The organism is Pseudomonas sp. Bc-h, from assembly GCF_002080045.1.
In the GTDB taxonomy this organism is placed as follows: Bacteria; Pseudomonadota; Gammaproteobacteria; order Pseudomonadales; family Pseudomonadaceae; genus Aquipseudomonas.
This window is the reverse complement of the sequence record NZ_MUIN01000013.1, coordinates 115,344-172,137: the sequence shown is the minus strand read 5'-3', so window position 1 is coordinate 172,137 and position 56,794 is coordinate 115,344. Positions and strand designations below refer to the sequence as shown.

Below are 56,794 nucleotides of genomic sequence, written 5' to 3'. Positions count from 1 at the left end.
CCATGCGGTCGAGGACCAGCATCAACAGCAACGTACCGACGATCAGCACCGTCGACACCGCCGTGATCAGCGGATCGATGGTCTGCGAGATCTGGTTGTACATGGCGACCGGCAGCGTGGTGGTGCCGGGCGTCGCGACGAAGACGGTCATGGTCAGCTCGTCGAAGCTTTGGATGAACGCAAGCATCCAGCCGCCTATCACCCCCGTGCGAATGCGCGGCAACACCACCCGATAAAACGCCGTCCAGCGGCTGGCGCCCAGTGACAGCGCGGCATGCTCGATGTCTCGCTCAAGGCCGATGGTGGAAGCCAGCGTCAGGCGCAGCGCATAGGGCAACACCACAATCACGTGGGTCAGCGTCAGCGCCCAGAGCGAGCCGCCGATCTGCGCCAGTGAAAAGAACCGCAGAAACGCGATGCCGAGCACGACCGACGGGATCATCAGTGGCGACAGCAGAAAGCCCGTCACCGCGCCGCGCCCGGGGAAGTCGTAACGGCTGATGGCCAATGCCGCGGGGATCGCGAGCAACGCGGCGATGGTCGCCGAGGCCAGTCCCAGTTTGATCGACAGCGTAAAGGCGTCGAGCATCTCCTGGTTATCCAGCAGCGCCCTGAACCACCGCAGCGACAAGCCGTCGGTGGGCAGCGACAGATAGCCCTTGCTGGTGAACGCCATGGCCATCACCACCACCAGTGGCGCGACAATGAAGGTCACGAAGGCGGCATGAAAAAACTGTGAGAAAATTCCGTTCTTGTGCATGGCCGCCTACTCGAAGACTTGCTTGAAGCGGCGCTCGGCCAGCTTGCTGCAACCTAAAATGATGATCAGGTTGGCCACCAGAAGCAGCATCGCGATGGCGGCGCCGAGGGGCCAGTTGAGGGTGCCGAGGAATTCGTCGTAAGCCGCCGTGGCCACCACTTTCAGCCGCCGACCGCCGATGATCGCGGGGGTGGCAAACGCCGAGGCGGCCAAAGCGAAGACGATGATCGAGCCCGACAGGACGCCCGGCATGATCTGCGGCAGGATGATGCGACGAAACACCGTCAACCGTGAGGCGCCCAGGGACAACCCCGCCCACTCGACCTGCAGGTCCAGACGTTGCAACGTGGCCCACACGGCGATGACCATGAACGGCACCAGCACGTGAGTCAGCGCGATAATCACGCCCATTTGCGTGAACAGCATTTTGACCGGTTGGTCGGTAATGCCCAGCGCCTGCAAGGCGTCGTTTATCAGCCCGTTGTTGCCCAGCAGGATCGCCCAGCCCAGGGTGCGTACCACCACGGAAATCAGCAACGGCCCGAGCACCACCAGCAAGAACAGCGACCGCCAGCGCGGCGCCATCCGCGCGATGATGATGGTCTCCGGAATGCCCAGCAGCACACACAACAGCGTGACCGCCAGCGCCATGCCGCCGGTGCGCAGGAAGATTTCGTGGAAGTAACTGTCCTTGAACACCTCAAGGTAATTAGCCAGGCTGTAACCCGGGACGACCCCGTCGGTGTCGCTGAACAGATTCAGTGACAGCACGGCTGTGAGCAGCAAGGGCGCGAGCAACAGCGCGACGAAAACCAGCAGCGCCGGACCGCTCAGGATCCACGGCGCAGCACCGATACGCTCGGCGTCATACGTGGCCATGGGCGACCTCCCTGTCGAGCAGACGCAAGTCATCGTCGGACCAGTCCAGCCCTACCTCACTGCCCTCCTCCGGCGGTGGCGTGCCAAGGTTGGGCTGGGTCATGTGCACCAGACCCAGACGGCTTTCCACGGCGATCAACCAGAGATTGCCGAGGAACACACGCAAGCGTATGCGTCCACTCACACGCCCGGCGCCGACGCTCACCAGACGGATTTTTTCCGGCCGGATGTAGACGTTGACGTCGTTGCCCAGCGAGCGGTCTTCGTGAGGCACGTGCAACAGCGTGTCGTGGACCTGCACATGGCAGCAACGCTCGTTGCGCAATTGAACGGCGCCAGCGAAGGCATTGGTCTTGCCCAGAAACGCCGAGGCGAATGGCGAATGAGGTCGCTCATAGGCTTCGAACGGCGTGTCGATCTGCACGATCCGGCCTTTCTGCATCACGGCGATCCGGTCGCTCATGGTCATCGCTTCGACCTGATCATGGGTCACCAGAATCGTGGTGATGCCCAGGTCGCGCTGAATCGCCCGCAGCTCGATGTGCATTTCCTCGCGCAGCTTGGCGTCGAGGTTGGACATCGGCTCATCGAGCAACAACAGGTTCGGCCGAATGGCCAAGGCACGGGCAATCGCAACCCGTTGCCGCTGGCCGCCCGACAAGGCCTTGGGGTAGCGCTCTCCGAGCCCGTTCAGGCGCACCAGATCCAGCGCTTCGTCGATACGTTTGCCTCGTTCCGCCTTGGCAACGCCGCGCATTTCAAGGCCGAAGCTGATGTTCTGCGCCACGGTCATGTGCGGGAACAAGGCATAACTTTGAAAGACGATACCCAGCCCGCGCTGCTCAGGCCGGACATGGGTGATGTCGCGACCGTCGAGGATGATCCGCCCTTCGGTAGGCTGAACGAACCCGGCAATGGATTGCAGAGTGGTGGTCTTGCCGCAGCCGGACGGGCCGAGCAAGGCGATGAATTCGCCATGCCGGACTTCCAGATTCAAACCGTCAATGGCCTTGAAATTGCCGTAGCTCTTGACGATGCCTTCGAGTGTGAGAAATGCCATTGGCGTGCCACGCAGGCGAACCTGCGTCTCCAGAATGGTTTTCGGAAGGATGAGGGCATTGCGCGTCGGGTGATCAGCGCTCGACGGTGCGATTCCAGCGCGTCGTCCACTCGCCACGCTGCTGGTTGATCGTGTCCCAATCGACCTTGATCAGCGCGTTGACCTTCTCCGGACCGTAAGGCATGCGCGCGGCAATGTCCGATGACAGCTGGACGGTCTGGTTGACCGGTGCGAAGCCGTTTTCCCTGGCCTGGATCTGCTGAACGTCCGGCGACAAAACATATTGGATGAAGGCCTGGGACAACTCGGACTGTGCATTGGGCGTCACGCTGCACGCGGCGATCTGCAAGGCGATGCCGCCTTCCTTGGGGTAGATGAATTTGAGGGGGAAACCGGTGCCCTGCAGGGCCACTGCGCGACCGCTGCCGTACACCGCCATGACCACGTCACCGTTCTGCATCATGCCGTCCATCTCGCCCGGCGCTGAAACCCAGGCCAGCACGTTCGGGCCGATTTCATCCTTGAGCGCCTTGAAGCCGGGGTCGATATTCTTCTCGCCGCCGCCGCGCAGACGGGCCATTTCAACCAGAGTATGCAAGCCGTAGGTATTGGTCACCGGCGGCATGCCCAGCAGCTGTTTGTAACGTGGGTCGGTCAAGTTTTCCCAGGAGTCCGGTGGCGCCCAGCCGCGTTTCTTGAAGGCCTCTTCGTTGTAGCCGATGCCGGTGGCAACCATGCCAACCCCGGTGGCTTCGGGGCTCAACCGGGCGAGTGGGTAAAGGTCCTTGTAGACCGGCGCGTCGCTCAATTTTTCACACAGGCCCAACTGCAACGCCTGGTACATCGGACCGTCATCCATCATCGCCACGTTGATCTGCTGACGCCCTTTCTGCGCCTGCAACTTGGCCAGGGTTTCAGTGGAATTCCCCGCGACGTAAATCACTTTGACGTTGTGTTGTTTCTCGAAGGCGGGAATGACTTTGGTCTTGTACATCTGCTCGGTGGAACCGCCGACACCGGCGACGTAAAGCGTCGGTTCGGCGAAGGCTGGCGCGCTGCCAAACCCTGCCACCGTCAGGGCAACGGCGACGGCGATGCGGTTGAATGGGCGAAACGGCTGTGCTGCTGAGGACGAGTTAAGGCTATTCACAGACTATCTCCGAAGTGCATGGGGCAGATCGAACAATGCGTCAGTCGCTTCAGGGTGAACCGAAGCCATGCATGCACGGTGCATGCTCCCGGCGAATCCATCGCGGGGTGGCGCATCTTCATGTGCGCTATGTCTTGCTGGTTCGAGTATTGCGACAGCCTTCCCATATGGTCAAATACGGATATCCGGGTTAGTTATTCATATTTGATATGGAGAGCGGCATGAATCTGAAGCAGATAGAAGCGTTCCGCAGCGTCATGCGGCTGGGCTCCATGACCGCAGCGGCCGAGGTGCTGTACACCTCTCAGCCCAACGTCAGTCGGCTGATTTCGCAACTGGAATTGAGCACCGGACTGACCCTGTTCAAGCGTGCCGGGGTGCGTTTGATCCCGACACAGGAAGGCCAGGCGTTCTTTCAGGAAGTGGAGCGCGCCTACGTGGGCATGGACAGTCTCAAGCTGTCGGCGAAAAACATTCGCAATCTGGGCACCGGCCGATTGCGCGTGGCGGCAGTGCCCTCCACCGGCCTGAGCGTGATTCCCAAGGTGCTGAAAACCTTCACCGAGTCGCGCCCGGAACTCACCGTTTCACTGCACGTGAACTCTTCGCCGACGGTGGAACAGTGGGTCAAATCGCAGTTCTGCGACATCGGCATCGTGGTTCATCCCGGCGACGTCAGCAGCCAACAGATCGAGTTGCTGGCGATGATTCCTGCGGTCTGCGTGCTGCCTGCCGCGCATCGGCTGGCCGATCGCGAGCACATCACCTTCAGCGATCTGGAAGGCGAGACCTTTGTTTCACTCTGCCACGGCGACGGCACACGTTCGCTGGTCGACGGTTTGTTCGAACAGGCAGGCGTGGAACGGGTCATGGCGGTCGAGGCGCAATACAGCGCCATCAACTGCGAGATGGCGGCGCTGGGAATGGGCGTGACCCTCGCTCATCCCCAGGTGGCCAGCGACTACGCGCACCGGGACATCGTGATCCGGCCGTTCAGACCGGACATTCTGTTTCCAACCTACGTCATCTGGCCTCAGGCCCATGCCCGGACGCGGCTCGCCGAGGAGTTCGTCGAAACCCTGAAAGCGTTCTACCAGAGCACATTCGAAGGCCTGCCCCTTCACGACTCATCGGCCACACGCCGGGATCTGTGACAGTCAAACGGCCCGAGCTTGTCACCGCCTGCCGAGCGAACGTCCATCGGCATCAGCGGCTGCCCGGAGCTGTTGTCCAGCAGTACTGATCGGGTCTCCTCGGGCCCGAACAGATGGCGTTCGCCCCACTGCCGCATGCTGACCACCACCGGAAAAATCTCACGGCCCCTTTCCGTCAGGACGTACTCCTTGTAGGCGCTGCCATCCGATGCCGGGCGCACCTCGAATACGCCCACCTCGACCAGGGTTTTCAGCCGGGCCGCAAGGATGTTCTTGGCCACCCCCAGGCTCTTCTGAAATTCGCTGAAGCGCCGAATGTCGTCGAAAGCGTCGCGGATGATCATCAGCGACCAGCGATCACCGATGGCTTCCAGCGTTCTGGCCACCGGGCACTCATCGCCTGAGGAGGAAGTGTCTTCGAGCATCGCAATTACCTTTTCTGAGAGAGCCGCCAAACCGGGTGAATCCGCAGGGAAATTCTGGTTGCAATTTGAAACCTGACCCGACCACAATCGAATCAGGTTTTTATTTGCAACCAGATTAGCGCCATGGAGGCGATCATGAAAGCAGATATCGAGTCGCTTACTAGCTCCGCTACAGATTCGCCGCTCGCTCAGCCAAAAGAACAGGCTCAATCGCCGGGACTGTCCCCTGCGCTGACCTTGCTGTTCTCAGTGACCTGCGCACTGGCCGTCGCTAACGTCTATTTTGCACAGCCGTTGCTCGACTCAATGGCGCAGAGCCTGGGCGTGGCCGCGTCGATGATCGGGATCGTGGTCACCGCCACTCAGGTGGGATACGCGCTGGGGTTGTTGCTCGTCGTCCCATTGGGCGATCTGGTCAATCGTAAACGGCTGATAGTGGCTCAGGTCCTGATGTCGGCCGTTGCGCTGGCGGCGGTTGGCGCTTCGCAGCAGTGGATCGTACTGCTGGGTGCGATGGTCGCGGTGGGCTTGATGGCGGTGGTGGTTCAGGTGCTCGTCGCCTACACCGCCGCACTGGCGACACCCTCGCAGCGCGGGCAAGCGGTGGGCAGCGTCACCAGCGGCATTGTGCTGGGGATTCTTCTGGCGCGACTGACATCCGGGTTGATCGCGGATTTCGCGGGCTGGCGGGCTGTTTATTTTGCGTCTTCGGCGCTGACGCTCATCATCGCCGCTGTGCTGTGGAAACTGGCGCCCGTCACCTCTGCGCAGCGAGATGGAAAGTCCTACCTGGCGCTGATCCGCTCGCTCTTCACCCTGCTCGGCAGCGAACGGATATTACGCATCAGAGGTTTATTGGCGTTGCTGATCTTTGCCGACTTTTCCGTACTCTGGACGGCCATGGTGCTGCCCCTGAGCGCCCCGCCGCTGTCGCTGTCGCACACGGCCATCGGCCTGTTCGGTCTGGCAGGCCTCGCCGGCGCGCTTGCCGCCAGACGCGCCGGACGCTGGGCCGATCAGGGCTTGGGGCAACGGGTGACCGGCATCGCGCTGGTACTGTTGACGCTGTCATGGCTGCCCATCGGATTCGCCGAAACGTCGTTGCTTGCGCTGGCCTGCGGCGTGATCATGCTCGACTTCGCGGTGCAGGCAGTACACGTCACCAACCAGAGCCTGATCTTTGCCGCACGTCCCGACGCCCAGAGCCGAATGGTGGGCGCCTACATGTGTTTTTACTCAGTCGGCAGTGCATTGGGGGCTGTGGCCGCGACGCAGGTGTATGCGTTGTGGGGCTGGGTGGCGGTGAGTGTGCTCGGCGGATTGATCAGCGTGGCCGCCGTGGCGTTGTGGCTGCTGACCGCACGCACCTCAAACGACAGTCAATAAAAAACCCGCCTGAGCGGGTTCTTTGCTATCAACACCATTCCAACATCCTGTCGGTGGCTCCAAGCCATGGTCGATCATCCTTGACCGCTGAAGCCCTTCCTGTGCTTCAGTCGATGGATCCAATCTATGTCTTTGCGGCTCGAGTGTATACAGCAGCTTTACTGAAGAACGTGTAAGCATTTGCTTACATGGTCAGATAAGCCTTGCGTACAGCCTCGTTTGCCGCGAGTTCGGCCATGCTGCCCTCATATCGAATCAAGCCTTTTTCCAGAACGTAGGCCCTATCCGCCACCAGCCCCGCAAAATGCAGATTCTGCTCGGACAGCAGGATGCTCGCGCCTTTGGCCTTCAGCGCGAGAATCATGTGGGCCATCTGCTCGACAATCACCGGTGCCACCCCTTCAGAGGGCTCGTCGAGAAGAATCAGAAAGGGATTGCCCATCAACGTACGAGCGACAGTCAGCATCTGCTGCTCTCCTCCGCTCATCTGCCCACCCGGCCGGTCCTGCATGACGCCCAGATTGGGGAAGAACTCGAACAACTGCTGCGGCGTCCAGTTCAACGCTTCACTGCCATCGGGCCAACGTCGATTCGCCTGGCGACCGACTTCCAGATTTTCGGTCACCGTCAGATGGGTGAACACCCGGCGGTCTTCCGGAACGAAGCCCAACCCCAGCCGCGCCAGCTGGAACGGCGGGAGTGTCGAGACCTCCTGCCCCATGAAGCGCACCTTGCCGCGGCGCCGATCGAGCATGCCCATCAAGGCCTTGAACGTCGTGGACTTGCCCGCGCCGTTGCGGCCCATGAGCGCCACGACTTCGCCACGCCGGACATTCAGATTGACGTCGTACAGCACCTGCGCCGCGCCGTACCAGGCATTGAGCCCGGCGACTTCAAGCAGTGGCTCGGCACTCGACACAGCGCTCGACGCTGGCATTGAAAGTACTGCACTCATGGCGTCACCTGCGACGGGGCCTGCTCATTTTCGAAGGTCTTGCCGGTGCCGAAATACACTTCCTGCACCTTCGGATGATTGCGGATGTATTGCGCGTCGCCCTCGGCAATCAGGCGACCACGCGCCAGCACGATCATGCGGTCGGCGTAGGCGAATACCACGTCCATGCTGTGTTCGGTGAACAGCACAGCCATCCTGCGCTCCACCACCAGACGCTTGGTCAAGGCCATCAGGTCATTGCGTTCTTCAGGGCCCATGCCCGCCGTGGGCTCGTCCATCAACAGCAGCCTGGGATCGTTCGCCAGGCCCATCGCCAGCTCCACCCGCTTGACGTCACCATAGGCCAGCTCGCTGCATGGGCGCTCGGCGTGATGTTGCATGCCAACCTGACTGAGCAACTCCATGGCCTCGTCGCGATACAGCTTGCGCGCCGATCCAAACAGCGAAAAACCTTTGCCGTAATGGGACAGCAGCGCCATCTGCACGTTTTCCACCACGCTGAGGGAGGCGAAGGTTTCGGCGATCTGGAAGGTTCTTCCAACCTGCATGCGACAGATGTCCCGCGGCCTCCTGCCCACCAGCTCCTTACCCAACAGGCGAATCGAACCGCCGGACGCCTTGAGCTGACCGCCGACCATGTTGAAGGTCGTCGATTTGCCTGCGCCATTGGGCCCGATCAACGCCAGCAACTCGCCCTCTTGCAGATCGAAATTGATGCCGTCCACCGCGCGAACGCCACCGAAAGACTTGTTCAAACCACGTACTTGCAGAAGCGTCATGCCTGTTTCTCCATCGCTCGTGGTACAGATGTTTCCCTGCCATTGGCCCGGGTCCGCCAGGCGCGCCACCAACCGCCCGTCTCTTGAAAGAACCCGGCAATGCCCTGCGGGAAGACCAGCACCAGCACCAGAATCACCCCGCCGAACAGCGCTCGCCAGTAATCGGTGGCGCGCATGATGTAGTCCTGCAACACGCTGAAGACACTGGCGCCGACCACCGGCCCCAGCAGGTTCTGGATGCCGCCGAGCAGGACCATCACCAGGCCGTCGACCGACTTGCCGACGGCCATGGAGTCTGGCGAAATGCTGCCCTTGGAGAAGATGTACAGAGTTCCGGCAAGACCTGCGAACAGCCCGGCGATGACGAACGCCATCCACTGCACGCGCTTGACGTCGATGCCGATCGCATCGGCGCGCAGGGCCGAATCCCTCGCGGCACGCAAGCTGTAGCCAAACGGCGCGAAGAGTATCCGTCGCACCACAAACACACTGGCAGCCACCAGCACCAGTGTCAGGTAGTAATAACTCGTGCCGTCGAGCCAGCTGGACGGCCAGATTCCGGTGATGCCGTTGGAACCTCCGGTGACGTCTTCCCATTGAAAGACCACCGACCAGACGATCTGTGAGAACGCCAGCGTGAGCATTGCCAGATACACCCCCGACAGCCGCACGCAGAACCAGCCGAACACCAGCGCACCCAGCCCCGCCACCAGCGGCGCGAAGGCGAAGGCCAGGGGCATCGGCATGGTCAGCACCTTGAACAGGATCGCCGCCCCATAAGCGCCCAGGCCGAAGTAGGCGGCATGACCGAACGAGTGCATGCCGCCCGGCCCCATGATGAAGTGCAGGCTGACGGCGAATAGCACCGTGACCAGCACGTCCTGGGTCAATACGCTGGCGTAAGGCAGCCAGGTCGACAGCAACGGCAGCACCGCGAGCACGACCAACAAGGCGCCTGTCAGCCATTTGAACTGGGTCGAACCGGGGCGAAGCGGCGCTTCCACCGGGGCCGAGTTGCGGCTGACCGCCTGCGGCTTGCCCATCAGGCCCCACGGGCGAATCACCAACACCACCGCCATGACCAGGAACTCGATCACCAGCGTCAGTTTGGAGAAGGAAATCGTGATGCCGAACAGCGTGGTCGACCCCAGGCCGATGCACAGCGCCTTGATTTCGGCGATCAGCAAGGCCGCGACGTAAGCGCCAGGCAACGAGCCCATGCCGCCGACCACGACGATGACGAACGCTTCGCCGATGGTGCGCAAATCCAGCGCCAGGCTGGCCGGTTCACGAGGCAACTGTACGGCGCCGCCCAGACCGGCAAGCATCGCGCCGAGGGCAAACACGCTGGTGAACAGCCACGCCTGATTGACGCCCAATGCGCCGAGCATTTCCCGGTCTTGCGTCGCGGCACGAACCAGCACGCCCCAGCGCGTTCGCACCAGCAGCAGCCACACCAGCCCCAGTACCACCGGGCCGATGGCAATCAGGAAGAAGTTATAGGTCGGAAACTGGCGACCGAGGATATCGATCGACCCGGACAGGCCTGGCGCGCGACGTCCAAGCAATTCTTCGGCCCCCCAATAACCCAGCACCGCGTCGTTGATCACCAACACCAGTGCGAATGTGGCGAGCAGTTGAAACAGCTCCGGCGCCTTGTAGATACGTCGCAGCAAGACGATCTCGACCAGTGCGCCAATCACGCCGACCGAGATCGCGGCCAAGCCCAGACCCAGCCAGAACCCGGCCGCCCCCAGCGAACCCATGAGGTGTTCGACCAGTGAATAGGCGATGTACAGGCCCAGCATGTAGAACGAACCGTGGGCGAAGTTGACGATGCGTGTCACGCCGAAGATCAGCGACAGACCGGCCGCCACCAGAAACAGTGACGACGCCTCCGCCAGGCCGTTGAGTAGCTGAGCAAAAAAAGCTGAAAAGTCCATGACGTCCTCGATCAAGCAGTCTCGACTGTCAGGTCCACCGCCGTGATGACGGTGGCCTGACGGACCGTGTGTCTCTTACTCTGCGGGACGCAGCTTGCGCACTTCGTCATCCGACGGCAGCAGCGTTTCCCCGGGCTTGAAGGTGTAATCGACCATCACCCCGCCGCCGTCCTTGACCGCCAGCTTGCCGACATACAGCCCCCACGTGGCCTGATGGTCGATCTTGCGATATTCCAGCGGGCCGTCAGGGGTGTTCACCTTCAAGCCGCTGAAGGCGTCGACCATGGATTCGGAATCGGTCTTGCCGCCGGAAGCCTTGATCCCGGCCGCGATGGACTGGATCGCCGAGTAACCGATGATCGAGCCGAAACGCAGGTTCTCGGTGCCGAATTTGGCGTGATAGGCATCCACGAAAGCCTTATGGGCAGGCGTGTCGATGCTGTACCAGGGGTAGCCGGTGACGGTCCAGTTCGGCGGGATTTCGTCCTTGAGCGGCTCCAGGTATTCAGGCTGGCCGGTGATGATGCTGAGCACCGGCAATTGCTCGCCGAAGAAGCTGCGGGTGGTGCCTTCACGAATGAACTTGGCCAGGTCGGCACCGAACAACGCGTTGAACATCGCGTCCGGCTTGGCATCGACCAGGGCCTGAACCACGCTGCCCGCATCGACCTTGCCAAACGGTGGCGCCTGCTCGGTGACGAACTCCACATCTGGCTGCCGCGCCTTCAGCAATGTCTTGAACGCGCTGGCCGCTGCTGTTCCGAACTCATAGTTGGGGTACACCAGCGCCCAGCGCTTCTTGTGCAACTTGACCGCTTCATCCACCAACGCCGACGTCAGCATGTAGGTCGAGGCATCCAGCCGGTAGGTGTAACGATTGCCGGCGCTCCAGACGATGTTGTCACTGAGGGCTTCGGTGATCAGGACAAAGCGCTTCTTCTGTTTGGCGTAGTCCGACAGTGCAGTACCGATGTGCGCATAGAACGCGCCGGCCAGCACATCGACGTGCTCGCGGTTGATCAGGTCTTCGGCCTGGCGAATGGCATCGCCGGGGTTGGCATTGTCATCGCGCGTAATCAGTTCCAGCTTCTTGCCGTCGACACCGCCCGCCGCGTTGATCTGCTCGACCGCCAGCTCCATGCCCTTCTTGTAGCCGTCGGTGAACACCGGCTGTGATTTGTAGCTGTTGATATCGCCGATCTTGATCGTGTCCGCTGACCAGGCCAGGCCGCTGACGATCAAGGCAATCGCCCCGGCCAACATATTCGACTTCGTGAAACGTGCACGCATGTTCATGGTGTTCTCCAAGCTGATCAGGTGAAAGGCTTGCACAGCATCAGGGCGTTCCAGACTCGGACGACCGTTATTAAACGGGCAGTTAATTAATTAGCAACGCGTATGCCAGATCGGCTTTTTATCTCTCTAGTCAGGTGTGCAGCAGGCCCAGCGCCTCGGCCATTGGCTTCACCACAGCGTACTTTTGTGCCATGTCGAACAGGTTCGCTTCGTGTGGCCCCAAGGCCCTGTCGCCGACGCAGTCGCTGACCACCAGAGGCCGGAAACCGTGGTTCATGGCGTCCAGCACGCTGGCTCGCACGCAGCCACTGGTGACCGCCCCGGCGACCAGAAGCGTGCGCACGCCATGGAAGGTCAACCATGGCGCAAGGTCGGTTCCGAAGAACGCCGATGGCAGCGTTTTGCGCACCACCAACTCCCCCGACACCGGCGTCAGTTGCTCCACAATGGCGCTGCGTGGCGCATGTTCGGTCAGGGTCAGCATCGAGGGCACCTTGAGCGAGAACACATTGGCGTCGGCGCCGTCATCGGCGAAGACGATTCGCGAATGCGCCACCGGCCAGCCCTGCTTGCGGGCATGGGCCAATAGCTGTTCCGTTTGCGCGATGGCCTGGGGAATATTGCCGCCCCCGAAGATCTCGGGATCGGCGAAACCCTCCACCAGATCAATGATCAACAGTGCATAAGGCGCTGGCAGGGCCATGTCGGCACCGAAGCCCTGGCGCTGATAGCTTTCGAGGTCTGCAGTGCGTGTTGGATCGTTCATTGCGCCGAGCCCTCGTTGACCACTTTGCCGCCATCGACCACCAGCAGATCGTCCAGACGTACCGTGCAGCCGCGCAACGGAATGTCGATATGGCACGCCGTAGTTCGCGATCCGCCGGCTTCGTTGTTCGGCCCCAGGGAGAACAGGAAATTGCCTTCGTAAGCCCGTGCGTCCATACCGATATGCGCTTCGCGATCCAGCAGGCCGAGGGTCGACCAGCGCGCCCGGGGTTGCAGGCCCCAGCCGATATGGGAAATGGCATAGGCTTCGGGGTCGGCGAAACTCTCGATGTAGTCGCGCAGCAGCGCAGCCTCGACGCCGCCGTCAATACGCGTGGCATAACCGCGCTCGACCGTCAGTTCGATAGGGTCCTGAACGTAGCTTTTGTGTGGCAGCAGAATGTCGCCGCGATCGATGACGATCGTGCCGCTGGCCTGCAACTCGTTGGGCCAGGTCAGCACGAAGCCGCTGGGCCAGTGATCCCAGCGCCCCGGTGCGTCGACGAAACCGTACTCGCTGATCGCCGCAAACTCCCCCAGCGGACAGCGCAGCGAGGTGCCCGCAGGCGAACTGACGGTCATCACCGAAGCCTTTTCGATGCGCGCCGCTGCGCGAATGACGCGCTCGCGATCAGCCTGGGTCGGAACCATGCGCGCAAGGATTTCCGGCGGCTCGACGGCCAGCAGGATTTTCGTGCCGCTGGCCAGAATCTCGTGTTGCTCCGGCGAAAACAGCAGTGTCATCAGGTCCAGCACCAGATCACTGGCTTTCAGCGCCGCCATCGCCGGCTTGTTCCCCGTCAACGGCGTGGTCCCCAGATAGGCCAGCGGATCGCGGCTCAGCGAGCGCTCGCCATTGACCGGGGCGAGATCAAGACGATTGATCACCGCGCCCAAGGCCTGGCAGGCGATCTGCGCCGTGCGCAGGGTCTGCGGATGGGTGTCCGCACCGGTGAGAATGGTCACCGCCTGACCCGGCTGCAGGTTGGACAGTTCAAGCACCTGGGTCCAGGCGTCGATCATCGTAAAGTCACTGACAGCCATGCTCAGCGCCCTCCCGTTTGAGTGAGTGACGCGCCGAGAAAATTGCCCAGCGCGGCGTAAAAGCCGGGTTCGTTGTCCCACGGAATCATGTGTCCGGCATCGGCCACCCGAACGTGACTCAGCGCAGGCAGCAGCGACTGCATTTCAACGACATCTTCATCCTTCACCACATCGCCTCTGGCTGCCGTAACCAACAGCGCCGGGCAGTGGATGGCCGCAACCTGCTCCACCACTTCGTCCTCATGAAAGCCGTTGAAACTGGCGAGAATTGCGCGCTCATCGCAGGTGTGCAGCCACTGCGCGCGCAAGGCCCGTTGCGCCTCGGTCCAGGTGGGACAGAACGCATGCATGTCCTCGGCGCTCATGCCGAGCCTGGCCTGCCGGATCGAGTCGATGTACCAGGGCAATTGCGCGGGGTAGGCCCGTCGGCCCGGCCCCGAAACCGGCGGATCGACCAGCACCACCCGCGCCATCGCCCTGGGGTGAGATGTGGCTGCGCGAATGGCGATTCGCGCGCCCATGGAATGACCGACCACGCTGTAGCGCTCAAGGCCCAGCGCCTCGGCGAAGGCGATCAGGTCGCTGGCCTGGGCGTCGAGCCCATAATCCAGATCCGCACCTGCCTGCGAAAGCCCGCGTCCACGCACATCGAGCACATAGGTCTCGACGTGTTCGGCCAGACGTTCGGCGACAAATCCCCAGGTCACTGCCGGGCTGGTGATGCCCGGCACAATGATCACCGGATCAAGCCGCACGTCGCTGCCACCGAGCGGGCCGTAGTGCAGATAATGTTGGCGAATACCATTGGCGTGCACGTGCGCGCCGTAGCGAAACTGACTCATTCAATGTGCTCCCCAATCTTGAACCTCTGGGTGTTCAGAGCGACCGATCAGGCCGGGATCTTTTGCGCCAGCGGGAAGCGCGTGGCGCAATCCCGGGCGTCGTATTCGTAGACCCAATTGGCCTGAATGCCCACCGCGTTCGGGTTGAGCAGTTGCCTCCAGCGGTAGGCCATGTCGCGCTTGAGTTGCGACCATGCCGACGGCAGGTGATAGGTACGGCCGCGCTCGCGAGCTTCCAGCTGAACGCGGCTGGTGCGCGGCAATCGCTCGAGTTCATAGGCACGTAGCGCCTGTTGCAGCTGCCGTGGGCCATGAAATGCCAGGGATTGAGCAAGAACGTAACCGTCTTCGATGGCCATCGCTGCGCCCTGGGAAAGAAACGGCAACATCGGGTGCGCCGCATCGCCGAGCAACGTGGCGTTGCCCTTGGACCAGCTCTGCATCGGGTTGCGGTCGAACAGGCCCCACTTGTAAATCGCGTCAGGATCGGCGCGCTTGAACAGCTCGATCAGGTTCGGGTGCCAGCCTTCGAAGCCGCCGAGCAGCTCCTGCAAGGTACTCTTGGCGTTCCAGGACTCCTCGACCCACGCCGGACTTTCGTTGACCGCGACGATGTTGACCATCGAGCCGCCCTTCACGTAGTAGGTCACCACATGGCCTTTGGGACCCATCCAGAAATTCGAGTCGGGGCTGACAAAGGGCAGCGGATGCTTGTCGACGTTGACCAGGGCGCGCCAGCACATGTGCCCGGTGTAGTTGGCCGCTTCCTGCCCCCACAATTGCTCGCGGATCACCGAACGCACGCCGTCCGCACCGACGATCAGGTCGGCCTCGAACTCCGAGCCATCGGCAAACTGCGCCACCGCCGTGTTGGCGTGTTGCAGCATGCCCACGCACTGGGCGCCGAAAGTCGCCTGGCCAGGCTTGATATCGCTGGCCAGCGCCGCGTGCAGATCGGCGCGATGCACGTGATAGAACTGCGCGCCGTACAGTGCCGGGCACGACTCTTTGAGTGGCGTGCGGAATAGCTCCCGGGCGGTCTTCCAGTTACGTCCCATCATGGCCTGAGGCAGAAACCCGATCTTTCTCAGTTGATCGTCCAGGCCCAGTTCCGAGAGTACTTTCACCGCATTCGGGGTCATCTGCACCCCTGCGCCGACCTCGCCGAACATCGGAGCGCGCTCGAAAATACACGCCTCGATACCTTGCTGATTCAGGGCGCGGGCCAGGGTGACGCCGCCGATTCCCGCGCCGATGATGCCGACTCGTAATGCTCTGTCCATGGGTGTTCCTCCTGCCCGGCGACAGATATCGCCGTGACACACTGTAATAATTGATCAACCAATTAATTAAACGGGCAAAAATGAGCTGGATGCCCCGCTACAAGTCCAGCACCAAGGTGTCGCCCAAACCCCGGGAGCAGCAGATCATCATGCTTTCGCTGCGTTGCCGTTGCCCTGGTGTGAGGACGGTGTCGCGATGCTCCACTTGCCCCGCCAGCACCTTTACTTCGCATGCGCCGCAGACGCCTTCTTCACAGGAATAGGCAGCGTCGATGCCCGCCGCTTCACAGGCTTGCAACAGGGTCTGTTCTGCCGGAACGGTCAAGGTCAGGCCGGATCGCTGCAGGTACACGCGAAAGGAATCTCCCGGCTGCAACGCATCAGTCGTGGCGCTGAATCGCTCGCGATGGGTATTGGCTTGCGGACGGTCCAGGGTCAGCCGGTCAAACTCATCGACCATTCCTTGCGGCCCACAACAATAGAGCTGTGCGCTGTGGGGCAATGCCGTGAGCACGTCCATCAGTCGAGGCGGCTTCTCGCCTGCGGTTCGCGTGTGAAACAGCCGAACGTCGCCGGTCTCCTGGCACAACTGATCGTGGAACAGCATGTGCTGCGCGCTACCGGCCCAGTAATACAAGGTGACCTTGCAACCGCTGACCTTCAACTGGCGATACATCGAGATGATCGGCGTGATGCCGATGCCGCCCGCGAACAGATGGAACGCTTCATCGCTTGGCATCAGCGGGAAGTGATTGCGCGGCGCCGAGACTTCATAGGTCGCACCCACCACCGACTCGAAATGCAGCTTGCGCGATCCGCCCTTCCCCGCCTCCGACAATTGCACGGCAATGCGGTACTGCGCCGGGTTGGTCGCAGGCCACAGCAACGAGTACTGACGAAGCAGGTCCGCCGCCATCGTCACATCGACATGGGCGCCTGGCTCATAAGCCGGCAACGGCAAGCCGTCCAGCGATTCGAAGGTGTAGATGTTGATGCCCGGCGCACCATATTCGATGGCGTGCAGGCGCACCTTGAACATGCCGTCAGATAACGCCATAGCTGATGCCCTTGTTGCGCAGCCAGGTGCGATAGCGCTGACCCATCAGGTCAGTGCGGTGGTGCAGCTCGTAACGCAGTTCGGTGGGAATGCGCTCCGGACGCTGACTTTCGACGATGTCGCGATCCTGACCGAACACTACGTCAGCGCGGGCGCGGACGGCTTCCGGGTCCGGACGAGGGCTGACATTCATGGCCGCACAGACACGAACGATGCAATTGACCGCATCCAGCGGCTGAACGGTGAACAGCGTGGCGAAGGTGTCTGACTGGTCGCTGATGACATTGCCTTCGGTGTCGGAATCCTGAGTGCGTTTCGAGAAGTACCCCACCAACGGGCGGAACGCATGGTAGGTATAGAACGCCACCAGCGGTTTGCCGCGTGCATCACCCCAGGGCTGGAACACCCTGACTTCTGAAGATCGCAGGCCACTGTCGACCTCTTCGACCGTGTAGGGCTCGAGGCGGTCAGGCTTGTCCATCACCCCATTGAGTCCGGCGTGCACAAACGGAAAATGCGACGCGTCGATGAAGTTTTCGACCGCGCGAAAACCGTTCGCCGCATACGGGTACGGGCCGCTGTGGACCTTCATGAAGACCTCGTCGTCCCACTCCGGAAACACTGGAATGTCTTCGGCAGGCTCACCCAGGCACGTCCACACAAAACCGTAACGCTCGACTGCTGAATAAGGAAATGCCTTGGCCTTCTTCATCGGCTTTTCATCGGGAGCGGCGGGCATCAGGGTGCAGGCGCCACTGCCGTTGTACTCCCAGCCGTGATAAGGACACACCACCGAATCGTTCTTGATCCAGCCTTTGGACAGGCGTGCACCACGGTGAATGCACAGGTCTTCCCAGACATGAATCGAGCCGTCCTCGCTGCGCCAGACGATCAATTCACGCTCCAGCAGGCGCACGGGGTAGATGGTCCCGGCGACGAAATCGCTGCTGTAACCCACGACGTGCCAGTCGTTGAGCAACACGGGGTCCTGGCACCCATCCGCAGCGGTGACCGGTTGATGAGATGAGACGGCTATCAGGTTCATCACGACTCCTTTGTTCTACCAGACAATCAAAATTAATTAATCAACCTTTTAATTAATGGGTAGCAGAAGCCGTGCCAAATTGCAGAAAATTCTCGTATCTGCCTGATTTACAAAGTTTTTATAAAAATATTCGCGTTACCCACTGTGTTGCGCAACGCACCATTCTGGCCAGGCAACTCCCAAAACGGTGCTTCGCTGCCACATTCGGTAACGCCTACGCCGACATTCCGCCCACGACAAAACTGGTCACCTGTTGAATCAGCGACTGCCAGTCTTCGGGGTTGTACTGGCCGTCCGGCAAACGCTCTTCCATGCGATGACTGTCGGAGAACGCATACAGGTAAGTGCCCACCATCAACGTGATCCGCCAGTTGGCGTCGAGATCGCTCAAGCCAGGCACGGCTTCCTTCAAGGCATCGACGTAACGCTGGGTCGATGTGCCATAGGCCTTGTCCCGCAATGCATAGGAGATGGTCGGTGGCTCAGTGTGCAACCGCGCCTGCAACCGCAGGAAGTGACGACCTTGAATGGACGTTCGCAACACCACGGTAGGCAGAAGAAACGCCTCGACAATCGCCCGTACGGCTGGGGTCTGACCCTGCGCCTGAAGGGTGTCGAGATTCTTCAGGCGCTCATCGGAAATCGCGCTGCCGCGACGCAGAAACACTTCTTCGAACAGGCCGTATTTGGAACCGAAGTAATAGCTGATCAGCGCCTGAGTTACCTTGGCGTGCTGCGACACCTCGCGCATCGTGGTGCCTGCGTATCCGAGGTTGGCGAACAACTCCTCGGCGGCATCCAGAATCTCGTCCCGCAAATTGCTGGCGCCTTCCGGTCGTCCAGGCCCTTTTCTGCCGGTCTTGCCCTTCCCTGCCACAGCGGCTGCGCTGCCGCGTCGGCCCGTTATTGTTTGCATAGGTCCGCGTTACCTTGAGGTTCAAACGTGCGACTCCACCGGCTTACATCCGGCGAAGATTTCGTAGACGCAAATTAATTGATTAGCTCTTTAATTTCTAGCAGCGATCATGCCAGCTGCCCCGCCCTCAGCAAGCGCCACCGCGCCACAAAGCCGCGGACACCAGCCAATTGTGAAAAATTTGTAAAAAATTAGTACAAGACACATCTAGTTATCATTTTGATAATGATAGAGAATCGCATTCATCTTTTTGACGCTCTTTGGGAATGCCGATTGTGAATCCTTGTTTCTCTCCCCTGCTCCTGGCGGCTGCCGTCAGCGCTGCAACGCTGGCCCACGCCGCCGATGAAATGACGCTCCCTGCAACGCAAGTACAGGACAGCGCGGTCGCTCAGGACGACGCGTTAAGCGTGGGTTATGTAGGGAAGCCCTCCTCCAGCACCACAAAACTGGGGCTGACCAACAAGGAAACGCCACAGGCGATCACCACGATCACCCGTGACCAGATGAACGACTACAAGATCAACAGCGTCAAGGACGCCTTGCGTTCCGCGCCGTCGGTCACTGTCGAACAGAGCGAAACCGACCGCACCGAGTTCACTTCCCGTGGCTTCGAGATCAACAGCTTCGAGTTCGACGGCATGAACATGCCGTTCACCCAGAGCATCCTCAACGGCGATCTGGACATGGCCGAGTACGAGCAGATCGACGTGCTGCACGGCGCCAACGGCTTGATGAGCGGCACGGGCAACCCTTCCGCCACCGTCAACTTCGTGCGCAAGCGCCCGACCAAGGAATTCCAGGCGCAGATCGACACCAGCGTAGGTTCGTGGGACACCCGTCGTGTGGATGTGGATGTCTCGGGGCCGCTGACCGAGACCGGCAACGTGCGCGGACGCTTCATCTACGCCCACGAAAAAGGCAATTCCTGGATGGACCGCTACAGCCACGAGAAGAACGTGGCCGCCGGCTTGCTGGCGTTCGACCTGTCCGATGCCGACACCGTGACGGTGGGTTTCTCGCAGCACAACAGCGACTCCAACGGCAGCACCTGGGGCAACCTGCCGCTGGTCGATAGCAGCAACAACCCGATCCATTACTCAAGCCGCAGCTCCAACGTCGGCCAGCCATGGTCGTACTGGAACATTCACACGCAAAAGGTCTTTGCGGAATTCAAACATGATTTCGGCAACGGCTGGAACGCCACGTTGACTGGCACCGGCATCACCGAATACCAGAACAGCAGCATGCTGTACGTCGCCAGCGTCACCGACGACGATGCATCGGCGTTCGCGGCACAGACATCGGGCCGCTCGCACCAGTTGATCGGCGAGGCGAAAGTCTCCGGCCCGTTCAGCCTGTTCGGACGTGAACACGAGCTGACGTTCGGCGCGAGCTATGGCCGTACGCACCAGAAAGCGAGCGAGTACGATGCCGCTGAAGAGGGCTACTACGACACCTCGTTCGCCGGCATCCTTGCAGGCACCGAACCTGCGCCGCAGTTCATTTACACCAGCGACATCAACAACCAGAACATCATCGACCGGCAGAAGAGCCTGTTCGCCGGAGCCCGCTTCAGCCTGGCGGACGACCTGCACTGGATTGCCGGCGCACGCATGCTCAGCACCGATGGCACCGGCGAGAGCTACGGTGTCGATCACGCCCAGCGCGAGCACGGCAAGGTCACGCCGTACACGGGCCTTGTGTATGACGTGAACAAGCAATGGAGCCTCTATACCAGCTGGACGCAGATTTATAACCCGCAATACGGCTACGTCGGCGTGGACGGCAAACCGCTTGATCCTCTGGAAGGCAAGAGCCTGGAAGCAGGCGTCAAAGGCAGCGTGCTGGAAGATCGCCTCAACCTGACGGCGGCGGTCTTCAAGACCGAACAAAGCAATGTCATGACCAACGAATACGTTGAGGTCGGCTCTCAGTTCCGCTATTTCACCGGGGAATACAAGAGCCACGGTATTGAGCTCGAAGCCTCGGGCGAAGCGTTGCCTGGCCTCGACCTGCTGGCGGGTTACACCTATGTGCGCATCGATAACGACGACGGCGACAAGGCCCGCCGCTACGTACCAACCCACAGCTTCCACGGCATGGCGACCTATCGTCTGCCGGGCTTGCCACAAGCCCGTGTCGGCACTCGCGTCAGCTGGCAGAGCGGTATCCAGAACGACAACATCAGCGTTATCCGCCAGAACGCCTATGCGCTGGTCGACCTGATGGCCAGCTACGACATCGACAGCAACTGGAGCACCGCGCTGAACTTCAACAACGTCACCGATCGCAAGTATCTGACGTCGCTGTACAGCGCCACCGCCAGCAACTACGGCGCGCCACGCAACGTGACCGCCTCGCTGACCTGGAAATACTGATCCGGGTCCGCAGTGCACCAGAGCCTGTTTGAGCAGGCTCTCGTTCCCCGCCTTGTCATTCGTATCCAGCCCGGGCGCCAACCCCGGGCTGGCCGCGCACTGCGCCAGGTCAAGTCAGCAATACGCGCTTGATCCAGCTGTAGAGATTCAACCCTTCTCGTGAAAGCTCGCCATCGGCGCGTCGACACAGGTAATACGCCCTTCCGTCATCCAGGCCATGGTCGAACAGTTTGATCAGCTCGCCCCGATCACGCAGCGGCGTCACCAAGGGTTCGCGCAGCAGCGCGCAGCCCAAACCGTTGAGCGCAGCAGTCAGAGCAAGCTGGCCGTCTTCGAACAACAGTCCCTGCAACGCTGTCGGGTGCCGGACGCCGACGCTTTGTAACCACGCCATCCAGGTGCCACGCTCCTCATCGTGCAGCAACGGCAACTCCACCAGCGCCTGAGGCGTATCGATGCGGCCGTGAAGGGCCTTGAATGAAGGGCTGCACCACGCCGTCACGCCACCAGACATCAGCGGCTCGCTGTGATAGCCCGGCCAGTGCCCGGTACCGAAGCGGATCGAAATGTCAGCGGCATCGCTGGGGTAACTGCGGTGATTGGCATAGGTCACGTTGACGTCCACCGCCGGGTTCTCGGCCAGGAACTCACCCAGGCGCGGGATGAACAGATTGATCCCGAACATCGGGATCAGGCTGATCGTCACCTGGCGTGTCGCCGACTGTTCACGCACATGCTCAGTGGCACTGCGCAGCACCGCGAACGCCGAGCGAATCGCCCGGTAATATTCACGCCCTTCGTCCGTAAGAATCAGGTTGCGGCCTTGCCTTGAGGTCAGCGACTGGCCGAGGAACTCCTCCAGCAGGCGCAACTGATGACTGATCGCCGAGGGCGAGACATCCAGTTCGCGGGCAGCCGAATTGACCCCCCCATGACGGGCAAAGGCTTCGAATGTGCGCACGGCGCGCAGCGGAGGGTCGTTTTGCATTTGTTCTATATTATTCATGTATTGAGCTTAAACCTTATTGTTACGCTTGGAAAGCTACAGAAAACAACTCAGAAACGCCCATAAAACCGGTATCAACAATTGCTTATAACCTTATGAATTTTTGTTAGTTGATAAATATAAAACGATTATTTAGTGTGCCGCCCTGTTCCGGTCGCGCCCGCGACGATTGACCCAAGGCTTTGCCCCTCTCATGGATATGTTCATCCAACAGTTGCTCAACGGCCTGGTGCTGGGCAGTTTGTACGCGCTCATCGCCCTCGGCTACACCATGGTCTACGGGATCCTGCGCATCATCAACTTCGCCCATGGCGACGTACTGATGATCGGCGCGCTGATCGGCCTTTCGGCTATCCATCTATTGCAGAGCGCGTTTCCCGGCTTGCCGGACATCGTGGTGCTGATCGTCGCGGGCGTCATCGCCATGGCCGCCTGCGCCCTGCTCGCTGGCTTGATCGAACGTATCGCGTATCGGCGTTTGCGCAATGCGCCGCGCCTGGCGCCACTGATCAGTGGCCTTGGGGTATCGCTGTTACTGCAAACCGTGGCGATGCTGATCTGGTCGCGCAATCCCCAGGTGTTTCCTCAGTTGTTGCCGCTGGACGCCATCGAGGTGACCGCTGGCGATGCCACTCATGCGCCCGCCATCACCAACATGACCGCCATCATTACCGTGCTCGTCGCCATGCTGGTCATGGGCGGCTTGCTATTGCTGGTCGAGCGCACTCGTCTCGGCCGCTCCATGCGCGCGGTGGCGGAGAATCCGCAGGTGGCGAGTCTGATGGGCATTAATCCGAACAGCGTCATCGTGCTGACCTTTGCCATCGGCGGCGGCCTCGCAGCCCTCGCCGGCATCATGATGGCCAGCAATTATGGCAGCGCACATTTCTACATGGGGTTTCTGCCGGGTCTCAAAGCCTTTACGGCCGCAGTGCTCGGCGGCATCGGCAACCTCAAGGGCGCCATGCTCGGCGGCATCCTGCTGGGCCTGATCGAAGCCTTGGGAACCGGCTACATGGGCGAGTTGACTGACGGCGTATTCGGCAGCAGCTATCAGGACGTGTTCGCCTTCATGGTGCTGATTACGGTGTTGGTACTGCGCCCTTCGGGCCTTTTGGGCGAACGTCTGGCGGTGCGCGCATGAGCCTGCTCATCGCAGTGACACGGCCCGCACAACGGGCCCGATTCGGGATTGTGCTGTTTGCCCTTGCGCTGCTGCTGGCGCCGTGGATCGCGGGCCAGGCCGGCGGCAACGCCTGGGTGCGAATGCTCGATTTCGCGTTGCTCTACATCATGCTCGCGCTGGGCCTGAATATCGTGGTCGGTTATGCGGGGCTGCTCGATCTGGGCTTTATCGCGTTCTATGCGGTGGGTGCGTATCTGGCCGCGCTGCTGTCCTCGCCGCACCTGCTCACGCAGTTTCCGGCGCTGGCGGCTGCCCTGCCCCATGGCATGCACACCTCGATCTGGTTGATCGTGCCGCTGGCGGGGTTGCTCGCAGCAGGCCTGGGTATTTTGCTCGGCGCGCCGACCCTGCGGCTGCGCGGCGATTACCTGGCCATCGTCACGCTCGGTTTCGGCGAGATCATCCGCATCTTCCTGCGCAATCTGGACCGTCCGCTGAACATAACCAACGGCCCCAAAGGCATTTCGTCGGTCGACCCGATCCAGCTGTTCGGCGTCAATCTGGCGCGAACCCAGGAGCTCTTCGGCCTGCGCATTCCCTCGGTGTATCTCTATTACTACCTGTTCGCCCTGCTCGCGCTACTGATCATGTTCGCCTGCGTACGCCTTCAGGATTCGCGCATCGGCCGGGCTTGGGTGGCCATCCGCGAGGATGAGAATGCCGCTGAAGCCATGGGGCTGGACACCCGTCGCCTGAAGCTGCTGGCGTTCGCCATCGGCGCCAGTTTCGGCGGCGTGGGCGGTGCCCTGTTCGCTTCGTTTCAGGGCTTCGTCTCGCCTGAGTCATTCAGCCTCAACGAGTCTGTGGCGGTACTGGCGATGGTCGTGCTGGGCGGCATGGGCCATATTCCCGGCGTGATTCTGGGTTGCGTGCTGCTGGCGGCGCTGCCCGAAGTACTGCGCGCCACTATGGGCAGCCTTCAGCAATCTCTGTTCGGTCAGGTGCTGGTGGACCCGGAAATCATTCGCCAGTTGTTCTACGGGTTGGCGTTGATTCTGGTCATGCTCTATCGCCCGGCCGGGATGTGGCCGGCAGCGCGGGAGGCAAGATCATGAGCGCTTTGCTGCAGATCGAAGGGGTGAGCAAGCATTTCGGCGGAGTCAGTGCCCTGACCGACGTGAACCTGAGCATCCAGGCCGGGGAAGTCTACGGATTGATCGGTCCCAATGGCGCGGGCAAGACCACCTTCTTCAATGTCATGACCGGGCTGTATCGCGCCGATGCCGGCCGCTTTGCCCTGTCAGGTGTGGCCTACCAGCCTTCTTCCGTACACAAGGTCGCGCAGGCCGGCATCGCCCGCACCTTTCAGAACATTCGTCTGTTCAATGCCATGAGCGTGCTGGAGAACGTCATGGTCGGGCGCCACGTTCGCACCCGCAACGGCGTCTGGGCAGCCCTCACGCGCCACCGCAGGGCACGGGAAGAAGAGGCGCAAACCCGCCGGATCGCTCGCCACTGGCTTGATTACGTAGGCATCGGCGAACTGGCGGAACGTCGTGCCGACACGCTTTCCTACGGTCATCAGCGACGCCTGGAAATCGCCCGGGCACTGGCCACCGAACCTCGGTTGCTGGCCCTGGACGAACCTGCGGCCGGCATGAATGCCACGGAAAAACTTCAACTGCGCGACCTGCTGGAAAAGATTCGCGGCGATGGCCGCACGCTGCTGTTGATCGAACACGACGTCAAACTGGTGATGGGTCTGTGCGACCGCATCACCGTTCTCGACCACGGCCAGATCATTGCCCAGGGCTCGCCGCAGGATGTGCGCAGCAACCCGGCGGTGATCGAGGCGTATCTGGGAGCCGGTGTCCATGGCTGAGCCCTTGCTGCAAATCACCGGGCTGGATGTGCATTACGGCGCGATTCAGGCGGTGAAGTCGCTGGACCTTTCGGTCGAAGACGGCGAACACGTGACGCTGATCGGCTCCAACGGCGCCGGCAAGACCTCGACCCTCAAGGCCCTCACTGGCCTGCTGGCGGCCAGCGCCGGCGACATTCTTTTCAACGGACGCTCCCTGCGTGGTATCGCAGCCCATGAACGTCCGGCACTGGGTCTGGCGATGGTGCCCGAAGGTCGCGGCGTGTTCGCCCGGATGAGCGTGCTGGAAAACCTCCAGGCTGGCGCTCATTTACGACGTGACAGCGCGGCGATCCGCGACGAAATCGCACAGATCCTGGACTGGTTTCCGCATTTACGGCGGCGCCTGCAGCAGCCTGCGGGGCTGATGTCCGGCGGCGAGCAACAAATGCTCGCCCTGGGCCGCGCCCTGCTGGCCCGCCCTCGCCTGCTGATTCTCGACGAGCCGTCCATGGGCCTGGCGCCTGTAATGGTTGAGAAAATTTTCCAGGTCATCGGCGAAGTCTGCCGTCGCGGCATGACCCTGCTGCTGGTGGAGCAGAACGCTCGACTGGCACTCCAGGTGACGGAGCGCGCCTACGTCATGGACAGCGGCCGGATCGTCCTCGATGGCGCGTCGTCGACGCTGATCAATGACCCTCAGGTGCGCGCAGCCTATCTGGGCGAATGAATCCCAACGCTACCGGGCCTCCGGCGTGTCATCACCGACGTCGCGGCGAACGAAACCGCGACCACACTCAGGAAACACAGCATGCAATTCACTGCCCTCATCAAACACGCGGCCCTGACCGGTCTGGTATTGAGCAGCCTCGCCGCCGCCGTGGCGCAAGCCGATCAACAGGTGCTGATCGGCCTCGCCGGGCCCTTGACCGGACCTTCGGCGCGAATCGGCAAGGACCTGGAAAATGGCGCGCAGTTGGCAATCGATGCGGCGAACGCGCGCCACCCGACAATCGGCGGTGAAGCCGTCACCTATAAACTGGTGTCCGAAGACGACCAGTCCGACCCACGTGCTGCGGTTACTGTGGCTCAGCGCCTGGTGGACGCTGGCGTCGTGGGTGTGGTCGGTCACTGGAACACCGGCACCAGCATCCCGGCGGCCCGGGTCTATCACGATGCAGGCGTCGCCCAGGTCGCGCCGGTGGCCACCGGTCACGCCTACACTCAACAGGGCTTCGACACCAGTTTCCGGATCATGGGCCATGACGACGATGGCGGTCAGGTGGCCGGCAAATACGCGCTGCAAACCCTCAAGGCCAAGCGCATTGCGGTGATCGACGACCGTACCGCGTTCGGTCAGGGCCTGGCTGATCAGTTCGTCAAATCCATCGAGGCCGGTGGCGCAGCGGTGGTTTCCCGCGAGTATGACGACAAGACCGTGGACTTCAGTGCCGTGTTGACCAACGTTCGCAGCAAGAACCCGGACCTGATTTTCTTCGGCGGCGTCGATGCACAGGCCGCGCCACTGGCGCGACGCATCAAACAGCTGGGCATCAAGGCGACACTGATGGGCGCAGGTGGCTTCGTCAGCCAGACCTTCCTGACCCTGGCCCAAAAGGAAGGTGAAGGCGTCACGGCACTGGAACCGGGCCTGGCGGTCGAGCAGATGCCCGGTGGCAAGGCGTTCGAGCAGGCGTATGTCGACCGCTACAAGACCCACATCGAACTGCACGCGCCGTTCGCCTACGACGGTGTGGGTGTGCTGATCGCAGCCCTGGAAAAAGCCGGCTCCACCGACCCGCAGAAGTACCTGCCGGTGCTGCGCAATATCGATTATCAGGGTGTGACCGGCCCGATCGCCTTCGACGCCGAAGGCAATCTGAAGAATCCGACCTTCACCGTTTACCAGGTCAAGGCCGACAAATGGGTCCCCGTCAGCGTCGCTGGCGGCAAGCCTTGAGCAATGCATGGGCGGCTCGTAAAACGGGCCGCCCCCTCAGACCGTGAACCGAGGAGAACTGACATGAGCGCTGTGGAAGGTGAACTGGGCATCCTGGCCCGGCGGCGAATCGAAGCCGAAATTATCAAACCGATCTACGAAATACTGGTGCGTGACTACGGCAAGCAGAACGCCCAGGCCGTGATCGGCGAAGCCGTTTCTCAGGCGGCGGTGAAAGCCGGGGAATATTTCGCCTCGCGCGAACCCAATGGCGCGACCCTCGAAGGCTTCGTCGCGCTTCAGGAACTGTGGGAGAAGGACGACGCGCTCAAGGTCGACATCATCGCCAGCGACGCCACTCACTACGACTACGACGTGCACCGCTGCCGCTACGCCGAGATGTACCACGAAATGGGCCTCGGCGAGATCGGTCACCTGCTGTCTTGCAACCGAGATGAAGTGTTCATTGTCGGTTACGCCCCCAACGTCGAACTGACGCGCACACAGACCATCATGCAGGGCGCCAGTCACTGCAACTTCCGTTACAAGGTCAAGGATCAGGAGCCACAGCAATGAGCGCCTCTCCACGCATCAATGGCACACGCCTCTGGGATTCGCTGATGGAAATGGCGCAGATCGGCGGCACTGCCAAGGGTGGTGTCTCGCGCCTGGCGCTGACCGAGGAAGACCGTCTGGGCCGCGACCTGTTTGCCCGCTGGGCAACCGAGGCGGGCTGCACATTGCGCGTCGACGCCATGGGTAACATGTTCGCCCGCCGTGCGGGGCGCAACGACGAACTGGCTCCGGTCATCACCGGCTCCCACGCAGACTCGCAACCGGCTGGTGGCAAATTCGACGGCATCTACGGCGTGCTCGCCGGGCTCGAAGTGATCCGGACCCTGAACGATCACGACATTCAGACTGAACGTGCCGTCGAAGTGGTCAACTGGACCAACGAGGAAGGCTCGCGCTTCGCACCGGCGATGATCGCGTCCGGCGTCTACACCGGCGTGTTCGATCTCGAATACGGCCTGTCGCGCACCGACGCCCAGGGCATCACCCTTGGCGAGGCGCTACAGATCATCGGCTATGCGGGTGACGAACCCATGGGGGGCCGGGACATTCATGCCGCGTTCGAACTGCACATCGAACAAGGGCCGATTCTGGAGGCCGAGGACATCACCATCGGCGTGGTGACCGGCGCCCAGGGTCAGCGCTGGTACGAAATCGAACTTGGCGGGCGCAGCGCGCACGCAGGAACCACGCCGATGGATCATCGACTGGACGCGCTGCTGGGCATGGCGCGGGTGATCGAGGCGGTCAACGCCATGGGCGTGGCTCAGGGCGCCGAAGGACGGGCGACGGTCGGATGGGTCAACGTCTTCCCCAACTCCCGCAATGTGGTCCCTGGCCGCACCCTGTTCAGTGTCGAGTTTCGTCACCCTGACGAAGGGGTTCTGGGGGTGCTCGACGGTCAGTTGCGCGCTGAAGTCCAGGCCATCGCCGAACACATTGGCCTGACCCACCACCTCAAGCAAATCTTCCAGTACGCGCCGATCGCCTTTGACAGCGACTGCATCGAACGCGTCGAACAGGCGGCCGCCACGCTGGGCTACAGCCAGCGGCGGATGATTTCGGGGGCAGGTCACGATGCCTGTTACTTGAGCAAGGTCGCGCCGACCTCAATGATTTTCGTGCCCTGCGTCGATGGCTTGAGCCACAACGAAGCCGAACACATACACCCGCACTGGGCCGAAGCCGGCGCTAACGTGCTGCTGCTGGCGATGCTGGCCAAGGCAGACTGACCAGCCAGTCTCCCGCGTGCGGATGATCCGAGCGACTCGTTCGGCGATTTCACCAGAACTGGAAGGCGTCTCAAGTCGGCTTCGCAACGCTCGAAAACGTCCCGGAGCTGCTCGCAGCTCCAGGCGTGTTTTTCCAGTTTCGGCATCCCGAGGACAAGGTCAGTGTCCGGTCACCGCAGCGCCGCCCTGTCGCGCGCCCTCTGGAAAACCACTCTGGCGAGCCCTCGAAGCAATGCCCAGGCTCAGCAGCACCAGCGCCAGCAATACCCACGGAAAAGCCCCGACTCCAATCTGGTCCAGCAACACGCCTCCCGCGAGCCCCGCTGCCGCGATCGCACTGTTCCAGACCACGACGTTCATCGACAGCGCCACATCTGCTCCAGTGCCCGCGGCATCCGCCAGCGCGGTCTGCAACAAGGTCGCGGCGCCGCCGAAGGTCAGGCCCCAGATGAACACACCGACGCAGATCGCCACTGGCGAGGTCGAGAATAGACCGAAGAGCACCGACACGGCGGCAAACGTTGCCAGGCTCAGGAGCACGGCGCTGCGCAGGTGCGCGTCAACCAGCCGGCCAGTCACTGCGATGCCCAGCAACGCGGCCAGCCCGAACACCAGCAGCACGAGGTCTACGTGTTCCGTCAGGCCCGAGGCGATCACGAACGGCGCGATGTAGGTATAAAGGATGTTGTGTGCGAGCATCCAGGTGAACACCACGCCCAGCACTGAACGCACACCCGGCGTCATCAGCACGCTGCGAACCGCCACTCGTTGCGAGGAAGACTGGCCGGGATAATCAGGCACCTTGACCAGTACCCAGACGATCAGAATCAGGGTCAAAGCGGACATCAACGCAAACGCCATTCGCCACCCGATCAAGCCACCCAGCCACGTGCCCAACGGCACACCCAGGGACAGCGCGACTGGAGTGCCGACCATGGCGATCGCCAGCGCCTTGCCCTGTTGCCGCACAGAAACCATGCGCCGTGCGTAACCGGCAAGCAGGCTCCAGGCAAGCCCTGCTGAAACCCCGGCGAAGAACCGGGCAATCAGGATCACTGTAAAGCTGGAAGACCAGGCGGTGATCGAGTTGAAGATCAGAAAACCGACAACGGTTGTCAGCAGCACGGTCCGGCGCCGCCAACCTTGCGTGGCAATAGCCAGGGGAAGGACGGCCAGCAGCGACCCCAGGGCATACACGCTGACCATTTGCCCTGCCAGCGACGCCGAAACATCCAGGCCTCGGGCAATGTCGGGCAAAAGCCCTGCCGGCAGAGTTTCGGTCACGATGCAGATAAAACCGGTCATTGCCAGCGCCAGCAACGCGCCAAGGGGTAGTCGCTCACCCAGCTGTTCATGTGTTTTCACTGCACAATTCCTCACCACTTAAGTATCGATTGGTACAGATACTAGGGTGAGCGCAAAACCTTGGTCAACGACTTTTGTATCGAGTAGTATCTATCTCGTTCTTCGAGAGGATCCTTGTATGGCGCAGATGGGCCGTCCCCGCAGCTTTGACCGTGACCAGGCAATCGAACAGGCGATGCACCTGTTCTGGGAGCACGGCTATGAATGCACGTCATTGAGCCAGTTGAAGGCCGGTATCGCCGGCGGCATCTCGGCACCCAGCTTCTACGCCGCCTTCGGCTCCAAAGAGGCGCTGTTCGAGGAAGCCGTGCAACGTTATTTGCAGACCTTCGCTCAAGTCACCGAATGCCTGTGGGACGCCGACTTGGCGCCTCGCACGGCCATCGAAACGGCGCTGCGGCGCTCGGCGAAAATGCAGTGCGAACGCACGCACCCCAAAGGCTGCATGGTGGCATTGGGGGTCATGAGTGCACCGACTGAGGAACATGCGCAGGTCACGGCCGGGCTCACGGCATCGCGGGCGAGGACCCGTGCCGGGTTCATTGCGTGTGTCGAGCGTGGGGTGGCGAGGAAGGAGTTGGCTGCTCAAACCGACGTCCGCGCACTCGCGGCGGTGTTCGACAGTTTTTTGCTGGGGATATCGACATTGGCCAGAGACGGTGTTGCTCACACCGTCTTTGTGGCGGCCATTAAACAGGTCATGATGATCTGGGACGCGTCATCAGCAGGCGCAACCCCGCACCATCAGGAAGACAATTGAGTCAGCGACTTGTGCCACAGCACATTGCTGACGCCTGATCGCTCGGCCGCTTCGACAATCGAGGGATAACTGCCCTGCCAGCCGCCGACCATGTTGCCCAGTTCCGCACCCGAGTGCAGCAGCGCGTAATAGACCGCGTCGTGCCCGCAGAGGTTGTCCTCCTGGCACTCCAGAACCCGCTGGTTTCCCCGAAAGCTGTAGCAAATCGTAAAGCCCATGAAACACCTCCACAGACACCATCACGAAGCCCGATCATAATCCCGGGCCGAACGGGCGGCTGTGGCAGGCTTTTCATATTTAATGGCTTTGCGAGCCAACTGGACGGTTGCGCAGACACCGCCCTTAGAGGAGGATTTCGCTGATCCACCGGGTCTGTCGAATCAACTCTTGCACCTTCTCCTCGGAAACGCTCTGCGAAGCCCTGCTGAAGTGATTCAGCGTGCGCTGTTTCAAGCGCAGTCTGCGTTGCCACTTCGCCACAAACGCCAAACTGCGCTCCTGCATCAGCAACGGGCCGAAGTAGAGCTGCTCATGGGTATAGGTCACGGAACCTGCAAAGTCGGCGACGATGATTTCGTAGTCGAATCGATTTTCCAGCAACACTTCTTCATAGCCAATCCGGTAGCCATGCTCCATCAGCCATTGGCGCAACGGCTGCTCGCCGCCATTAGGTTGCAGAATCAGGCGCTCCTGCCCGCTCAGCCGCGCTTTGCCGGCATCCAGGATGTCGCGGATGGTTTCACCGCCCATGCCGCACAGGCTGATCGCAGTGATGCCGTCGGCTGACTCGATCGCGTCCAGACCATTGGCCAGGCGCACCACGATTCGTTGCTGCAGATCGTTTTCCCGCACCGTGCGCTCCGCCGCGTGGAACGGCGTCACCGCCACCTCACCTGCCACCGCCGCCACCGCGATCCCTCGGCGCACCAACGCCACGGGCAGATAGGCATGATCCGAACCGATGTCGGCCAGCCGCGCCCCGTGCGGCACCTGCGCTGCCACACGCTCCAGGCGCATGGACAATGTGTGTTCGTTCAACCGCCGCCCCTTCATACCAAAAACACCCGGCCTCTGGGGCCGGATCGGAGCGCGATTCTGGCGAGCGACGCCGTGGATTTCAAATTTATTCGACCGGGGTCGTGGCATGGCCTGGCTCCACCACAACTGCCAGGAATCTGGTTCACCAGGCCACATGAGCGTGCTCACGCCCCGCGTGCGTATGCATCCTGGGAGGCTCCGCGTCACCTGAAGCGAACGCAGAGCGTCAGCGGCGGCATTCCCACGCAGAGCGTGGGAACGATCATTCATTCGCCTCCACCACAGAGCCGGACTGCTACGTGGTGAAGACGCGATGCACCGGCGCCCCAACTCTGCCATGAAGAACAGCGGATAGCCGTGAATCACCCCGCCAGCAACATAACCCCCGCACCTGCCGAAACCAGACCCAGCACACGGATCAGCGATGCTGCGGCGACAGGCGTCCATCGCGCCAGTGCATAGCCTGTGGCATGGAGCGCTGAAGTTGCGGCCACAAAACCGATCGCGTAACCGACCGGGCTGCTCATGTCCGGCAGTTCCAGGCCATGAGCGATGCCGTGGGCCAGACCGAACACCCCCGTGGTCGCGATGGCCACCGCTATTGGCAGACGTGCCGCCACCGCCACCAACAGGCCAAAGGCGAGTACGGATGCGGCGATGCCGGTTTCCAGATACGGCACGGCCAGCCCGTCGAACCCCAGCAACCCGCCGAGCAACATGCTGGCGACAAACGTCGCCGGCAGCATCCAGCGCGCTCCGCCCTTCTGTTGCGCCGCCCACAGCCCTACCGCAAACATCGCCAGCAGGTGGTCCATGCCGGTCAGCGGGTGGGCGACCCCGGCCATGAGCCCGGATTCGTCATGCCCGGGATGGGCGAAAGCGAGCATCGGCAGCACACACAGCGCGGCGCCCAAAGACAGTCGTACAGATCGAGTCAACAACATGAAACGCTCCTTGATCCTGATGAAAGCAAGACGCCGGCGATGGCCGCGACGGCGCCCCGTAGCGGTTGGTTTCAGTCACGCGGTGGTTTGGGGAACGCGCCCCGCGCCTGCTCGTACGCCTGAGCCACACGCAATGCCAGCGCATCTTTGAAGCGTGGCGCGACGATCATCATTGCCACCGGCAAGCCATCGGCCAGCCCTGCGGGAATCGAAGTGGCCGGGTGGCCGGTGAGGTCGAATGGCGCAGTGTTGGTCAGCATGTTCAAGGCGCTGTGAACGTACTCCTCGATGGGCGCGTCAGTCGGTGTCAGGCGGGTCGCCACGAAGGGCATGGTCGGCATCACCAATACGTCGAAATCCTTGAAGGCTTCGTCGTATTGGCGAGTCAGTTCCGGCACCAGCATCCGCGCCTTGGCGTAGTAGGCGCCGTGCAGGTTTTTCAGGCTGTAATGCCCGGTCAGGGCCACGGCTTTGACGCTGCTGGACAACGCATCGGCGTGCTCACGACGCTTGGCGCCGAAATAGCTCATGATGTCCGGATCGTAATAGCCATCGACGTTCATGCCGTAGCCGTTGCCTTGCAGCATCTGGTACGCGGCGCCGTCGGTGGCGATGACATTCCACATGTCCAGGGCAACGCCGGAATGCCAGGGCGCACTGGCTTCACCCACGGTGGCGCCGAGGCTTTCCAGCTTCGCGGCAGCCGCCTTGACCAACGCATCGACCTGTTCTTCGGAAACACCGGGTATCGCGAAGCCTTCACGCAACAGGCCGATTTTCAGACCCGCGACCCCCTCGTCCAGTGTTTCCAGGCAAGCCACGGCCGGAGGGTTTTTCTGCCGCGAGTCGAGACCGTCGGCGCCCGCGAGGACGTCTAGCATCAGGGCCACGTCGCGCACGTTATTGGCCATCGGGCCAACGTGGTCGATGGTGCGTTCGATGGGGAACGCGCCGGTGTAAGGCACCAGGCCGTAGGTCGGTTTGTGACCGACGATGCCGCTCCAGGCCGAGGGCATGCGGATCGAGCCGCCCTGGTCGCCGCCAATGGCCATGTCGACCTCTTCCAGCGCCACCAGCACCGCGCTGCCGCTGGACGAACCACCGGCGTTGCGGGTCATGTCCCACGGGTTTTTCACCGGGCCGCTGGCGGAGGTGAAGCTTGCGCCGGAGAAGCACAGATCCTCACAAACGGACTTGCCCACCACGGTTGCACCGGCCGCTAGCAGGCGCTTGACCACCGTGGCATCTTCGGACGGCACGTAACCGTCAAGACTCAACGATCCGTTGGCCATCGGCACACCGGCCACGGAGACGTTGTCCTTGATCACCACTGTCTTGCCGGCCAGCGGGCCCTGCGCGGCGCCAGCGATGTTGGTTTTGACGTACCAGGCGCCGTGCAGATTGTCGGCATCGGATGCTTTGCTGTATTCGCGCAGGGGCGGTTGCTGCGCGATGGTGGCCGCATACAGTTTGTCGATGGCTTCATAAGAGCCGAGGGTTTCGTCGGCGAGGTTGAGAAAGGACTCCATCTGGCTGTCGTTCAGGTGATAGCCGTGGTCTTCGGCGGCGATCAGAAAGTCGGCTTTGCTTGGGCGTTTTACAGACATGGCGTTCTCCAGATATCGGTTAAGGGCCGCCCGCAATCGGGCAGTCATTGACTCGAACCCACTGCGCGGATGCGCAGGTTACGGTTCGCTCCGGAGGACTCCGTTGTCCACGCCGGTCGCCACGCGGTGATCCATACCTGCCGATCAAGGGCGTATGGCAAACGTCCGCGCAGAAGAGGGTCAGGCCACGGGGGCCGACACTCAGGAACAGGCTTGTTGAAACAGCTCGTGGGCCTTCACCAGCGCCTCGGCGATCTTTTCCACGGGTTCGCGCTTGGCCATGGCCTGATCGCGCAAGGCGTTGTACGCGTCGATTTCCGACATGCCCTTGGTTTCGATCAGGATGATCTTGGCCTGCTGCACGGTGCGCATCACAGCCATCCGCCCTTCCAGGCGCTTGACGTGTTTTTCCCGCTCGCGGGCTTTGCGCGACTGGCTCAACGTCAGCGCCAGTGCCGTGAGCAGGCCGAACGAGCGCACCGGCGAAGGGATCACCGAACAGGCATTGAGCTGCACCAGTGCTTGGACAATGATCGGGTTTTCATAGGCGATCACCGGAATGATCGGCGGCGTGCTCGCGTGCAACAGCCAGGGCGTATTGGTCGACAGGCTCTCAGGCGACACCGCCAGCACGATCACGTCGACCTCGGCAGTGAGGCGTTCCGGGATCGGCCATTGCACACGCACCTGGCAGCCAATGCGCTGCAGTTGCGCGATCAGGTTATGGCCGTCGTCATCGTCCGGATGCACCACCAGCACGCTGATGTCGCGCAGGTCCTTGATGCCTGCGCTGCTGTCGTTGCGTTGGCGTTTTTTCGCCGCGCGCAAAGTCATAGCGGCCTCCCGGCGGCGCTGGTCCAGTCATTCAGGCGCGGCGCCACGGCATAGGGATCGGGTTTCAGCGCGCTCTGGCTCTCGTACAGGATGTCGAACTGGCCTTGGGCGTTGGCCCGCCCGATTCGCGAAAACAGATAGGTGTGATGGTTGTGCGCATCGACGCGAACACGGCCCTGAGGCGCTTCGAACTCCAGGCCGCGCATGGCCTGCAATACATCCTCGACCTCGGTGCTACCAGCACTGACGATCGCCTTGGCCAGCAAGTGAACCTGAAAATATGCGGCCTCCCAACAACGATCGGTGACCTGCTCCTGCCCGAACAACTCACGGTACTCGGCGATGCACTGTCGATTGATCGGTGTGTCCACCGACTGAAAATAGGTCGCCGCCGAAATGTGCCCGTTGCCCAGATGAACACCCATCTGCTTGATGTCGGTTTCGCTGGTGGTGAGGCTGGCAATCGGCATTACCGCCGGGTCGAAACCCGCGTCGGCGTAGGCCTGATACAGATGCGCCATGGTTTCGCCGACCACGGTGGAGAAGATGAACGAGGGTTTCAGCTCCCTGGCCTTGACCATCAGTTTGGCGAAGTCCTCAGGGCGGGCGTTCTTCAGTGGCAGGTAATACTCACCCAGCTTGGTGCCACCGCGCTCGTACAGCAGGTCGCTCATCAGGCGGTTGGTTTCGTAGGGGTAAACGTATTCGGAGCCAATCATCAACACCCGGTTGCCAAAGTTGTCGAGCATGTAATTGCCCAGCGGCACGGCGTTGTGATTGGGCGTGGCGCCGGTATAGATGATGTTGCGCGAGTATTCGAAACCTTCGTAGTACACCGGGTACATGAGCAATGCGTCGTAACGCTCCACCACCGGTAGCGCAGCCTTGCGTGCCGCTGAGGTGTAGCAACCGAAGAAGAAGCGCAGGTTCTCTTCGCGAATCAGTGACTCGATGTGCATGGCGTACAGCGCGGGGGTCGAATCGGGATTGCGGGTGATCAGCTCCAGCGGCCGGCCCCCTACGCCACCGGCGGCGTTGATCTGTTGGATGGCGAATTGCGCGCCGCGCATCGTCGAACCTTCGGCGGCAGCGGTGACGCCGGTGTCGGAAAACAGACCGCCTATGCGGATCGCTGGGTCAACCATGCCTATCAACCTTGTTCAACGTGAGATGAGACGCCCGGCAAGTGTCAGGGTCTGGAATTGTGCAAAGGATTCATTGAGCGAATGTCCGCATGTAAAGCGGCGGCTCTCAGGCATTTGTGCCTGAAACTGGCGGGACAACGCTGTCGAGGCCAGGCATGCGAGGGGCCTTCCACACCTGCCGGGAATGGGCGTGTGACAAGGGACCCTGCGAGGGTATTGGTCTGTTGCCATGCAGATAGCGGGCCAGCCGCCGCCCCTGCGGACCCGCGACGACCCCACCAAGGTTTGCGCCGGCAATTGGGCGGGGAAACCTTCGGCTGCGCACCCACGCAAAACGTCACGCTTTTGGTGCGTCCGCCCCGCTCTCGCGCCAAACCGGCGCAGCCCTGTTTCGCTGTGCAATTAATGCAGAGAAATGAGTCTGGATAACCAGGCAACGCGCATTTGCGTGCAGGTCCGCAATTGGCACCACCCTTGCTAATACACTTCTGAGACATCGCGCCAGCTGTTTGCCCTACGCCCACTTGGCAAGTAGGGAAACACCTCGCGTACGACTGGATCGGACACAGTTGTCCCGCCAGATTCGGCACAAGAAGCCTGACCTCCCGGTTATTCATTTAGCCGGGACGTCGGGCTTTTTTTATTCCTGGGGAGAAATGCAATGCACAACGACAAGCGCCGTTTGATCAAGCAAGCCCTGCTATTGGGCGCCTTCAGCCTGTTGCCGTTTTCACTGGCCAGCCAGGTGCAAGCGGCAGAGACCGTAAAAGTCGGCATCATCCATTCGCTCACCGGCACCATGGCCATGAGTGAAGCGTCGGTGGTGGATGCAGAAAAACTCGCCATCGATGAGATCAACGCCAGCGGCGGCGTGCTCGGCAAGACCATCGAACCGATCGTCGAAGACGGTGCCAGCGACTGGCCGACCTTCGCCGAGAAAGCCCGCAAGCTGCTGGAAAACGATCACGTCGCCGCCACTTTCGGCGCCTACACCTCGGCCTCGCGCAAGGCGGTGTTGCCGGTATTCGAGCGTGACAAGGGCCTGCTCTACTACCCGACCTTCTACGAAGGCCTGGAGAAATCCCCGGCCATCATCTACACCGGCGCCGAAGCCTCGCAGCAAACCCTCGCTGCCGTCACCTGGCTGATGGCGAACAAGGGCAAGAGCGTCTATCTGGTCGGCTCGGACTACATCTGGCCGCGCACCACCAACAAGCTCGCTCGCGCCTCGGTCACCAAGCAAGGCGGCTCGATTGTCGGCGAAGATTACCTGCCGCTGGGCAACATCGAATTCTCCTCGGTGATCAACAAGATCAAGGCCGCCAAGCCGGACATCGTGCTGTCGACCATCGTCGGCGGCTCCAACGTGGCGTTCTACAAACAGCTGAAAGCCGCAGGCATCGACAGCAGCAACCAGACTCTGATGGCGCTGGCCGTAACCGAAGAAGAAGTCACCGGGATCGGCGCTGAAAACCTCACCGGTTTCCTGACCTGCATGAGCTACTTCCAGAGCCTGAAAAACCCGGTCAACGAGAAGTTCGTCGCCGCCTTCAAGGCTCGTTACGGCGAGAAACGCGTGGTCGGCGACCCGATGGCAGCGGCCTACACAGCGGTTTATCTGTGGAAGAAAGCAGTCGAGAAAGCCGGCAGTTTCGACGTCCCGGCGGTGATCGCGGCGTCGTCTGAACTGACCCTCGATGCGCCCGAAGGCGAGATCAAGGTGCACAAGGACAACCACCACCTGTGGAAGCGTGCGCGAATCGGCACCATCAACGCCCAGGGCCAGGTTGACGTGATCTACGAGTCCGCGCCGATCGAGCCCAATCCATTTCCAAAACTGTAATGCAGGGTCGGGCGCGATTCGTCTCGCGCCCTGATCAACCCACTGTGCAGCGACAGGTAGCAACGCAATGACTCTCGATATTCTGATAATGCAGGTCTTCAGCGGGTTCTCGCTGTTCTCGGTGCTGGTGCTGATGGCACTGGGGTTGACCATCGCCTTCGGCCTGATGGGCGTGATCAACATGGCCCACGGCGAATTGATGGCGATGGGGTCGTACATGACCTACGTCACCTCGCTGGTGTTCCAGCGTTACTTTCCCGAGTTCATGGGCTGGTATTTCATCATCGGCATCGGCGTCGCCTTCGTGGTGACCTTTGCCTTCGGCTTCCTGCTCGAACGCTGCTTCATCCGTTTCATGTACAACCGTCCGCTGGACACCCTGCTGGCGACCTGGGGCCTGTCGCTGGTGCTGCAGCAAGTCTTTCGTCAGGTGTTCGGGCCCAAGGAAGTCAGCGTGCCGACCGTGCAATGGCTGCAAGGCGCCTGGAAGATCAGCGAAGGTCTGGAGCTGCCGCTGAACCGGATTTTCATCATCGGTTTGACCTTCGTCATTGCCGGTGCCGTATTCCTGTTTCTTTACCGAAGCCGCTGGGGCCTGCGTATTCGCGCCGTCACCCAGAACCGCGCCATGGCCGGTGCGGCCGGGATCAACACTGCTCGCGTCGACGCTGTGACCTTCGCCCTGGGCTGTGGGCTGGCAGGCATCGCGGGCAGCTCGTTCACGATGCTTGCTTCCACAGGCCCCGTGAGCGGCCAGCAGTATCTGGTGGACACCTTCATCGTCGTGGTCTTCGGCGGTGTCGAGAGTCTGCTCGGCACCTTCCTTTCCGCGTTTGCCATCGGCCAGACGCAGATCTCGCTGGAGTACCTGACGACAGGCTCGATGGCCAAGGCGATCACGCTGATGGTGGTCATCGTATTGCTGTTCTTCCGCCCCAACGGCCTGTTCGCCGCGAAAGTGAGACGCTGAGATGAATGACATGACTGAAAAGCCCCTCACCCGCTCGCAAGCCTCGGACCGTGTGCCGCGCTGGTTCAGCGGCGGCCTGTTGGCGATGCTCGAACGGCACAGCCTGATCTGGCTGTCGATCCTGCTGCTGGTGGTGTTGCCGCTGAGCCTGGGCGACTTTCGCCTGGGTCTGGCGGGCAAATACCTGAGCCTCTCCTTCTGCGCGCTGGGTATGGTGCTGATCTGGGGCTACGGCGGCATTCTCAGCCTCGGCCAAGGCATTTTCTTCGGCCTGGGCAGCTACATGATGGCCATGTTCCTGAAGCTGGAAGCGACCGCAACAGACGAAGCCGCCAGCGCCCTCGCCGCCTTCTACGGCTCGGCCCTGCCGGACTTCATGATCTGGAACAGCGTCGATGCCCTGCCCTGGTGGTGGAAGCCGTTCGAGTCAGCGACCTTCACCATTGCCGCCATCCTGATCATTCCGACACTGCTGGCCTTTGTCTTCAGCTACGCCTACTTCAAGAAACGCGTGGGCGGGGTCTACTTCTCGATCATCACCCTGTCGCTGGCGGCGATCATGTCGATCATGATCATCGGTCAGCAAGGCTACACCGGCGGTGTCAACGGCCTGACCGACTTCAAGACCGCATTCGGCCTGAGCCTGCAAACCCCGCAGACGCCGTGGATTCTGTACCTGATCACCACTGTGTTGCTGCTGGCCAGTGTCGCGCTGTGCGGCTTCATCCTGCGCAGCCGGCTGGGCAAGGTGGTGGTCGCGATCCGCGACCGTGAAGACCGGGTACGTTTCTCCGGCTACAACACTGCGTTGTTCAAGGCCTTCATCTTCGCTGTCGCCGCGCTGATCTCGGCGCTCGGCGGGGTGATGTTCACCCTGCAAGTGGGCCTCGCTTCGCCTTCGCTGGTGGGCATCATCCCGTCCACTGAAATCGTCATCTACGCAGCCCTCGGCGGGCGTCTGTCGCTGGTGGGTGCGGTGTACGGCACGCTGCTGATCGGCGTGGCGAAAACCTACCTGTCGGAAAACTTCGTCAACTTCTGGCAGTACTTCATCGGCTTCCTGTTCATGGGAGTGGTGCTGTTCCTGCCTTCGGGCCTGGCCGGTCTGCTGCAACGCTGGAGCAAAAAGGAGGTGCAGTCATGAGCGGCATGCTGCTGAGTGTCGAGGACCTGACCGTGTCCTTTGACGGCTTCAAGGCCGTGGACAGCCTCAATTTTTACGTCGAGGAAAACCAGGTCCACGTGGTGATCGGCCCCAATGGGGCGGGCAAGACCACCCTGTTGGACATGATCTGCGGCAAGACCCGGCCGAGTGCAGGGAGCATCCGTTTCAAGGACCTGCAACTGGCCAACATGATCGAGTACCAGATCACCCGCGCCGGGGTCGGCCGCAAATTCCAGAATCCTTCGGTGTATGAGGACCTGACCGTGCGCGAGAACCTGGACATCTCCTCGCCAGACAAACGCGGCATCTTCAACTGCCTGTTCGCGCGCAAGGACAAGGCATTGCAGGCCGAAATCGAACAGACCGCCGAGATGATCTTCCTGAGCGATCAGCTGGAGCGCAAGGCCGGACTGTTGTCCCACGGCCAGAAGCAATGGCTGGAGATCGGCATGCTGCTGATGCAACGCCCCGAACTGCTGTTGCTCGACGAACCGGTGGCCGGCATGAGCGCCGGTGAGCGGGAGAAAACCGCAGGCCTGCTCAAGCGCATCGCCCAGGGCCGAGCCATGGTGATCATCGAGCACGACATGGAATTCGTGAAATCGGTGGCAGACAAAGTCACCGTTCTGCATCAGGGCAAGACCCTGGCCTACGGCTCGATGGATCAGGTGCAAAACGATCCTCGCGTCATCGACGTCTATCTGGGGCACTGAGCATGCTGACTGTCAATAATCTCAACGTGTATTACGGCGACAGCCACGTGCTGCGCAATCTGGACCTCAATCTGGCGCCTGCCGAATCCCTGGCGATCATGGGCCGCAACGGCATGGGCAAGACCACTTTGCTGAAAAGCCTGGTGGGCATGCTCCCCGCGCGCAGCGGCAGCATCAAGCTGGCGGGAGAAGAACTGACCGGGCGCAAGAGTTACGACCGGGTCGCTGCCGGAGTCGGTTTCGTGCCTCAGGGGCGGATGATCTTTCCTTACCTGAGTGTGGAAGAAAACATCCTGACCGGCATGCAGGGCGCCCCTGCCGCGCCGATTCCCGACTACATCTACGAGTACTTTCCGGTGCTGTTCGAAATGCGTCGGCGCAAGGGTGGCAACCTCTCCGGCGGCCAGCAGCAACAACTGGCCATCGCCCGGGCACTGGTCTCAAACCCCAAAGTGCTGATCCTCGACGAACCCACCGAAGGCATCCAGCCGTCGATCATCAAGGACATCGCCCGCGCGCTGAACCTGCTGAAAAAAGAGCGGGGCTTCTCGCTGATCGTCTCCGAGCAGGTGCTGTCGTTCGCCATGGCGGTGGCCGACCGTTACCTGATCATCGAGAAAGGCGAATTCGTGCACAGCGAGGTCCGCGAGACCGTCGACCGCGAGCGCATCCTGCGCTACCTGACCATCTGATTGCGGCACAGGAGACCACAGCATGTTGATACTCGACCGCATCGTCGGCCAGGCCAGCGACCCTGCCCTCGCCGACCGTCTGCACGACCTGAGCCACCACGGCCAGGTTGAAACCCTGAGCCTGTCGGCCAGCGATATCCAGCGTCATCGTCTGCGACTGGCGAGTGATCGCGGCACTGACTGCGCCATTCGCCTGGAGCGCCACCAGCAGTTGCGCAACGGTTCAGTCCTGATGCTCGACGGCCAGCGGGCCATCGTCGTGCAGATGCAGGATCAGCAGTTCCTCGACCTGCAACCCCGGGACGTGGCCGCTGCGCTGGAACTGGGTTACTTCGCTGGCAACATGCACTGGAAGGTGCGCTTTGCTGGAGACATTCTGCAGATCCCGCTCAATGGTCCCGAAGCTGATTATCTGGAACGTCTGGCGCCGATGCTGACGGACGGCCGGGTGCAGCGGGTATGAACGTGGATGCAGGCGACCTGCGCAGCAGCCTGTTGGCCCTGCAACAGGCCGACAGTTTTTTCCCCGCAGGCGCCGTCGCCTGGTCCTGGGGACTGGAAACGCTGGTGAGCGACGGTCGCCTTGGCGTGCCCGATGAACCCACTGTCAGACGTCGTCAGCGCGGTATGCATCGAGACCGCAGCGCGCAGGTGCGCGGCTTCGTCGAGGGTCAGTTGCGGCACCGCTGGGCCAGTTTCGACCGAGCGTTTTTAATTGCGGCCTGGCACGCCGCCGATGACCTGCCTGCGCTGCAAGTGCTCGATGCTGAGGTCGAGGCGTTGACCCTGGCCGAAGAACTGCGGCAGGGCTCACGTCGCGTCGGTCAATCCCTGCTCGGGGTGCATGTCGCCCTCGGCACGCAGGGCGCCGAGGCTTATCAGCGTCAGGTATTGGCGGGCGACGCCCCTGGCCATCTGCCGGTGCTGCAAGGTTTGCTCTGGCGCCGGCTGGGCATGGACTGCAATCACTGCCAACTCGCCGCCGCCCACAGCCTGTGTACCGGACTGGTCAGCGCCGCCGTTCGGCTGGGTGTCATAGGCCACATCGATGCCCAAAGGGTGCTCACCGCCCTCCAGCCACTGCTGCTTGAACTGCTCGCCCAGGCGCCCCCCGCTATCGATGACGCCTGCGGCTTCACGCCCATGGCCGAGATCGCCGTGATGCGTCACGAAACACAGGACCTTCGCCTTTTTGCCAATTGAGACGACAGGCCCAACGCCTGCCGCCTGCACAGGAGCTTGAACATGCTGCTGACTCCAACCGAGCTTGAGCGACTGACGCTGTACAGCGCCGCCGAGCTGTCGCGCAAACGCCGCGCCAAAGGCCTGCGCCTGAACTTCCCTGAAGCGTGCGCTTTGATCGCAGACGAAATTCTTGAAGGCGCCCGAGAAGGTCGCAGCGTCGCCGAACTGATCGGTTTCGGCTCGACCCTTCTCAACACCGATGACGTCATGCCCGGCGTAGCCGACCTCTTGCCAGTACTGCAAGTGGAAGGCACTTTCCCGGACGGCACCAAACTGGTCACCGTCCACCAGCCAATTCGTCCCGGCCGACTACCGCTTACGACACTGCCAACACCTGGCGAGATCATTACTCCCGAAGGCGACATTCAACTGAGCGCCGGCCGGCCGACCGCCACGCTCAGGGCGATCAACACCGGCGACCGTCCGGTGCAGATTGGCAGCCACTATCACTTTTTCGAGGTCAACAAAGCGCTGGATTTCCCCCGTGAAGTCGCCTTTGGCATGCACCTGGACATCCCCGCCGGCACCGCTGTGCGCTTCGAGCCCGGTGAACTGCGTGAAGTGCAACTGGTGCAGTTCGGCGGTAGCGGCGACATCCACGGCTTCAGCGGTTTGACCAACGGCAACCTGCACGATCCGGTCTGCAAGGCGGCGGCGCTGGAACGCGCCCGTGCCCAACACTTCAAGGGGGCCTGAACATGGCAACGATGACACGCAAGGAATACGCGGCGATGTATGGCCCAACGGTCGGCGACGCCGTGCGCCTGGGCGACACCTCGCTGCTGGCCGAAGTCGAATTCGACCACTCAGTGCCCGGCGACGAATGCCTGCACGGCGGCGGCAAGACCCTGCGCGACGGCATGGGACTTATGCCAGGGCATGACAGCGACGACGGCGCCCTCGACATGCTGATCTGCAACGCGCTGATCATCGATCCGGTGATCGGCATCGTCAAAGGCGACATCGGCATCAAGGACGGCAAGATCGTCGCCATCGGCAAGGCAGGCAATCCGCAGGTCATGGACGGTGTGCACCCGCAATTGATCTGTGGCGTGGCGACCACCGTCCGCGACGCTGAAGGCCTGATCGTCACCCCCGGGGGCATCGACGTCCATGTCCACTTCGACTCGGCGCAGCTCTGTGAGCATGCGCTGGCAGCCGGATTGACCACGTTGATTGGCGGCTCTCTGGGCCCGATCACGGTAGGTATCGACTGCGGCGGCGAATGGAACGTCGGCAAGATGCTGCAAGCGTCCGAAGCCTGGCCGATCAACTTCGGCTTCCTGGGGCGCGGCAATTCCAGCAAACCTGAATCGCTGCTCGGGCAACTGCGCGGTGGCTGTCTGGGCTTGAAGATTCATGAAGACTGGGGCGCCATGCCCGCGGTCATCGACACCTGCCTGAAAGTCGCCGACGAATACGATTTCCAGGTGCAGCTGCACACCGACACCTTGAATGAATCGGGCTTTCTCGAAGACACCCTGGCAGCCATCGGTGATCGCACCATCCACATGTATCACACCGAAGGTGCGGGCGGCGGGCATGCCCCGGACATCATCAGCGTGGCCGGCAAGTCCAATTGCATTCCCTCCTCCACCAACCCGACCAACCCCTACACCGTGAACACGTTCGACGAGCATCTGGACATGATCATGGTGTGCCACCACCTCAATCCGGACGTGCCGGAAGACGTGGCGTTCGCCGAATCGCGGGTGCGTCCGCAGACCATCGCCGCCGAAGACATTCTTCACGACACCGGCGCCATCTCGATCCTCGGCTCGGACAGCCAGGGCATGGGCCGGATCAACGAAGTGATCTGCCGCACCTGGCAACTGGCGTCGAAGATGAAAGATCAACGCGGCCGTCTGCCCGAAGAAAGCACCGCGCTGGGCGACAACGAGCGGATCAAGCGCTACATCGCCAAATACACCATCAACGCGGCGCGAGTGTTCGGCATAGACAGCTACATCGGCTCGCTGGAGCCGGGCAAGATCGCCGATCTGGTGCTCTGGCGTCCGGCGTTTTTCGGCATCAAGCCGGAGCTGGTGGTCAAGGGCGGTTTTATCGTTCATGGCGTGATGGGCGACTCTTCCGCATCGCTCTACACCTGCGAACCACTGGTCATGCGCCCGCAATGGGGCGCGTTCGGCGAGGCTAAACAGGCCCTGTCGGTGAACTTCGTCAATCGTCTGGCCGTTGAAGCCGACACCGCCACAAAACTGGGTCTGAAGAAGGCCCTGTTGCCGGCCATCGGCACCCGTACCCTGCGCAAGTCCGACATGTTGCACAACGATGCCTGCCCCGACATTCGCGTCGACCCGCAAACCTTCGACGTGTACGCCGATGGCGAGCGCCTGACCTGCGAGCCGGTCAGCGAAGTGCCGCTGGCCCAGCGCTACATGCTGCGCTGACCCCCTTTTGATTTGAGGAAACGGATGATGGATACCCAACTCAACACCCTGCCTACCGCCGAACCGCTGCCTCATCCCGGCGCCGCACGTGTCGGCATCGGCGGCCCGGTAGGTTCCGGCAAAACCCGACTGCTGGAGCAGTTGATACCGCGCTTCATCGCCCGCGGCATCGAGCTTGCGGTGATCACCAATGATCTGGCGACCCGTGAAGATGCCGAACGGGTCAGACGCAGCGGCCTGATCGATCCCCAGCGGGTGCGCGCTGTGGAAACCGGGGCCTGCCCGCACACGGCGATCCGCGAAGACCCGACGCTGAATCTGCAGATGGCCGATGAGCTGGAAGCGCGTTTCGAGAACCTCGATCTGGTACTTATCGAATCCGGCGGCGACAACCTGGCCTCGACCTTTTCCCTGGACCTGGTGGACTACTGGATCTTCGTCATCGATGTCGCGGGCGGTGACGACATCCCGCGCAAACGTGGCCCGGGGGTGTTGAGCTGCGATCTGCTCGTGGTCAACAAATATGACCTGGCGCCCTATGTGGGTGTCGATCTGCCGCGCATGCGCCGTGAGTCCGATGAGGCGCGCAATGGCAGACCGGTACTGTTCACCAACTGCGCCACTGGCGAAGGCGTCGACGCAGTCGTCGAAGCCATCAGCCGCGCCGTGTTGTTCGACCGCCCATGAACGCGCCTCAGGAGCTGTTTCGCCCCCTCACCGAATGTGTTCAGCCACAGGCGCGAATCACCTTCAGCCAGAGCCCGGCTGGCGCCAGCTACATCTCGACGCAACAAGTGGGCTATCCGTTTCATCTGGGACGCACACTGAAACTGCCCGACGACCCGCAGGGGATGGCTGCGGTATATCTACAGTCCTGCTCGGGCGGGATCTTCGCTGGGGAAAACCTGCACATCGAGCTGCGCGCACAGAAGGACACACAGGTGCATGTCAGCACCGGGGCTGCAACTGTCGCCCACAGCATGATCGAGCAATCGGCCCGGCAGTCGGTGAGCCTGATCGCCGAATGCGGCGCCTTGCTGGAGTACTTGCCGATGGCGACGATCCTGTTCCCTCAGGCAAAACTGCACAGCTGTGTGAAGGTGATCCTGCACCCTGGCGCCAGGGTCATGCTCTGCGATGCGTTCTGTTTGCATGCACCGCAGGGCAATGACGGCGTGTTCGACGCTTACCGCGCCGATCTGGAGGTGCGCAGCCCTGACGGTCGGCTGCTGGCAGGAGATCGCCTGGCCCTTGGCGGGCAAGACATGCGCCGGCAACTGCCCGGCGTCAATGATCGCATGCAAGCGCTGGCGACCTTCATGCTGGTGGGACAGAAGCTGCCAATCGATGAGCTCAAGCAGCTATTGCGAGAAGCCCTGTCTTCGCTGCCGGACAGCTATCTGGGCGTCAGCGCGCTGCCGAACGACTGCGGCGTGAGCGTGCGGGTCATGACGGTCGATGCGGTGGCTTTGCGGGTTGCGCTGCACAGCGCATGGGCGTGCCTTCGCGAGCACCTGACCGGGATCAAGCCGCGTGTCAGACGGAAATAGAGGGGCTCGCCGCCAGCCAGCCGGACTGCCACAAGGAGTTGGGTTTACCAAGCAACATGATCGTGCCCACGCTCCGCGTGGGTATGCATCCTGTGACGCTCCGCGTCACCTGAAGCGGACGCAGAGCGTCCAAGGCGGCATTCCCACGCAGAGCGTGGGAACGATCACGGTCCGTGGCGCATCGACGCCTTGGCGTAGGCGAGTCCATCCAATTACAGGATCAGGTTTACAACATCACGACCCTGGACAACCATGGCGCATTCATCATCCATTCAAGAGGCTATCAACGGCGGTCCAGCCACACGGTTTGGGCATTACAGAACTCGCGAATGCCGAAGTGCGACAGTTCACGGCCGAAACCGCTTTTCTTCACACCACCGATAGGCACACGGGCGTCGGAGGCGGTGTAACCGTTGATGAACACGCCACCGGTTTCCAGCTGCGCGGCGATGTCGCGGGCCTTCTCTACGTTGGCGGTCCAGACGCTGCCTGCCAGACCGAACTCGCTGTCGTTGGCCAGTTCTACTGCGTGGTCGGCATCACGGGCGACGATGATCGACGCCACCGGGCCAAACAACTCTTCTTTGAACGAGGTCATGTTCGGCGTCACGTTCGACAGGATGGTCGGTGCGTAGTAGTTGCCCTTACCTGCCAGTTTTTCACCGCCGAACAGCAGGGTCGCACCTTCGTTCACGGTCTTCTGCACTTGCCCATCGAGCTCATCGCGCAGGTCGTAGCGAGCCATCGGCCCAATGTAATTTTCTTCCACCAGCGGATCGCCGATTTTCAACGCTTTGACTGCCGCGACGAACTTCTCGGTGAACGCAGGCAACACGCTTTCTTCGACGATGATGCGCTTGGCCGCCACGCAGATCTGCCCGCTGTTCTGGTAACGGCCCACCATGGCAGCCTTCGCGGCTTCGTCCAGATCGGCATCGGCCAGCACGATGAAGGGGTCGGAGCCGCCCAGCTCCAATACGCATTTCTTCAGCGCAGCACCGGCCTGCGCGGCAATCGCGGAACCGGCGCGGACGCTGCCAGTGACGGCCACGGCGGCGATGCGCGGGTCGGCAATGGCTGCAGACACCCCTTCGTTGGTGACGTTGATCACCTCGAACACACCTTCCGGCAGACCGGCTTCGAGCCAGGCGTCGCGCAGCAGATAGGCACAGCCCATGACGTTCGGCGCGTGTTTGAGCACGTAGGTATTGCCCGCGAGAATCATCGGGATCGCGCCGCGCATGACTTGCCAGATCGGGAAGTTCCACGGCATGACCGTCAGGATCGGGCCCAGCGGCAAATAGTCGATGTAGGCCTTGTCGTTCTCGACCGGGGTCTTTTCCGGTGCCAGCATGGCCGGACCGTTTTCGGCATACCATTCGCAGGTCACTGCGCACTTCTCGATCTCGCCACGGGCCTGAGCGATCGGCTTGCCCATTTCAGCGGTGATCATCTGGGCCATGGCTTCGGCGTTGTTGCGCAGGGCCTTGGCCATTTTGCGCAACTGCTCGGCGCGCACGCTCACGGGTTGTTTGCGCCACGCCTTGAAACCGGTCGTGGTGCGGGCCAGCACCTGTTCGAGCTCGGCAGGCGTTTCGAAGGGGTACCGGGCAAAGACCTCGCCGGTGGCAGGGTTCAGCGAGATGGCGTGCGACGGGGATGCGTGTTTCGACATGACGGAAAGCCTCCTGTAGGGGTGACCTTCACCGCTGGGCACATGGCCGTTGATGAAGTCTTGAGAGCACGATAGGCTCTCGCTGAAATTTCCGATAATGAATAATTATCAACAATACATTCTCTATAAGAGAAAGATCGCGAGAGCACCATGGACCTGACCCAACTCGAGCTGTTCAAGGCCGTCGCCGAAGAAGGCAGCATCACCGCCGCCGCCCAGCGTCTGCACCGCGTGCCTTCCAACCTGACCACGCGGATCAAGCAACTGGAGCAGGAACTGGGCGTCGATCTGTTCATTCGCGAGAAGCTGCGCTTGCGTCTTTCGGCCACCGGCTGGACCTTTCTCGACTACACCCGGCGCATTCTGGAACTGGTCGAAGAAGCCAGGCAGGCGACATCGGGTTCGGAGCCGCAAGGGGTGTTTTCACTGGGCTCGATGGAAAGCACCGCTGCCGTGCGCATTCCTTCCCTGCTGGCGGATTTTCACCAGCAATATCCAAAAGTCGAACTGGATTTCACCACCGGACCTTCCGGCGACATGATTGACGGGGTGCTCTCGGGTCGCCTCAGCGCGGCCTTCGTCGACGGGCCATTGCGCCATCCGGAACTGGAAGGCATCGAACTGTTCGAGGAAGAGATGCTGCTGATCACCGCCGCCAGCCACGAACCGGTGACCCGCGCACGGGATGTCAGCAGCAAGACGGTTTACGCCTTTCGCCAGAACTGCTCGTACCGACGGCATTTCGAGGCCTGGTTCAAGGCGGACATGGCAACGCCGGGCAAGATTTTCGAAATGGAGTCCTACCACGGCATGCTTGCCTGCGTGACGGCGGGCGCAGGCGTGGCGATGGTGCCGCGCAGCATGCTGGAAAGCATGCCCGGCAGCCGCAACGTCAACGCCTACCCGTTGAGCGAAGAGTTTCGCTACCTGAACATCTGGCTGACCTGGCGCCGCGGCGTGCGTTCGCCTGCACTGAATGCGTTCATCGATCGGGTACAAACGGCCGTGGGGCGTGAACTGACGCCGGAAGTGGCTTGAATCAAGCCGCGCCTGCGGTGTAACGCAACCAGACCGCGCCGCCTTCCTGCACTTGCGCCGAGGACAGGGTCAGGTGCGCGGGTTGCTTCCAGGCATTCGGCGCCACTTCGAACGACGCCGGATGCGCTCCCCGGCCATCTACCAGTGGCAGGATCAGCACGCTGACTTCGTCCACCAGCCCGGCATTGACGAACGAGCCACTGACATGGGGCCCGCCTTCGACGATCAGGCGCTTGCAGCCCAGCTCCGAGGCGAGAATGTCGACCACCTTGTGCAGGTCGATGTCGCGCTCGCCGGCAAAAATGTACGAGACCTCGATGGACTGCAGGTAAGCCAGATAGTCATCGCTCACCGCTTCGGTCAGCACCTCGACCACATGCGAATCCAGTGCCTGGTTGTTCTTCCAGCCCACCTTGCCATGAGGGTCGATCGAGACCGCATACGCCTTGGCATCGCGGTCGGCAAAATGATGGGTGCGAGGGATGGCTGACTTGGCCAGCCCCGTCGGATAACCCTCATCATGGGCAATCTCCTGCATCGTCACCCGCCCGCAGATCCACGCATCGAACTCGAACGTCTGCGCCAGTTTCTCGTACAAGTCGCCTGCGGCTTTTTTGAAGGGTCGGTCCCAGCCGTCGGTGAGGGCGTGGCCATCGAGAGACGACATCATGTGGCAGATGACATAGGGCTTCATGGCGAAATCCATTGGTGATTGATCGATGTAAAACCGACCTTGATGCCAAGGCGATAGTTCAGCGAGAGGCGATCACTTTCCCAGGAAGCGCCAGGTAGCGCCTTTTCAGCCCTCGCGTCGCACCGCCACGCACTTGATCTCCACCAGCAGCCCCGGATGCGCGAGCTCGCTGACGCCAATGCAGGTCCAGGCACAGGTGCCCTTGGGAAACAGACGATTCTTCACTTCACGAAACACCGCCATGTGCCGGGACATCCCTACGTGATAGGTGGTCATGTCGACGATATCTTCAAAGCCGCAACCACCGGCCTCCAGCACGCTGCGAAGGTTTTCCCAGGCCGCGATGAATTGCTCCTCGGGATCTTCGATGACCTGCAGGTCGGTGGTTCTGCCCACCTGCCCGGCGCAGTACAGCGTCTGGCCGACCTTGACGGCAGGCGCATACCCGGCGCGATCGACGATTGTTTGCATGGCGTGTGGAACGATAATGTTGCGGTCAGTCACGGGTGGTCTCCGGTTATAAATAAACCGAATCTACCAGCTTCACTTTCTGCGGGAATAAAAAAACGCTGCATTGAATGCAGCGTTTCTGTGTGCAGCTATCGACATAACTCACTACCGAATCAATCAACCGTTCTGACGGCCGTAACCCATGGTGGTGTATTCCAGGCTGTGCGAAACACCCGAGCCGTCGATGTACACCATTGTCGACTTGACCAGACCATCAACTTTCTCAGGGTCCTGAGCGGTGGTTACGCTGGTGACCTTGGCAACGTCGATGCCCTTGTGACGATTGTATTGCTCGACCTGAGTCAGCGGTTGCGCGCCGGTTTGAGTGTCGGCAAGCACGTTGGCCGAAGCAAAAGCAGCAAATACCGAAAGTGCAGCGAAGGCTAAAGTTTTCATTTTTTCAATCTCCAGAATCGTCGTTTAAGTAGTCAGTAAGCAAAGCGTGTGTTCGTTTGCTTCTGGAACCGATTCTGGGCGATTGTTCTCGAGAGGGTAAATATTTAGCGTCGATAGGACACATCAGCGGCATCGATAACTGAACATTGTTTCATTATGGGTAATAGAGTCTTGTCTTGATTGATTGCAAACGTGGAATCCGCCCGCACTACCCCTTGATGAATGTCCGCCACTGCCTTCGCACTTGCGCGGGGCGGACACGTCTTTGAGGCCACGGAAATCCGGGCAAAAAAAACGGCCATCGCGCAGTGACACGCAATGGCCGCCTTCGGGGTGGTTATCGAGTGAGGCGGTCGTAATCCACTTCACCAGCGACTTCACGGAAGTTCATGTGGTTCAGCTCTTTCGCGCCGATGCGCGAAGCGCCGGTCTTGTCGGAGCCATCGGAAGCCAGGCCGCGTTCAGGCTGGCCATTGGCGGCGACCGAGTTGGCACCCACGTGATCAGCGCCGTCAGCGGCGACACGATTGGCGCCCACGCGATCCGCACCGTCAGCGGCTACACGGTTTGCGCCCACACGATCAGCACCGTCAGCGGCTACACGGTTTGCGCCCACACGATCAGCACCATCAGCGGCTACACGATTGGCACCTACACGATCAGCACCGTCAGCGGCTACACGATTGGCGCCAACGCGGTCTGCGCCATCGGCTGCTACAGCGTTAGCGCCGACATGATCCGCCCCATCAGCTGCAACACGGTTCGCACCCACGCGATCCGCACCATCCGCCGCAACACGATTGGCGCCAACGCGGTCTGCGCCATCGGCAGCAACACGATTCGCACCCACGCGATCCGCACCATCGGCTGCAACACGGTTCGCACCCACGCGATCCGCCCCATCAGCTGCAACACGGTTCGCACCCACGCGATCCGCACCATCCGCCGCAACACGATTTGCGCCGACGCGATCTGCGCCATCGGCTGCTACAGCGTTAGCGCCGACATGATCCGCACCATCGGCTGCAACTCGATTTGCGCCCACGCGATCTGCGCCATCCGCCGCTACACGATTGGCACCCACGCGATCAGCACCATCGGCAGCCAGCTTGTTGGCGCCCACATGGTCAGATCCATCGGCGGCGGTCGCATTGGCGCCGACATGATCGGCACCATCAGAAGCCGTGGCATTGGCGCCGACATGGTCAGCGCCGTCCGATGCCGTCCGGTTCGGCCCGACCTTTTCCGAGCCGTATTCGGCAACCGTCTTGTCCTCATTCACATCAGAGGCCGCGTACGCGGCGGACACACCCAAGGCCAGTACGGAAACCGTCAGGCCCCAAATCAATTGTCTCTTCATAACCGATTGCTCCAAGTGTCATGTCGGTCGATGCGAGCAAGATGCTCGTACGGTTGCCTGCCTCGACAATAAATAAGTCACTCTTTAAACAAAGAACGACGGTTATTCCTGATCTGCACGTTTGCGTGAACACAGACAGCGAGTGTGTTGAGCCGAGCCGTTACGGGATAACGCCAACACGCGCATCTGTTCAGGGTAGTCCGAACCTGGGGTTTGCGCCCGTCTGTACGGGACGATCCGCCAAATGGCGATTCATTTCACCATTGACCGATTCGATTCAACACGATGCCATTAGTTCGCCAGAGTTGAATAAAAGCATGATCAGGCAAGTTTGCCCAATCACACCTAAGTATAAAGTTTCTATCCCTTATTCGAAGGCAAGTCACCGTCATAACTGAACGATGCGCACCAACAAAGTGCAACTCAAATTAAGCGAGTTGGAACGCCGTCGTGAAAGCCCGCATAACTCATTGATTCAATGACAATCCATCTTGAAACGACAAAGCGGCGTTGCCCGAAAGCGCCGCCGCCGTTGATTGTCGCGTTGCGAATAGAGCGCCCGACGCGCAGCACCGATGTGGTCAGGCCGGGAGTTGGCCCTGACCGCTTTCAATGATTTTCGCGAAGTTCATGACGTTATCCACGTACTTCGGATCCCCCACACCACCGGCATCGGACAGGTTGCCGCTGACCTTGTCAGGGCCTGAGTTATAGGCACGCAATGCCGAGCCCCAATCGCCGAAGGCCTTCTGCTGATCGCGCATGTACAGGGCGCCCGCCATGATGTTGTCGTGGGCGTTGTTCACATCGGCGTTGCCGAGCAGGTCGGGGTTTTCTTTCTTCAGGCCCGCGAAGGTGTCCGCATTGACCTGCATCAGCCCGGCATCGGTCTTGCCATTGACGTTGGTGGTGTCCTGCCCCAACTGGCCGCGGGATTCGGCCCAGATCTGCCCGGCCAGAATGCTGGGAGGCACGCCGGTCGCTTTTGAGGCGTCCATGATGTCGGCGCGGTAGGGTTCCAGCTGCTTGGGCAGATGCAGATCGCCGGAACCGGTGAGCGAGGTGTCTCCTGTGACCGAGTGGGCGGCATTGCTCGCTGGCGCACCGACACCGCCACCCTCGCCTACGGAACCGCCACCGCCCTGGCCGCCACCGCCGGCAGCCTCGGCGCCGCCACCGCCTCCTGCGCCACCACTGTTCTGCGCCGCCAGGTTATTGGTGTTCGGTTGATTCGGGTTGTTCTGCATGAGCATCTGCATCAGTTCCATCAGCAGGCTCATGATCTGCTGAACCATGCTCATCTGGTTATTGTTGCCTGACGCAGGGTCCGCCGCATTGACCTGAGGGTCCTGGCTGTTGGGTGGCGCGAAGTTGACTTGCGATTGTATGGGGTTGTTGAACAGCAGCGTGCCCGGATCAATGGCCTGATTGCCGCCACCACCGCCCAAGGCGTTGTGCTGCCCATGTTTGCCGCTCAGGGACGAGAAATCCGTGGGCATGGCGTTGGGGTCCTGCATCGGGCGAAGTGACGAAACACCGATACTCATGGTCGTTTACCTCTTTCTGGTCAGGGGAGTTTCAAAGACTCTGGGGTCAATGCGCCTTGGGAATGCCGAACTGGTCCAGCACCGGATCGACGTTGTGATCGAACGCTTTCTGCGCCTTGTGTTTCTTCACCGCTTCGATGATGGCCGAGATGCCGAAACCCAGACTCATGGCGGCGTCGGCGATCCAGCCCACTACCGGAATCGAGGCACCGATCGCTGCGCCCGCCGCCATGCCTGCCGCTTCGCCGACGACCATCCCCGCGACCCGACCTCCGACTTTGGCCGCGACTTCACCCAGGCCCGCACGGCCAGCAGACTTGGCCACGGCGTCATAGCCGTCCTTGGCGGCTGAAAGCCCCGATCTGGTGTCGTCGTAAATGGTTTTGGCGGTGTCAGCCTTGCTCTTGTGGGGCTGGTCTTTGGCGGCATCGCCTTCGCTGCGGCTGCGCTCGTAGGCGTCCTGAATCCGCCCCTGCAAGTCAGGCCGGTTACCGAGAATCTGGTCGGCGGTGGGGACGTTGGCGTTGTCGCCCAACAAGTCTCTCTGCATCTGCAACTGCGCTGACAAGCCACCGATGGCGTTGCTGTAATCGGGGTTGGGTTGGTCTTTCTTGACAGCTTTGTCTGCGCTGGCCATATCGGTCTGCAGGGCCTGGCCGTTGTTGACCTTCTGCATCTGTTCATTGACCGCTTTTTGCAGCTGCGGCGTGCTGCCGACCAGGGCGCGGGACTGTTGCGGGATCTGCTTGTCGAGAAACGCCTGCACGTCAGGATCGGCCTGTAGCTGGGCAATCTTCTCGGCCAGTGCGTCCTCGGTTTTCTCGGTCTTGCGCAGGTCATGCCCGGCAACAACGCTCTGCTGGGTCTGCTGCAACTTGACCATGACGGCGGCTTTCTGCTCGCCGCTGTAGGCCGATGGATTGTCGAAAACATCCTTGCCGAGCTTGCTGATGTCAGTGTTGGCGACGGAATTGAGGGTGGCCGCGTCGCTCAACACACTGGCGAATTCGCCACCATTGGTCGGCGCCTGCTTCTTGATCCAGTCGCTGATGTTGCTGGCACTGAACAGCTTGTCCGGGCTGTGAGCGGCGAGCGACCGGCCCTCCAGACCACCCTGATCGATCTGCGTGAGAAACCCCGGCTGCGACCAGGTTTTCGCCGACTGCTTGAGCGCGCCGGCGAGGCCTGGGTTGTCGTTCTGGATCGCCTTGAGGCCATCGGCGCTGGTCAGGCCATCGACTTTGGTTTCGCCTTCGGTGGCCAGGGCGTGCTTCGGGTCGGCGGCTTTGGTCAGCGGTTCGTTAGCCCGCATCAACGCGGCACTGCGCACCATTTCCAGTGACTGCGGATCGGCATCGGGATGATATTTCCGGTAATTGGCGACGTCTTTGTCAGCGCTGTCGGCGGCCTTTTGCATGTTCTTGGCGAAGGCCTTGAGGTCGCCGTCGGTGATCTTGCCGTCTGCCTTGCCACCATGTTTGCCGGTATCGACTGCGGTTTTCAGCGCCGGATTGGCGTTGATGAAGTCCATGGCCTTGGCGGCATCAGGGCCTTTTTCAGCCGCCATGCGCGCGGCGGCAATGGGCCGGTTGAGCTCTTTGGCCGCCTGTTCGCGCTGATCCGGTGGCAAGTTCGCAACCATCGGCGCCCAGCGCTCCAGCTCCTTGGGCGTGGAGTATTTAGAGTCGTCGAGAAAGCTCGCGTCGGTGGCTTTGGGCTGATCGGCCGGTTTGGCCGTGCCAGTGGCCGTAGCTGTATTGACGTCACTGACGGCGGTGGCTTTGCTGGCGGGCGCTGAGCCTTGAGCCGGTAGCGATTGATTGGCGGGCGTACTTGCCCCGGGTGGGGTTTGCGCATTGCCCTTGAACAGTTGGATCAGCAGCGACAGCAGCTGCTTTTCCGTCGACTCGACACCGGTTTGAGGCTGCGCAGCGGCACCGAATTGCACATTGGCACTGGACGCCCCTGGCTGGGCGACCATCGTCTTCGCAGAGTCGAGCGCTGATCGACCGTGCGGCGATTGCCTGATCGAATCGCCATGATCGGGTTGAGGCGCGATGCCGCTGAACGGGCTGTTCGAAATACGCATGAGGGTCGCCATCCGGGAATGAAGGATGGCAACTGTGTGGTCGGAAACGGCAGTCGGTTCCGGTAAATGTTTGGTTTTATTTCGTTGTTATGAGTCCCCCGGACCGCAAGTCCTAGTAGCAGTCCGGCTTGCCGGCAGGGGCGGTTTCATTGGCGCTTGCGCGGGAAAGCCGGGCTGCTACAGCGACGGATCTGCCAGCGGTTTCAACTGATGATCACCTGAAAACCCTGTGCCAGAGCCCTCCCACGCCCCATCAATCTGGTTGATGACCACCATAAAGCCGATTGTCTTCAGGTTTTTTGGGCCTCGCGTAACATCGCCACATCACTTACCGCCCCACTGCTCA

54 protein-coding genes and 1 pseudogene (1 of these 55 running past the window's edge) are annotated in these 56,794 nt (G+C 61.4%); 23 read left to right on the top strand and 32 right to left on the bottom strand.

The features are described from left to right. From BWR59_RS26015 to BWR59_RS26000, 4 genes are all read right to left on the bottom strand, one after another. Positions 1-760 carry the 5' portion of an ABC transporter permease gene (locus BWR59_RS26015; protein WP_081568554.1) on the bottom strand. 38 nt of this gene lie to the left of the window's left edge, so only the first 760 of its 798 coding nucleotides appear in the window; the start codon lies at positions 758-760; the stop codon falls past the left edge of the window. A gap of 6 nt (positions 761-766) precedes the next feature. Next, positions 767-1,639: an ABC transporter permease gene (locus BWR59_RS26010; protein ID WP_081568553.1), complete on the bottom strand. Its 873-nt coding sequence runs from the start codon at positions 1,637-1,639 to the stop codon at positions 767-769. Further along, the gene (locus BWR59_RS26005; RefSeq protein WP_081568552.1) at positions 1,626-2,699 is read right to left on the bottom strand and encodes an ABC transporter ATP-binding protein; all 1,074 of its coding nucleotides are present in this window, start codon (positions 2,697-2,699) and stop codon (positions 1,626-1,628) included. Before BWR59_RS26005 ends, BWR59_RS26010 begins: the two co-directional genes overlap by 14 nt. Before the next feature lie 73 nt (positions 2,700-2,772). Beyond that, positions 2,773-3,849, bottom strand: a complete 1,077-nt coding sequence (locus tag BWR59_RS26000; RefSeq protein WP_218191278.1) for an ABC transporter substrate-binding protein — start codon at positions 3,847-3,849, stop codon at positions 2,773-2,775. A 221-nt stretch (positions 3,850-4,070) separates the two neighbouring features. On the opposite strand from BWR59_RS26000, the gene BWR59_RS25995 reads away from it, so the two are divergent. Then, positions 4,071-5,003: a LysR substrate-binding domain-containing protein gene (locus tag BWR59_RS25995; RefSeq protein WP_081568551.1), complete on the top strand. Its 933-nt coding sequence runs from the start codon at positions 4,071-4,073 to the stop codon at positions 5,001-5,003. Here BWR59_RS25995 and BWR59_RS25990 read toward each other — a convergent pair. Next, on the bottom strand, positions 4,970-5,428 hold the full coding sequence (locus tag BWR59_RS25990) for a helix-turn-helix domain-containing protein (RefSeq protein WP_081568550.1): 459 nt from the start codon (positions 5,426-5,428) through the stop codon (positions 4,970-4,972). The two genes, BWR59_RS25995 and BWR59_RS25990, sit on opposite strands and share 34 nt — an antisense overlap. 135 nt (positions 5,429-5,563) lie before the next feature. On the opposite strand from BWR59_RS25990, the gene BWR59_RS25985 reads away from it, so the two are divergent. Then, on the top strand, positions 5,564-6,814 hold the full coding sequence (locus BWR59_RS25985; protein ID WP_081568549.1) for an MFS transporter: 1,251 nt from the start codon (positions 5,564-5,566) through the stop codon (positions 6,812-6,814). Between the two features lie 184 nt (positions 6,815-6,998). Here the strand turns inward: BWR59_RS25985 and BWR59_RS25980 are convergent, their stop codons facing one another. The 11 genes from BWR59_RS25980 to BWR59_RS25930 all read right to left on the bottom strand — a co-directional run bounded on the left by BWR59_RS25980 (position 6,999) and on the right by BWR59_RS25930 (position 18,739). Then, positions 6,999-7,769, bottom strand: a complete 771-nt coding sequence (locus tag BWR59_RS25980) for an ABC transporter ATP-binding protein (protein ID WP_143490946.1) — start codon at positions 7,767-7,769, stop codon at positions 6,999-7,001. Beyond that, a complete protein-coding gene (locus tag BWR59_RS25975) occupies positions 7,766-8,548 on the bottom strand; it encodes an ABC transporter ATP-binding protein (protein ID WP_081568548.1) in 783 nt (260 codons plus the stop codon). The genes BWR59_RS25980 and BWR59_RS25975 overlap by 4 nt, the downstream gene beginning before the upstream one ends. Next, complete coding sequence (locus BWR59_RS25970) at positions 8,545-10,491, bottom strand: ABC transporter permease (RefSeq protein WP_081568547.1); 1,947 nt, start codon at positions 10,489-10,491, stop codon at positions 8,545-8,547. The genes BWR59_RS25975 and BWR59_RS25970 overlap by 4 nt, the downstream gene beginning before the upstream one ends. A 75-nt stretch (positions 10,492-10,566) precedes the next feature. Beyond that, entirely contained in the window at positions 10,567-11,787 is a 1,221-nt protein-coding gene (locus BWR59_RS25965; protein WP_081568643.1) for an ABC transporter substrate-binding protein, read from the bottom strand. Between the two features lie 130 nt (positions 11,788-11,917). Then, positions 11,918-12,553 carry an isochorismatase family protein gene (locus BWR59_RS25960; RefSeq protein ID WP_081568546.1) on the bottom strand — a complete coding sequence of 212 codons (636 nt, stop codon included), beginning with the start codon at positions 12,551-12,553 and terminating at the stop codon, positions 11,918-11,920. Continuing rightward, the gene (locus BWR59_RS25955) at positions 12,550-13,596 is read right to left on the bottom strand and encodes a 2,5-dihydroxypyridine 5,6-dioxygenase (protein ID WP_081568545.1); all 1,047 of its coding nucleotides are present in this window, start codon (positions 13,594-13,596) and stop codon (positions 12,550-12,552) included. Before BWR59_RS25955 ends, BWR59_RS25960 begins: the two co-directional genes overlap by 4 nt. A 2-nt stretch (positions 13,597-13,598) precedes the next feature. Next, a complete protein-coding gene (locus BWR59_RS25950) occupies positions 13,599-14,438 on the bottom strand; it encodes an alpha/beta hydrolase (RefSeq protein WP_081568544.1) in 840 nt (279 codons plus the stop codon). Positions 14,439-14,485: 47 nt separating this feature from the next. Beyond that, positions 14,486-15,721, bottom strand: coding sequence for an FAD-dependent monooxygenase (locus tag BWR59_RS25945; RefSeq protein ID WP_081568543.1), 1,236 nt, complete (start codon positions 15,719-15,721; stop codon positions 14,486-14,488). A gap of 97 nt (positions 15,722-15,818) precedes the next feature. Beyond that, positions 15,819-16,778, bottom strand: coding sequence for a PDR/VanB family oxidoreductase (locus tag BWR59_RS25940; RefSeq protein ID WP_081568542.1), 960 nt, complete (start codon positions 16,776-16,778; stop codon positions 15,819-15,821). Continuing rightward, a complete protein-coding gene (locus BWR59_RS25935) occupies positions 16,765-17,823 on the bottom strand; it encodes an aromatic ring-hydroxylating dioxygenase subunit alpha (RefSeq protein ID WP_081568541.1) in 1,059 nt (352 codons plus the stop codon). Before BWR59_RS25935 ends, BWR59_RS25940 begins: the two co-directional genes overlap by 14 nt. Positions 17,824-18,037: 214 nt before the next feature. Then, positions 18,038-18,739, bottom strand: coding sequence for a TetR/AcrR family transcriptional regulator (locus tag BWR59_RS25930; protein ID WP_081568540.1), 702 nt, complete (start codon positions 18,737-18,739; stop codon positions 18,038-18,040). A gap of 350 nt (positions 18,740-19,089) precedes the next feature. On the opposite strand from BWR59_RS25930, the gene BWR59_RS25925 reads away from it, so the two are divergent. Next, on the top strand, positions 19,090-21,120 hold the full coding sequence (locus tag BWR59_RS25925; RefSeq protein ID WP_230982095.1) for a TonB-dependent siderophore receptor: 2,031 nt from the start codon (positions 19,090-19,092) through the stop codon (positions 21,118-21,120). 109 nt (positions 21,121-21,229) lie between these two features. Here BWR59_RS25925 and BWR59_RS25920 read toward each other — a convergent pair whose 3' ends face one another. Further along, positions 21,230-22,126, bottom strand: a complete 897-nt coding sequence (locus BWR59_RS25920; protein WP_081568538.1) for a LysR substrate-binding domain-containing protein — start codon at positions 22,124-22,126, stop codon at positions 21,230-21,232. Between the two features lie 193 nt (positions 22,127-22,319). Here BWR59_RS25920 and BWR59_RS25915 point away from each other — a divergent pair, with 193 nt between their 5' ends. The 7 genes from BWR59_RS25915 to BWR59_RS25885 all read left to right on the top strand — a co-directional run bounded on the left by BWR59_RS25915 (position 22,320) and on the right by BWR59_RS25885 (position 28,857). Next, a complete protein-coding gene (locus tag BWR59_RS25915; protein WP_081568537.1) occupies positions 22,320-23,270 on the top strand; it encodes a branched-chain amino acid ABC transporter permease in 951 nt (316 codons plus the stop codon). After that, positions 23,267-24,367, top strand: coding sequence for an ABC transporter ATP-binding protein (locus BWR59_RS25910; protein WP_081568536.1), 1,101 nt, complete (start codon positions 23,267-23,269; stop codon positions 24,365-24,367). The genes BWR59_RS25915 and BWR59_RS25910 overlap by 4 nt, the downstream gene beginning before the upstream one ends. Further along, positions 24,364-25,134: an ABC transporter ATP-binding protein gene (locus tag BWR59_RS25905; protein ID WP_081568535.1), complete on the top strand. Its 771-nt coding sequence runs from the start codon at positions 24,364-24,366 to the stop codon at positions 25,132-25,134. The genes BWR59_RS25910 and BWR59_RS25905 overlap by 4 nt, the downstream gene beginning before the upstream one ends. Next, the gene (locus BWR59_RS25900; RefSeq protein ID WP_081568534.1) at positions 25,127-25,843 is read left to right on the top strand and encodes an ABC transporter ATP-binding protein; all 717 of its coding nucleotides are present in this window, start codon (positions 25,127-25,129) and stop codon (positions 25,841-25,843) included. The genes BWR59_RS25905 and BWR59_RS25900 overlap by 8 nt, the downstream gene beginning before the upstream one ends. Before the next feature lie 81 nt (positions 25,844-25,924). Continuing rightward, the gene (locus BWR59_RS25895) at positions 25,925-27,073 is read left to right on the top strand and encodes a branched-chain amino acid ABC transporter substrate-binding protein (RefSeq protein WP_081568533.1); all 1,149 of its coding nucleotides are present in this window, start codon (positions 25,925-25,927) and stop codon (positions 27,071-27,073) included. Positions 27,074-27,136: 63 nt separating this feature from the next. Then, positions 27,137-27,628 carry an L-2-amino-thiazoline-4-carboxylic acid hydrolase gene (locus tag BWR59_RS25890; RefSeq protein ID WP_081568532.1) on the top strand — a complete coding sequence of 164 codons (492 nt, stop codon included), beginning with the start codon at positions 27,137-27,139 and terminating at the stop codon, positions 27,626-27,628. After that, on the top strand, positions 27,625-28,857 hold the full coding sequence (locus tag BWR59_RS25885) for a Zn-dependent hydrolase (RefSeq protein ID WP_081568531.1): 1,233 nt from the start codon (positions 27,625-27,627) through the stop codon (positions 28,855-28,857). Before BWR59_RS25890 ends, BWR59_RS25885 begins: the two co-directional genes overlap by 4 nt. 159 nt (positions 28,858-29,016) lie before the next feature. On the opposite strand, the gene BWR59_RS25880 is transcribed toward BWR59_RS25885, so the two are convergent. Further along, on the bottom strand, positions 29,017-30,222 hold the full coding sequence (locus BWR59_RS25880; protein ID WP_081568530.1) for an MFS transporter: 1,206 nt from the start codon (positions 30,220-30,222) through the stop codon (positions 29,017-29,019). A gap of 118 nt (positions 30,223-30,340) precedes the next feature. On the opposite strand from BWR59_RS25880, the gene BWR59_RS25875 reads away from it, so the two are divergent. Further along, on the top strand, positions 30,341-30,982 hold the full coding sequence (locus BWR59_RS25875; RefSeq protein ID WP_081568529.1) for a TetR/AcrR family transcriptional regulator: 642 nt from the start codon (positions 30,341-30,343) through the stop codon (positions 30,980-30,982). On the opposite strand, the gene BWR59_RS25870 is transcribed toward BWR59_RS25875, so the two are convergent. The 6 genes from BWR59_RS25870 to BWR59_RS25845 all read right to left on the bottom strand — a co-directional run bounded on the left by BWR59_RS25870 (position 30,967) and on the right by BWR59_RS25845 (position 36,550). Then, positions 30,967-31,200, bottom strand: coding sequence for a hypothetical protein (locus BWR59_RS25870; RefSeq protein WP_081568528.1), 234 nt, complete (start codon positions 31,198-31,200; stop codon positions 30,967-30,969). The two genes, BWR59_RS25875 and BWR59_RS25870, sit on opposite strands and share 16 nt — an antisense overlap. Positions 31,201-31,324: 124 nt before the next feature. After that, on the bottom strand, positions 31,325-32,020 hold the full coding sequence (locus BWR59_RS25865; protein ID WP_343287003.1) for a tRNA (adenine(22)-N(1))-methyltransferase TrmK: 696 nt from the start codon (positions 32,018-32,020) through the stop codon (positions 31,325-31,327). Between the two features lie 362 nt (positions 32,021-32,382). Beyond that, a complete protein-coding gene (locus tag BWR59_RS25860) occupies positions 32,383-32,964 on the bottom strand; it encodes a HupE/UreJ family protein (RefSeq protein WP_081568527.1) in 582 nt (193 codons plus the stop codon). Positions 32,965-33,035: 71 nt separating this feature from the next. Then, a complete protein-coding gene (locus BWR59_RS25855; protein ID WP_081568526.1) occupies positions 33,036-34,571 on the bottom strand; it encodes an amidase in 1,536 nt (511 codons plus the stop codon). Positions 34,572-34,772: 201 nt separating this feature from the next. Beyond that, positions 34,773-35,405: an ANTAR domain-containing protein gene (locus tag BWR59_RS25850; protein ID WP_081568525.1), complete on the bottom strand. Its 633-nt coding sequence runs from the start codon at positions 35,403-35,405 to the stop codon at positions 34,773-34,775. Beyond that, positions 35,402-36,550, bottom strand: coding sequence for a transporter substrate-binding domain-containing protein (locus BWR59_RS25845; protein WP_081568524.1), 1,149 nt, complete (start codon positions 36,548-36,550; stop codon positions 35,402-35,404). Before BWR59_RS25845 ends, BWR59_RS25850 begins: the two co-directional genes overlap by 4 nt. A gap of 661 nt (positions 36,551-37,211) precedes the next feature. Between BWR59_RS25845 and urtA the strand changes: the two genes are divergently transcribed. The 11 genes from urtA (at position 37,212) to BWR59_RS25790 (ending at position 47,139) form a co-directional block, all read left to right on the top strand. After that, complete coding sequence (urtA, locus tag BWR59_RS25840) at positions 37,212-38,393, top strand: urea ABC transporter substrate-binding protein (RefSeq protein WP_081568523.1); 1,182 nt, start codon at positions 37,212-37,214, stop codon at positions 38,391-38,393. Positions 38,394-38,460: 67 nt separating this feature from the next. Next, positions 38,461-39,363, top strand: coding sequence for an urea ABC transporter permease subunit UrtB (urtB, locus tag BWR59_RS25835; protein ID WP_081568522.1), 903 nt, complete (start codon positions 38,461-38,463; stop codon positions 39,361-39,363). 1 nt (position 39,364) lies between these two features. Continuing rightward, positions 39,365-40,507 (top strand): urea ABC transporter permease subunit UrtC, encoded by a 1,143-nt coding sequence (gene urtC, locus BWR59_RS25830; protein WP_081568521.1) that lies wholly within the window; start codon positions 39,365-39,367, stop codon positions 40,505-40,507. Further along, positions 40,504-41,241 carry an urea ABC transporter ATP-binding protein UrtD gene (gene urtD / locus BWR59_RS25825; protein WP_081568520.1) on the top strand — a complete coding sequence of 246 codons (738 nt, stop codon included), beginning with the start codon at positions 40,504-40,506 and terminating at the stop codon, positions 41,239-41,241. The genes urtC and urtD overlap by 4 nt, the downstream gene beginning before the upstream one ends. 2 nt (positions 41,242-41,243) lie before the next feature. Then, positions 41,244-41,933, top strand: coding sequence for an urea ABC transporter ATP-binding subunit UrtE (urtE, locus tag BWR59_RS25820; RefSeq protein WP_081568519.1), 690 nt, complete (start codon positions 41,244-41,246; stop codon positions 41,931-41,933). Positions 41,934-41,955: 22 nt separating this feature from the next. Beyond that, positions 41,956-42,396: an urease accessory protein UreE gene (gene ureE, locus BWR59_RS25815; RefSeq protein ID WP_081568518.1), complete on the top strand. Its 441-nt coding sequence runs from the start codon at positions 41,956-41,958 to the stop codon at positions 42,394-42,396. After that, positions 42,393-43,136, top strand: a complete 744-nt coding sequence (locus tag BWR59_RS25810; RefSeq protein WP_081568517.1) for an urease accessory UreF family protein — start codon at positions 42,393-42,395, stop codon at positions 43,134-43,136. Before ureE ends, BWR59_RS25810 begins: the two co-directional genes overlap by 4 nt. A 42-nt stretch (positions 43,137-43,178) precedes the next feature. Then, a complete protein-coding gene (locus BWR59_RS25805) occupies positions 43,179-43,874 on the top strand; it encodes an urease subunit beta (RefSeq protein WP_081568516.1) in 696 nt (231 codons plus the stop codon). A gap of 2 nt (positions 43,875-43,876) precedes the next feature. Beyond that, on the top strand, positions 43,877-45,589 hold the full coding sequence (ureC, locus tag BWR59_RS25800; protein ID WP_081568515.1) for an urease subunit alpha: 1,713 nt from the start codon (positions 43,877-43,879) through the stop codon (positions 45,587-45,589). 27 nt (positions 45,590-45,616) lie between these two features. After that, a complete protein-coding gene (gene ureG / locus BWR59_RS25795) occupies positions 45,617-46,276 on the top strand; it encodes an urease accessory protein UreG (RefSeq protein WP_081568514.1) in 660 nt (219 codons plus the stop codon). Next, positions 46,273-47,139, top strand: a complete 867-nt coding sequence (locus tag BWR59_RS25790; RefSeq protein WP_081568513.1) for an urease accessory protein UreD — start codon at positions 46,273-46,275, stop codon at positions 47,137-47,139. The genes ureG and BWR59_RS25790 overlap by 4 nt, the downstream gene beginning before the upstream one ends. A gap of 283 nt (positions 47,140-47,422) precedes the next feature. Here the strand turns inward: BWR59_RS25790 and BWR59_RS25785 are convergent, their stop codons facing one another. Further along, a complete protein-coding gene (locus BWR59_RS25785; RefSeq protein WP_081568512.1) occupies positions 47,423-48,814 on the bottom strand; it encodes an aldehyde dehydrogenase family protein in 1,392 nt (463 codons plus the stop codon). A gap of 150 nt (positions 48,815-48,964) precedes the next feature. Between BWR59_RS25785 and BWR59_RS25780 the strand changes: the two genes are divergently transcribed. After that, entirely contained in the window at positions 48,965-49,852 is an 888-nt protein-coding gene (locus BWR59_RS25780; RefSeq protein WP_081568511.1) for a LysR family transcriptional regulator, read from the top strand. A gap of 1 nt (position 49,853) precedes the next feature. Here BWR59_RS25780 and BWR59_RS25775 read toward each other — a convergent pair whose 3' ends face one another. From BWR59_RS25775 to BWR59_RS25745, 7 genes and pseudogenes are all read right to left on the bottom strand, one after another. Beyond that, positions 49,854-50,546, bottom strand: a complete 693-nt coding sequence (locus BWR59_RS25775; RefSeq protein ID WP_081568641.1) for a dihydrofolate reductase family protein — start codon at positions 50,544-50,546, stop codon at positions 49,854-49,856. 105 nt (positions 50,547-50,651) lie between these two features. Next, a complete protein-coding gene (locus tag BWR59_RS25770) occupies positions 50,652-51,050 on the bottom strand; it encodes a RidA family protein (protein WP_081568510.1) in 399 nt (132 codons plus the stop codon). A gap of 123 nt (positions 51,051-51,173) precedes the next feature. Next, positions 51,174-51,452 carry a DUF2790 domain-containing protein gene (locus BWR59_RS25765; RefSeq protein ID WP_081568509.1) on the bottom strand — a complete coding sequence of 93 codons (279 nt, stop codon included), beginning with the start codon at positions 51,450-51,452 and terminating at the stop codon, positions 51,174-51,176. 337 nt (positions 51,453-51,789) lie between these two features. Then, a complete protein-coding gene (locus BWR59_RS32960) occupies positions 51,790-52,224 on the bottom strand; it encodes a phage infection protein (RefSeq protein WP_230982094.1) in 435 nt (144 codons plus the stop codon). Next, positions 52,207-52,419 (bottom strand): annotated as a pseudogene (locus BWR59_RS32955) (hypothetical protein); the annotation flags it as partial. The pseudogene BWR59_RS32955 and the gene BWR59_RS32960, both read right to left, overlap by 18 nt. 974 nt (positions 52,420-53,393) lie before the next feature. Further along, positions 53,394-54,218, bottom strand: a complete 825-nt coding sequence (locus BWR59_RS25750; RefSeq protein ID WP_081568640.1) for a transglycosylase SLT domain-containing protein — start codon at positions 54,216-54,218, stop codon at positions 53,394-53,396. 187 nt (positions 54,219-54,405) lie between these two features. Further along, positions 54,406-56,448 (bottom strand): type III effector HrpK domain-containing protein, encoded by a 2,043-nt coding sequence (locus BWR59_RS25745; RefSeq protein WP_081568508.1) that lies wholly within the window; start codon positions 56,446-56,448, stop codon positions 54,406-54,408. Between the last annotated feature and the right edge of the window lie 346 nt (positions 56,449-56,794).

Excerpts from the sequence above, each read along its gene's own strand:
- BWR59_RS25965 (WP_081568643.1), bottom strand. The coding sequence starts at position 11,787 with ATGAACATGCGTGCACGTTTCACGAAGTCGAATATGTTGGCCGGGGCG.
- urtC (WP_081568521.1), top strand. The coding sequence starts at position 39,365 with ATGAATGACATGACTGAAAAGCCCCTCACCCGCTCGCAAGCCTCGGAC.
- urtA (WP_081568523.1), top strand. The coding sequence starts at position 37,212 with ATGCACAACGACAAGCGCCGTTTGATCAAGCAAGCCCTGCTATTGGGC.
- BWR59_RS25745 (WP_081568508.1), bottom strand. The coding sequence starts at position 56,448 with ATGCGTATTTCGAACAGCCCGTTCAGCGGCATCGCGCCTCAACCCGAT.
- ureC (WP_081568515.1), top strand. The coding sequence starts at position 43,877 with ATGGCAACGATGACACGCAAGGAATACGCGGCGATGTATGGCCCAACG.
- BWR59_RS25885 (WP_081568531.1), top strand. The coding sequence starts at position 27,625 with ATGAGCGCCTCTCCACGCATCAATGGCACACGCCTCTGGGATTCGCTG.
- BWR59_RS25775 (WP_081568641.1), bottom strand. The coding sequence starts at position 50,546 with ATGAAGCCCTATGTCATCTGCCACATGATGTCGTCTCTCGATGGCCAC.
- BWR59_RS25870 (WP_081568528.1), bottom strand. The coding sequence starts at position 31,200 with ATGGGCTTTACGATTTGCTACAGCTTTCGGGGAAACCAGCGGGTTCTG.
- BWR59_RS25960 (WP_081568546.1), bottom strand. The coding sequence starts at position 12,553 with ATGAACGATCCAACACGCACTGCAGACCTCGAAAGCTATCAGCGCCAG.
- BWR59_RS25920 (WP_081568538.1), bottom strand. The coding sequence starts at position 22,126 with ATGAATAATATAGAACAAATGCAAAACGACCCTCCGCTGCGCGCCGTG.
- BWR59_RS25910 (WP_081568536.1), top strand. The coding sequence starts at position 23,267 with ATGAGCCTGCTCATCGCAGTGACACGGCCCGCACAACGGGCCCGATTC.
- BWR59_RS25945 (WP_081568543.1), bottom strand. The coding sequence starts at position 15,721 with ATGGACAGAGCATTACGAGTCGGCATCATCGGCGCGGGAATCGGCGGC.
- BWR59_RS25980 (WP_143490946.1), bottom strand. The coding sequence starts at position 7,769 with ATGAGTGCAGTACTTTCAATGCCAGCGTCGAGCGCTGTGTCGAGTGCC.
- BWR59_RS25845 (WP_081568524.1), bottom strand. The coding sequence starts at position 36,550 with ATGGTTGACCCAGCGATCCGCATAGGCGGTCTGTTTTCCGACACCGGC.
- BWR59_RS25790 (WP_081568513.1), top strand. The coding sequence starts at position 46,273 with ATGAACGCGCCTCAGGAGCTGTTTCGCCCCCTCACCGAATGTGTTCAG.
- BWR59_RS25895 (WP_081568533.1), top strand. The coding sequence starts at position 25,925 with ATGCAATTCACTGCCCTCATCAAACACGCGGCCCTGACCGGTCTGGTA.
- urtD (WP_081568520.1), top strand. The coding sequence starts at position 40,504 with ATGAGCGGCATGCTGCTGAGTGTCGAGGACCTGACCGTGTCCTTTGAC.
- BWR59_RS25810 (WP_081568517.1), top strand. The coding sequence starts at position 42,393 with ATGAACGTGGATGCAGGCGACCTGCGCAGCAGCCTGTTGGCCCTGCAA.
- BWR59_RS25995 (WP_081568551.1), top strand. The coding sequence starts at position 4,071 with ATGAATCTGAAGCAGATAGAAGCGTTCCGCAGCGTCATGCGGCTGGGC.
- urtE (WP_081568519.1), top strand. The coding sequence starts at position 41,244 with ATGCTGACTGTCAATAATCTCAACGTGTATTACGGCGACAGCCACGTG.
- BWR59_RS25855 (WP_081568526.1), bottom strand. The coding sequence starts at position 34,571 with ATGTCTGTAAAACGCCCAAGCAAAGCCGACTTTCTGATCGCCGCCGAA.
- BWR59_RS25785 (WP_081568512.1), bottom strand. The coding sequence starts at position 48,814 with ATGTCGAAACACGCATCCCCGTCGCACGCCATCTCGCTGAACCCTGCC.
- BWR59_RS25950 (WP_081568544.1), bottom strand. The coding sequence starts at position 14,438 with ATGAGTCAGTTTCGCTACGGCGCGCACGTGCACGCCAATGGTATTCGC.
- ureE (WP_081568518.1), top strand. The coding sequence starts at position 41,956 with ATGTTGATACTCGACCGCATCGTCGGCCAGGCCAGCGACCCTGCCCTC.
- BWR59_RS25970 (WP_081568547.1), bottom strand. The coding sequence starts at position 10,491 with ATGGACTTTTCAGCTTTTTTTGCTCAGCTACTCAACGGCCTGGCGGAG.
- BWR59_RS25875 (WP_081568529.1), top strand. The coding sequence starts at position 30,341 with ATGGCGCAGATGGGCCGTCCCCGCAGCTTTGACCGTGACCAGGCAATC.
- BWR59_RS25765 (WP_081568509.1), bottom strand. The coding sequence starts at position 51,452 with ATGAAAACTTTAGCCTTCGCTGCACTTTCGGTATTTGCTGCTTTTGCT.
- BWR59_RS25985 (WP_081568549.1), top strand. The coding sequence starts at position 5,564 with ATGAAAGCAGATATCGAGTCGCTTACTAGCTCCGCTACAGATTCGCCG.
- BWR59_RS25990 (WP_081568550.1), bottom strand. The coding sequence starts at position 5,428 with ATGCTCGAAGACACTTCCTCCTCAGGCGATGAGTGCCCGGTGGCCAGA.
- BWR59_RS25955 (WP_081568545.1), bottom strand. The coding sequence starts at position 13,596 with ATGGCTGTCAGTGACTTTACGATGATCGACGCCTGGACCCAGGTGCTT.
- BWR59_RS25850 (WP_081568525.1), bottom strand. The coding sequence starts at position 35,405 with ATGACTTTGCGCGCGGCGAAAAAACGCCAACGCAACGACAGCAGCGCA.
- BWR59_RS25860 (WP_081568527.1), bottom strand. The coding sequence starts at position 32,964 with ATGTTGTTGACTCGATCTGTACGACTGTCTTTGGGCGCCGCGCTGTGT.
- BWR59_RS25915 (WP_081568537.1), top strand. The coding sequence starts at position 22,320 with ATGGATATGTTCATCCAACAGTTGCTCAACGGCCTGGTGCTGGGCAGT.
- BWR59_RS25805 (WP_081568516.1), top strand. The coding sequence starts at position 43,179 with ATGCTGCTGACTCCAACCGAGCTTGAGCGACTGACGCTGTACAGCGCC.
- BWR59_RS26005 (WP_081568552.1), bottom strand. The coding sequence starts at position 2,699 with ATGGCATTTCTCACACTCGAAGGCATCGTCAAGAGCTACGGCAATTTC.
- BWR59_RS26010 (WP_081568553.1), bottom strand. The coding sequence starts at position 1,639 with ATGGCCACGTATGACGCCGAGCGTATCGGTGCTGCGCCGTGGATCCTG.
- BWR59_RS25780 (WP_081568511.1), top strand. The coding sequence starts at position 48,965 with ATGGACCTGACCCAACTCGAGCTGTTCAAGGCCGTCGCCGAAGAAGGC.
- BWR59_RS25925 (WP_230982095.1), top strand. The coding sequence starts at position 19,090 with ATGACGCTCCCTGCAACGCAAGTACAGGACAGCGCGGTCGCTCAGGAC.
- urtB (WP_081568522.1), top strand. The coding sequence starts at position 38,461 with ATGACTCTCGATATTCTGATAATGCAGGTCTTCAGCGGGTTCTCGCTG.
- BWR59_RS25940 (WP_081568542.1), bottom strand. The coding sequence starts at position 16,778 with ATGGCGTTATCTGACGGCATGTTCAAGGTGCGCCTGCACGCCATCGAA.
- BWR59_RS25905 (WP_081568535.1), top strand. The coding sequence starts at position 24,364 with ATGAGCGCTTTGCTGCAGATCGAAGGGGTGAGCAAGCATTTCGGCGGA.
- BWR59_RS25900 (WP_081568534.1), top strand. The coding sequence starts at position 25,127 with ATGGCTGAGCCCTTGCTGCAAATCACCGGGCTGGATGTGCATTACGGC.
- ureG (WP_081568514.1), top strand. The coding sequence starts at position 45,617 with ATGGATACCCAACTCAACACCCTGCCTACCGCCGAACCGCTGCCTCAT.
- BWR59_RS25890 (WP_081568532.1), top strand. The coding sequence starts at position 27,137 with ATGAGCGCTGTGGAAGGTGAACTGGGCATCCTGGCCCGGCGGCGAATC.
- BWR59_RS25930 (WP_081568540.1), bottom strand. The coding sequence starts at position 18,739 with ATGCAAACAATAACGGGCCGACGCGGCAGCGCAGCCGCTGTGGCAGGG.
- BWR59_RS25975 (WP_081568548.1), bottom strand. The coding sequence starts at position 8,548 with ATGACGCTTCTGCAAGTACGTGGTTTGAACAAGTCTTTCGGTGGCGTT.
- BWR59_RS25935 (WP_081568541.1), bottom strand. The coding sequence starts at position 17,823 with ATGAACCTGATAGCCGTCTCATCTCATCAACCGGTCACCGCTGCGGAT.